At 68.9% G+C, this 44,541-nt stretch carries 40 protein-coding genes and 1 pseudogene; 30 read left to right on the forward strand and 11 right to left on the reverse strand.

Annotated features, from left to right (window positions below):
• Positions 1-170 precede the first annotated feature (170 nt).
• Positions 171-1,151, reverse strand: coding sequence for a Bug family tripartite tricarboxylate transporter substrate binding protein (locus BM041_RS28205; protein WP_092963265.1), 981 nt, complete (start codon positions 1,149-1,151; stop codon positions 171-173).
• Between the two features lie 86 nt (positions 1,152-1,237).
• Between BM041_RS28205 and BM041_RS28210 the strand changes: the two genes are divergently transcribed.
• A complete protein-coding gene (locus tag BM041_RS28210; protein ID WP_217648879.1) occupies positions 1,238-1,963 on the forward strand; it encodes an SDR family NAD(P)-dependent oxidoreductase in 726 nt (241 codons plus the stop codon).
• A gap of 11 nt (positions 1,964-1,974) precedes the next feature.
• On the opposite strand, the gene BM041_RS28215 is transcribed toward BM041_RS28210, so the two are convergent.
• Positions 1,975-2,649: a GntR family transcriptional regulator gene (locus tag BM041_RS28215; RefSeq protein ID WP_092963266.1), complete on the reverse strand. Its 675-nt coding sequence runs from the start codon at positions 2,647-2,649 to the stop codon at positions 1,975-1,977.
• An 84-nt stretch (positions 2,650-2,733) separates the two neighbouring features.
• Between BM041_RS28215 and BM041_RS28220 the strand changes: the two genes are divergently transcribed.
• Both BM041_RS28220 and BM041_RS28225 read left to right on the forward strand, forming a co-directional pair.
• Positions 2,734-3,198, forward strand: coding sequence for a nuclear transport factor 2 family protein (locus BM041_RS28220; RefSeq protein WP_092963267.1), 465 nt, complete (start codon positions 2,734-2,736; stop codon positions 3,196-3,198).
• Positions 3,199-3,203: 5 nt separating this feature from the next.
• A complete protein-coding gene (locus BM041_RS28225) occupies positions 3,204-4,886 on the forward strand; it encodes an FAD-dependent oxidoreductase (protein WP_092963268.1) in 1,683 nt (560 codons plus the stop codon).
• A 383-nt stretch (positions 4,887-5,269) separates the two neighbouring features.
• Here the strand turns inward: BM041_RS28225 and BM041_RS28230 are convergent, their stop codons facing one another.
• Genes BM041_RS28230 through BM041_RS28250 form a run of 6 tightly spaced genes read right to left on the reverse strand, consistent with a single transcriptional unit; the run spans position 5,270 to position 14,360 of the window.
• A complete protein-coding gene (locus tag BM041_RS28230) occupies positions 5,270-8,389 on the reverse strand; it encodes a type I restriction endonuclease subunit R (RefSeq protein WP_245762302.1) in 3,120 nt (1,039 codons plus the stop codon).
• Positions 8,386-9,066, reverse strand: coding sequence for a hypothetical protein (locus BM041_RS31645; RefSeq protein ID WP_245762303.1), 681 nt, complete (start codon positions 9,064-9,066; stop codon positions 8,386-8,388). The genes BM041_RS28230 and BM041_RS31645 overlap by 4 nt, the downstream gene beginning before the upstream one ends.
• 8 nt (positions 9,067-9,074) lie before the next feature.
• Entirely contained in the window at positions 9,075-10,415 is a 1,341-nt protein-coding gene (locus BM041_RS28235) for a restriction endonuclease subunit S domain-containing protein (RefSeq protein ID WP_092963270.1), read from the reverse strand.
• A complete protein-coding gene (locus BM041_RS28240; RefSeq protein WP_092963271.1) occupies positions 10,412-11,470 on the reverse strand; it encodes a virulence RhuM family protein in 1,059 nt (352 codons plus the stop codon). The genes BM041_RS28235 and BM041_RS28240 overlap by 4 nt, the downstream gene beginning before the upstream one ends.
• Complete coding sequence (locus BM041_RS28245; RefSeq protein ID WP_092963272.1) at positions 11,467-13,305, reverse strand: type I restriction-modification system subunit M; 1,839 nt, start codon at positions 13,303-13,305, stop codon at positions 11,467-11,469. Before BM041_RS28245 ends, BM041_RS28240 begins: the two co-directional genes overlap by 4 nt.
• Positions 13,302-14,360 (reverse strand): type I restriction endonuclease, encoded by a 1,059-nt coding sequence (locus BM041_RS28250; RefSeq protein WP_217648880.1) that lies wholly within the window; start codon positions 14,358-14,360, stop codon positions 13,302-13,304. Before BM041_RS28250 ends, BM041_RS28245 begins: the two co-directional genes overlap by 4 nt.
• A gap of 171 nt (positions 14,361-14,531) precedes the next feature.
• On the opposite strand from BM041_RS28250, the gene BM041_RS28255 reads away from it, so the two are divergent.
• Positions 14,532-16,538 carry an HIRAN domain-containing protein gene (locus tag BM041_RS28255; RefSeq protein ID WP_092963274.1) on the forward strand — a complete coding sequence of 669 codons (2,007 nt, stop codon included), beginning with the start codon at positions 14,532-14,534 and terminating at the stop codon, positions 16,536-16,538.
• A 324-nt stretch (positions 16,539-16,862) separates the two neighbouring features.
• Here the strand turns inward: BM041_RS28255 and BM041_RS28265 are convergent, their stop codons facing one another.
• A complete protein-coding gene (locus BM041_RS28265; RefSeq protein ID WP_175534227.1) occupies positions 16,863-18,215 on the reverse strand; it encodes a recombinase family protein in 1,353 nt (450 codons plus the stop codon).
• Positions 18,212-18,709, reverse strand: coding sequence for a DUF2924 domain-containing protein (locus BM041_RS28270; RefSeq protein WP_092963275.1), 498 nt, complete (start codon positions 18,707-18,709; stop codon positions 18,212-18,214). The genes BM041_RS28265 and BM041_RS28270 overlap by 4 nt, the downstream gene beginning before the upstream one ends.
• 342 nt (positions 18,710-19,051) lie before the next feature.
• On the opposite strand from BM041_RS28270, the gene BM041_RS28275 reads away from it, so the two are divergent.
• The 16 genes from BM041_RS28275 to BM041_RS28350 all read left to right on the forward strand — a co-directional run bounded on the left by BM041_RS28275 (position 19,052) and on the right by BM041_RS28350 (position 34,212).
• Positions 19,052-20,260: a hypothetical protein gene (locus BM041_RS28275; RefSeq protein ID WP_175534228.1), complete on the forward strand. Its 1,209-nt coding sequence runs from the start codon at positions 19,052-19,054 to the stop codon at positions 20,258-20,260.
• The gene (locus BM041_RS28280) at positions 20,223-21,197 is read left to right on the forward strand and encodes a winged helix-turn-helix domain-containing protein (protein WP_092963277.1); all 975 of its coding nucleotides are present in this window, start codon (positions 20,223-20,225) and stop codon (positions 21,195-21,197) included. The genes BM041_RS28275 and BM041_RS28280 overlap by 38 nt, the downstream gene beginning before the upstream one ends.
• Positions 21,198-21,288: 91 nt before the next feature.
• Entirely contained in the window at positions 21,289-21,861 is a 573-nt protein-coding gene (locus tag BM041_RS28285; protein WP_092963278.1) for a sigma factor, read from the forward strand.
• 33 nt (positions 21,862-21,894) lie between these two features.
• Positions 21,895-22,236, forward strand: a complete 342-nt coding sequence (locus tag BM041_RS28290) for a hypothetical protein (protein ID WP_139226221.1) — start codon at positions 21,895-21,897, stop codon at positions 22,234-22,236.
• Positions 22,236-22,778 carry a hypothetical protein gene (locus BM041_RS28295; RefSeq protein ID WP_092963280.1) on the forward strand — a complete coding sequence of 181 codons (543 nt, stop codon included), beginning with the start codon at positions 22,236-22,238 and terminating at the stop codon, positions 22,776-22,778. Before BM041_RS28290 ends, BM041_RS28295 begins: the two co-directional genes overlap by 1 nt.
• Positions 22,778-23,653 carry an ATP-binding protein gene (locus tag BM041_RS28300; protein WP_092963281.1) on the forward strand — a complete coding sequence of 292 codons (876 nt, stop codon included), beginning with the start codon at positions 22,778-22,780 and terminating at the stop codon, positions 23,651-23,653. The genes BM041_RS28295 and BM041_RS28300 overlap by 1 nt, the downstream gene beginning before the upstream one ends.
• 16 nt (positions 23,654-23,669) lie before the next feature.
• Positions 23,670-24,302, forward strand: a complete 633-nt coding sequence (locus BM041_RS28305; protein WP_092963282.1) for a hypothetical protein — start codon at positions 23,670-23,672, stop codon at positions 24,300-24,302.
• A gap of 17 nt (positions 24,303-24,319) precedes the next feature.
• Complete coding sequence (locus BM041_RS28310; protein WP_092963283.1) at positions 24,320-25,996, forward strand: DEAD/DEAH box helicase; 1,677 nt, start codon at positions 24,320-24,322, stop codon at positions 25,994-25,996.
• Positions 25,997-26,161: 165 nt separating this feature from the next.
• Positions 26,162-26,371 carry a DUF6511 domain-containing protein gene (locus BM041_RS31650; protein WP_092963284.1) on the forward strand — a complete coding sequence of 70 codons (210 nt, stop codon included), beginning with the start codon at positions 26,162-26,164 and terminating at the stop codon, positions 26,369-26,371.
• Positions 26,371-27,138: a hypothetical protein gene (locus BM041_RS28320; protein WP_092963285.1), complete on the forward strand. Its 768-nt coding sequence runs from the start codon at positions 26,371-26,373 to the stop codon at positions 27,136-27,138. The genes BM041_RS31650 and BM041_RS28320 overlap by 1 nt, the downstream gene beginning before the upstream one ends.
• Positions 27,135-29,540, forward strand: a complete 2,406-nt coding sequence (locus tag BM041_RS28325; protein ID WP_092963300.1) for an AAA family ATPase — start codon at positions 27,135-27,137, stop codon at positions 29,538-29,540. Before BM041_RS28320 ends, BM041_RS28325 begins: the two co-directional genes overlap by 4 nt.
• A 308-nt stretch (positions 29,541-29,848) precedes the next feature.
• Entirely contained in the window at positions 29,849-30,397 is a 549-nt protein-coding gene (locus tag BM041_RS28330; RefSeq protein WP_092963286.1) for a crossover junction endodeoxyribonuclease RuvC, read from the forward strand.
• Positions 30,394-30,624: a hypothetical protein gene (locus BM041_RS28335; protein WP_092963287.1), complete on the forward strand. Its 231-nt coding sequence runs from the start codon at positions 30,394-30,396 to the stop codon at positions 30,622-30,624. Before BM041_RS28330 ends, BM041_RS28335 begins: the two co-directional genes overlap by 4 nt.
• Positions 30,614-31,168, forward strand: a complete 555-nt coding sequence (locus BM041_RS28340; protein ID WP_092963288.1) for a hypothetical protein — start codon at positions 30,614-30,616, stop codon at positions 31,166-31,168. Before BM041_RS28335 ends, BM041_RS28340 begins: the two co-directional genes overlap by 11 nt.
• Before the next feature lie 340 nt (positions 31,169-31,508).
• Entirely contained in the window at positions 31,509-32,978 is a 1,470-nt protein-coding gene (locus tag BM041_RS28345) for a site-specific DNA-methyltransferase (protein WP_092963289.1), read from the forward strand.
• Positions 32,968-34,212: a site-specific DNA-methyltransferase gene (locus BM041_RS28350; RefSeq protein ID WP_092963290.1), complete on the forward strand. Its 1,245-nt coding sequence runs from the start codon at positions 32,968-32,970 to the stop codon at positions 34,210-34,212. Before BM041_RS28345 ends, BM041_RS28350 begins: the two co-directional genes overlap by 11 nt.
• 4 nt (positions 34,213-34,216) lie before the next feature.
• Here the strand turns inward: BM041_RS28350 and BM041_RS28355 are convergent, their stop codons facing one another.
• Positions 34,217-34,579 carry a thiol-disulfide oxidoreductase DCC family protein gene (locus tag BM041_RS28355; protein ID WP_092963291.1) on the reverse strand — a complete coding sequence of 121 codons (363 nt, stop codon included), beginning with the start codon at positions 34,577-34,579 and terminating at the stop codon, positions 34,217-34,219.
• A 190-nt stretch (positions 34,580-34,769) separates the two neighbouring features.
• On the opposite strand from BM041_RS28355, the gene BM041_RS28360 reads away from it, so the two are divergent.
• From BM041_RS28360 to BM041_RS28405, 10 genes and pseudogenes are all read left to right on the forward strand, one after another.
• Entirely contained in the window at positions 34,770-35,006 is a 237-nt protein-coding gene (locus BM041_RS28360) for a hypothetical protein (protein WP_092963301.1), read from the forward strand.
• A 95-nt stretch (positions 35,007-35,101) separates the two neighbouring features.
• Entirely contained in the window at positions 35,102-35,959 is an 858-nt protein-coding gene (locus BM041_RS31655) for a DUF3489 domain-containing protein (RefSeq protein ID WP_245762304.1), read from the forward strand.
• 90 nt (positions 35,960-36,049) lie between these two features.
• Complete coding sequence (locus BM041_RS28370) at positions 36,050-36,565, forward strand: MerR family transcriptional regulator (protein ID WP_092963303.1); 516 nt, start codon at positions 36,050-36,052, stop codon at positions 36,563-36,565.
• A 25-nt stretch (positions 36,566-36,590) separates the two neighbouring features.
• Positions 36,591-38,504, forward strand: coding sequence for a phage terminase large subunit family protein (locus tag BM041_RS28375; protein WP_092963292.1), 1,914 nt, complete (start codon positions 36,591-36,593; stop codon positions 38,502-38,504).
• Positions 38,505-38,517: 13 nt separating this feature from the next.
• Entirely contained in the window at positions 38,518-38,754 is a 237-nt protein-coding gene (locus BM041_RS28380) for a phage head-tail joining protein (protein ID WP_092963293.1), read from the forward strand.
• On the forward strand, positions 38,754-40,244 hold the full coding sequence (locus BM041_RS28385; protein WP_092963294.1) for a phage portal protein: 1,491 nt from the start codon (positions 38,754-38,756) through the stop codon (positions 40,242-40,244). Before BM041_RS28380 ends, BM041_RS28385 begins: the two co-directional genes overlap by 1 nt.
• Positions 40,241-41,728 carry a hypothetical protein gene (locus BM041_RS28390; RefSeq protein ID WP_092963295.1) on the forward strand — a complete coding sequence of 496 codons (1,488 nt, stop codon included), beginning with the start codon at positions 40,241-40,243 and terminating at the stop codon, positions 41,726-41,728. The genes BM041_RS28385 and BM041_RS28390 overlap by 4 nt, the downstream gene beginning before the upstream one ends.
• 17 nt (positions 41,729-41,745) lie before the next feature.
• A complete protein-coding gene (locus BM041_RS28395) occupies positions 41,746-43,851 on the forward strand; it encodes a prohead protease/major capsid protein fusion protein (protein ID WP_092963296.1) in 2,106 nt (701 codons plus the stop codon).
• Between the two features lie 81 nt (positions 43,852-43,932).
• Positions 43,933-44,280, forward strand: coding sequence for a DUF2190 family protein (locus BM041_RS28400; protein ID WP_092963297.1), 348 nt, complete (start codon positions 43,933-43,935; stop codon positions 44,278-44,280).
• A 17-nt stretch (positions 44,281-44,297) separates the two neighbouring features.
• Positions 44,298-44,541, forward strand: a pseudogene (locus BM041_RS28405) (structural protein); the annotation flags it as partial.

Consider the following 44,541-nt stretch of genomic DNA (forward strand, 5'->3'; position numbering starts at 1 on the left):
GACGACCGTTTCGGCTCATCCCCGCGCCGCCAGGTGCCACGACCAATCCCGTGAGAGGCGCGGGTTACCCCGTCCTCCCATCGATAGATCCAATCTTGCACCGCTCAAACACGCGGCTCCCATTTCGTCTGAGTGGCAGCGCGTGCTCCTGCGTGAGCCGCTTCGCCTCGTCAGCTGTCTAGGGTGATACCAAGCTCGCGGATCAGGGGCCCCCAGACCGCCGTCTCGCTTGCGATCAGGTCGCGCATCTGCTCGCTGGACCCTGGGAAGGGCTCGAGGCTGACCGACCGGAGGCGCTGTGCGATCTCCGGGTTGCGCAGTGCGCGCTCGAGTTCGGCCTGCAGCCGCACGACGACCGCATCCGGCGTGCCGGCCGGCACCGCCACGCCCTGCCAGGAATAGACGTCCGCGCCGTTGATGCCCTGCTCGGCGAGCGTCGGCACGTCAGGCAGCAGATCGAGGCGCTGCGGCGCCGGAATGCCCACCGCGCGCACGCGGCCGCCCTGGATCGCCGGCGCGGCGGAGGCGTAGTCACTGACGCTGGCCTGCACCACGCCGGCGACGAGATCAGTCACCGCCGGCGCGCCGCCACGGTAGGAAACCTGGGTGACCTGAATGCCGGTGGCACGGATCAGCCGCTCCGTGCCGAGGTGGTTCGGGGTGCCGGTGCCAGCATGCGCGAAGTTCAGCGTGTTCGGCCGGGCCCGCGCAAGCGCGATGAGTTCTGCCGCGCTACGCGCGGGCACATCGGGATGCACGAGGATCACATAGGGAAACCGCGCGATGGGCGCGACCGGGCGGAAATCGCGGATCGGGTCATAGGGCAGCCGCCGCGCCATTGCCGGCGTGATGACGAGCGCGGTCAGGTCAGCCGACAGCAGCGTGTAGCCGTCCGGCGCGGACTGCGCGGCCATCTGGGTGGCCGGGATCGTCGCGCCGCCGCCGCGGTTCTCGACCGCGATGGCCTGACCGATCGCATTGCCCACGGCGGCGGCCAGCGTGCGGGCCAGGAAGTCCGACCCGCCACCGGCGGCATACGGCACGATCCAGCGCAACGGTCGCTGAGGCCACGGAGCCTGCGCCGATGCCACGGTGGGCAACAGGACGCCAGCGGCCAGACCGCCGAGCGTACGACGGGTAGTTGCGATCATGTTATCCTCCCTCGGTGAGGTATCGCCGCGTGGTCATCACGCGGCGCTGCGTGGCAGAGTGGTCCGGACAGGCGAAGGTGGATCCGGTGCAGCGATTTGACGGGCACGTGGTGCTGGTGACGGGCGCGGCCGGCGCGATTGGCAGCGCCATCCGCAACCGGCTTGCCGCCGAGGGCGCGACCATCGTGGGCTGCGACCGCGCGATGCGTGATGACAGGGTGGATGCGCTGCTCGACGTCACACAGGACGCGTCCTGGGCGGCGCTCGCGATGCGCATCGAGGCTGCGCATGGCCGCCTCGACGCGCTGGTTAACTGCGCGGGCGTACTGGCCATGGGAGATGTCGAGCACACCACGGTCGCAGACTGGCAGCACCTTCTGGATGTCAACCTGACCGGCGCCTTTCTCGGCTGCCGGGCGATGCTGCCGCTGCTTCGGCGGGGTGCCGGTCGCTGCGTTGTCAACATCGCCTCCGTCGTCGGGCTGCGCGGCAACCAGGGGATGGCGGCCTACGCCGCAACCAAGGGCGGCGTCGTGGCGCTGACCTATGCGATGGCGCTCGACCACGCCGCCGAGAGCATCCGCGTCAACGCCGTCTGTCCCGGCACGATCGAGGGGCCGATGGCCGATGGCTTCCTCGCGGGAAGCACGGACGGAGCACGCCTGCGCGCCGCCTCCGTCGCGCGCCACCCGATGGGCCGCTACGGCCGGCCGGAGGAGGTCGCCGCCGCGGTTGCCTTCCTGGCCAGCGAAGACGCGTCCTTCGTCACCGGCGTTGCCTTGCCGGTGGATGGCGGGCGCAGCACGCGCTAGGCCGGGGCGCATCAGCCCTTCCGCAGCACGCGCAACAGGCGACGCTCGACATCGTCCATGTGGCGCACGACCAACCTCTCCGCCGCCGCTGCCTCGCCGGCGCGATATGCGGCGAGGATCCCGGCGTGCTCGCCGCTGCGGACGTAGGGTGTCTCCTTCACGGCCAGCATTGCGCAATAGCGGATCACGTTCGCCCAGAGCGACTGGATGAAGTCCAGCAGCCGCGGCTGTTCAGCAGCCTCGTAGAGCGCGGCATGGAAGGCCCAGTTCAGGCGCATCCAAGCCAGGTGGTTGTCCGTGCGCGCCAGGTCGCGCAACAGCGCCTCGGCACGCGCGAAATGTGCGCCGCCAGCACGCGGGACGGACGCCGCGATCGCCATCGGTTCCAGAGTACGGCGCAGGTGCCAGATCTCCCGCGCATCCTCGACCGAGACGGGCGCGACGAAGTAGCCGCGCCGTGCAGCCAGCACCACGAAGCCCTCGCTCTCCAGCGTCTTCAGCGCCTCGCGCACCGGGATGTGGCTGACGCCGAGTTCCTCGGCGATGGGCTGCTGCTTGATCTGTGCTCCGGCCGGCCAGCGCCCTGCCAGGATGGCATCGCGCAGCAATCGCCCGACCTCGGCGCCAGCGCTGCCGAAGGCGGCAGGCGCTGCGGCACGCGCGGCGCGGAGCGGTTCCATGTCCATGCGGCGGGGCGGTCCAAGGTCGTGTTGACCTCAAAATCCTATAAGATATAGCTTCTTGTCAAATCCCAGGAGGAGACGGCCCGGATGAACCTCGCCCAACGCCGCGCGATCGAGGCGGAATGCGCCCGCCTGCCCACGGCCTATGCCGTCTTCATCGACTTCCGCCGCTTCGACGAACTCTGCGACCTCTTCACCGAGGGGGCCGTGCTGAACCTCGACGGCTGGCCCCTCGAGGGGCGCGAGGCGATCCGCACCTACATGCACAGCCGCCCAAAGACTCGCACCACACGCCATGCCGTCTCGAACATCCTCATCGAGGTGCAGGACGAGACGCGCGCAATCGGCACCACCTACGTCACCAGCTACCGCTTCGACGCCGCGGACGAGAAGCCGCGCAACCGCATCCCCTTCGACGGCCCGTTCTTCATGGGCAACTACCAGGACGAATACATCTGCCAGGACGGCGTCTGGCGCTTTGCCGGCCGCAAGATCGACGCGGTCTTCATGCGTCCGGCAGCCTACGATGTCTGGAACGAGATCCTTCGCTGAACGCCATGGCGCCCCCGCGGCCGGACGCCTGCCCCGACGTCTGTGATGTGCTGGTCGTCGGGACCGGCGCTGGCGGCATGGCGGCGGCCTTCGCCGCCACGGTCGCCGGTCTTGATGCCGTGCTGATCGAGAAGGAGCCGCTCATCGGCGGCTCCACCGCGCTGTCAGGCGGCGTGATCTGGGCGCCGGGCAATCGGATCTTCGCCGGGGACGCCGACCCCGACCCGGTCGGGACAGCCCTCACCTACCTGCGCGCGGAGGCCGGCAACCGGCTTGATGAGAACCAGGCTCGGCGCTTCCTGACCGAAGCGCCGCGCGTCATCGATTTCCTCGTCGCGCAGGCGGGGCTGCGCCTCGTCGCCCCGGTCTATCCCGACTACCATCCCGCTCTCCCAGGGTGGTCTGCGGGAGGCCGTGCCGTCCGGCCCGCGCCCTTCGACGGCCGGCTTCTCGGGGCGGATCTCGCGCTGCTGCGCAGGCCCTTGCCAGGCATGACGCTGCTGGGCGGGATGATGGTCAGCGCAGAGGACATCGCCCCGCTCTCGCAGGCCACGCGCTCGCCCCGCGCCGCGGTCAAAGCCGCCCGCCTCATCGGACGCTACGCCGCCGACCGCCTGCTGCACGGGCAGGCAACACGGTTGACGAACGGCAACGCGCTGGCAGGCGCCCTTCTGCACGCCCTGCTCGCGCGGGGCGTCCGACCGCATCTGAGCACGGCGCTGCAGGAGATCCTGCTCGAGGAGGGGCGCGTTGTCGGCGCCGTCGTGGCGCGGGACGGCTCGCCGCACCGCATCCGCGCACGGCGCGGCGTGGTACTCGCCGCGGGTGGCGTCCCGCATGATGCGGCGCTGCGTGCGGAACTCGGCCTCACGGGGATCGGTCCTTCGCTCGCGCCGGCCAGTGCCACGGGCGACGGTGTGCGCGCGGCGCGCGCCGCTGGCGGGGCGCTGCGCGACGACGTCGCCTCGGCGCTGGCCTGGGTGCCGGTGTCCGACGTGCCGGGACCGGATGGCGCGACCACGCCGTTTCCGCACTTCTTCGACCGCAGCAAGCCCGGCTTCCTGATCGTGGACCGCACCGGGCGGCGCTTCGCGAGCGAGGCGCTGTCCTATCACGACCTCGGACCGCTGATCGCGGCGAGGCCCGGGGGGGAGGCCTTCCTGATCGGTGATGCGTCAGCCGTCCGCCAGCATGGCATTGGTGCTGCACGCCCATGGCCCGCAGCGAACCGTGCACTGCAGCGTGCCGGCTATCTCATCCGCGTGCCGACACCCGATCGCCTAGCCGTGCGGCTCGGCGTGGATCCGGCCACACTCAAGGAGACCTTGGCGATCTGGAACACGCATGCGGCGAGAGGCGAGGATCCGCAGTTCGGGAAGGGCGGCGATGCCTATCAGCGGCATATCGGGCAGGCCGGCCATCTGCCGAACCCCTGCATCGCACCCTTGGCCAGCCCGCCATTCTTCGCGGTGCGACTGCGTGCTGGAGACATCGGCACCTTCGCCGGCTTGCGCGTGGACGCAGATGCCCGCGTCCTCCGTACCGACGGTACGCCCATCGTCGGACTGCACGCGGTCGGCAACGACATGGCCAGCGTGATGGGGGGAACCTATCCGGGCCCTGGCATCACGCTCGGCCCCGCTCTCACCTTTGGTGTGATCGCGGCCGAGTACCTCGCCGCCGGGTGACGAGAGGCGTGTCTGCACCCTGCACGCCTTGGAGTGTTCGAATGCCGGCGCCCCCGCACAGGTGACGCATGTGCCAGAGAAGGTTGGACCCTGGTTCCCACCGCTGCTCCAGTCGGTTTCCCAACCTCATGTTTTCCATGCGTCGATGGCGCCCTGAACCGCAGGTTTCCTGGGGTTCTGCCGCGATGGCTTGACGGTTGGAGAACGAAACGACCCCGGAAATCGCTCTCCGGAGGCTCGGAAGTCTCCGAAGCTCGGGGGTCGGGTGATTTTACCCTCAAGTTCCAAGTAGCTGAACTCAAACGCATTCGGCCAGACCGGAGGCAGCACTCTTCTGTATTCCGACCGCCTGCCGGACGAGCCTGGATGCGCAACTCCCGAGCTTATCTGGCCCCTTCGCCACCTTCCTCGCCACGCCGCAGCCGCTCCCACAGCGCCCCCGGCCCCAGCAGCACAGACAATAGGCCGGCCTGAATCGCCTCTGAGTTCAGCGCCTGCCGGCTCATGCTGCCATGCGCCTCCATCGTCGAAATGATGGCGTTCAGCAGCTCCTCCCGCAGATTCGGCGAGTTCACGAACTGCTCCCGAGTGTTGGCAGCGGCTTGGGCCCGCAGCGTCTCGCTCTCCATCAGCTTGGTCCGGACGCTTTCCGCGAAGGCGACCCGGTCCCCGTCCGTGAGCTCCCCTTCGAACAGGTCATTCAGCGCCTGGATGATCTGGGCCAGAGGCTGCTTCTGCCGGTCCTGGATCTCCCCGGAGCCCACTTCCGTCACCGGCTTCAGCCCCTCTGCCGGCTCCCCGCCCGCCAGGTTCAGCTTCTGCTGCCCCAGGTCGCGCAGCTTGTGATGCGTCAGGCGCAGCGCTGAAAGATCGATCCCCTCACGCTCGCGCCCATAGTCAAGCAGGGGCAGCAGAAGCCGGGCGAACAGATAGAGCTTCTCAAACTCGGTGTTCCCGTAGTCGAACATCTGCCCGAGGAACTCATAGGCCCGCACGTAGCTGCCGAGGTCGCGCTTGAAGAGCAGCTGCGCCTCCATCTCATCCTTCGCCGCGTCGCTCGCCTTTGAGCCATCGGTGCCCCCGCGGACGGCCTGCTGCGCGTGCTTGAAGCGGGTCAGCAACCGGCTGCTCACCTGGCCCAGAGCCGCATCGAGATCACCCGGCGTCGCGCCCGGGGTCATCGCGACCTTGGCCACCCGCTCAACCTCGAAGCGGTCATAGAACCCAAGCGCATCCAGCTTGCTGCGCAGGTCCAGCACCACATTCGGGTCACTCACATCGGCGAGCTGCGCGGTGGTGTGGTATTGCCGGAACGCCCCCAGCACCTCCTCCGGCTCATTCACGAAGTCCACGACATAGGTCGTGTCCTTCCCCGGATAGGCACGGTTCAGGCGCGAGAGGGTCTGCACCGCCTGGATGCCGCCGAGCCGGCGGTCCACATACATCGCGCAGAGCAGCGGCTGGTCGAAGCCGGTCTGGAACTTGTTCGCCACGATCAACAGGCTGAATTCCGCGGTGGCAAACGCCTCGCGCATGTCGCGCCCGCGCAGCCCCGGGTTCATGCTGGCCTCGGTGAAGGGGTCGGGGCCGCTCTCCGGATCGTTCACCTCGCCCGAGAAGGCCACCAGCACGCCGAGATTGTAGCGGCGCTGGCGGATATAGGCCTCCATCGCCCGCATCCAGCGCACCGCCTCGCGCCGGCTGGCGGTTACCACCATGGCCTTGGCGCGGCCCGCCAGCAGATGCGCCACGTTCTGCCGGAAATGCTCCACCACGATCTGCACGCGGGCGGCGATGTTGTGCGGATGCAGCCGCACCCATCCCATGATGCCCTTCTTCGCCTCGCTGGCATCAACCTCCGTCTCGTCCATCTCGCGCCCGGCATGGGTCAGGCGGAAGGCCATGCGATAGGCGGTGTAGTTGCGCAGCACGTCGAGGATGAATTCCTCCTCGATCGCCTGGCGCATCGAATAGGTGTGGAAGGCCGCGGGCCGATTATCCTGCGCCGCCGGACGCGACGGGTCCGGCCGCCGGCCGAACAGCTCAAGCGTCTTGGCCTTCGGTGTCGCGGTGAAGGCGACGTAGCTGATCGCGGCATCCTGCGCCGCGCGGCCCTTCATCTCGGCGGCCAGGAGGTCCTCAAGGTCGAACTCGCCGCCATCCTCCAGCGCCGCCGCCTCCTCCGCCGTCAATGTCTGCTTGAGCTTCTGGGCGGCCTGGCCGGTCTGGGAGGAATGCGCCTCATCCGCGATCACGCAGAAGCGCTTGCCCTGCATGCGGGCCAGGGCGCGTACCTGCTCGATGGCGAAGGGGAAGGTCTGGATGGTGCAGACCACGATCTTCTTGCCCGCCGCCAGCGCCTCTGCCAGCTCCTGGCTTTTGCTGCCGCCATCGCCGGTGATGGTGGCGACCACGCCTTGCGTCCGCTCGAACCCCTCCAGGGCCTCGCGCAACTGCCGGTCCAGCACCGTGCGATCCGACACCACCAGCACCGTGTCGAAGACCTTTCGGTTCTCGGCATCGTGCAAATCGGCCAGGAAATGCGCCGTCCAGGCGATGGAGTTCGTCTTGCCGGACCCTGCCGAGTGCTCGATCAGGTAGCGCCCGCCAGGGCCATCCGTCAGCACCTGCGCCACGAGCCGCCGCGTGCCGTCGAGCTGGTGGAATCTCGGGAAGATCCAGCCGGTCAGGCGCTGCTTGCCATCCTTCACCGGCACCAGGTACCGGCCGAGGATCTCCAACCAGGAATCCCGCTGCCATACCTGGTCCCACAGATAGGCGGTGTCCGTGCCATTCGGGTTGTTCGGATTGCCGGCGCCGAAATCATGGCCCTGGTTGAAGGGCAGGAAGCGGCTGTCGGCACCATCGAGGCGCGTGCACATCCGCACCTCGCTGTTGCTGACGGCGAAATGGACCAGCGCACCACCGGGGAAGGCCAGGATGGGCTCCGGCACGTTGCGGCCAGGCAGGCGCGGCGCGCGGTCGTAGCGGTACTGGTCCACCGCATCGCGCACGGATTGGGTGTAGTCCGATTTCAGCTCGGCCGTGGCGACGGGAATGCCGTTCAGGAACAGCACCAGGTCGAGGCTGTTCTCATGCGCGCCCGAATACCGAACCTGCCGGACCACGCGCAGCCGATTGGCGGCGTAGCGTTCGGCCAGGGCCGGGTTCATGCCCAGCGCGGGGCGGAATTGCACGAGGGCGATCGGCCGGCGCAGCCCCACCATGTCGAGCCCCTGGCGCAGCACCTCCAGCGTTCCTTGCCGGTCGAGCGCGGCGCGCAGGCGGTCGGCCAGCGCCAGGCCGGCAGAGGCACCATGCGTCTTGGTCAGGGCCTCCCAGGCATCGGGCTGGGTGGTTTGGACCCAGGCGGTGAGGTCCTCCAGGAACAGGCCGCGGGGGCGGTTGTGGCGTGCGGCGGCATCGGCCTCATAGAGCCAGCCATGGGCCGCGAGGTGGGCGCAGATGGCGTCTTCCAGCCGGGATTCGCGGTGCAGGCTCAAGGCTGTGGTTCCGCGGATTCGAAAAGATCGAATCTCGCCCGATCCACGTTCAGCTTTCCCTCCCAAACGCCAATGTCGAGGCTTGCTCGCATCAGGCGCTTTGGAAAGTCCTTGAAGATGGCGAGCCGCACGGCGTAGTCGCGGGCCCAGGCGGTGCCCGTGGCTGGCATGGGAAGCCGCGCGTCGCCCGCGAGAATGGTCAGGATGTTGCCGTCGAACGTGAAGACCGCAGCCGCCTGTTCTGGCGCCGAGAGCGATAGCGCCACGAGGGTCTTGGCGGGCATCCGGAACCAATCCCGCGAGACGCTGCAGTGAGGCCGGGCGCGAAAGGCTGCCTGCTTCTGCTCCCACGGCAGATGATGCTTCCAGAGCCGGCCTTGTTCGAGCCATGCGATTGGCTTGGTCGGTTGGAATCGTGCGCTGACGGCGTATGCAATCCAGGCGACACCCTGTTCGAATGATTCCACGGCGATCGGTATCGACAGCTGGATCGAACCCAAGGCTCGGGGCCGTTGATCCTCCATGCCGGTGATCAGGAATACCGGGCAGAGATACTCGTTCGTGACCTGCGCTGCCTGGATGCAGAGATTGCCGGCGTTGAACCGAAAGCCCGGCGCCTGTTCGGTGATCGTGGTCCAGTCTTCGGCAAAGCCGATCTGCTGCAGGATGCTGCGCATTAAGACGCTCATACGGCTTCATCCACCGAGAGGCACAGTCCGCCTACATCGATCTTTCCAGTGACGGCGGCGGAGATGAGGGCAGCGCGGCGTTCGCGGAGGAGCGCGATGGCCCGGTGGGCTTCGGTGGTGAGGGTGTCGAAGCGAGCCGCTTGACTGTCGATAGCCGCCAGAATGCTCGCCTGTTCGTTGGGCGGCGGTACCGCAAGGACGATCTGCTTGAATTCATCCCAATAGAGGCGAAGCCGGAAGTCGGTGACGCCCTTTGAATAGCGGCGCATTTCCTCGATCGCCTGCGGCGTCCGCAGAACGAACTCTACGAAGGCCGTGCGCAGGTCGCCGCGCGGCCGTGCCACGACATAGGCTGGGCTCACCATGCCGGCGACTGCGACAGTCCCGAAGCCGCCCTGCCAAGCACGCATCATGTTGTAAACGAGATCACCGACAGCGACCTTCTTGTACTTCGTTCGATCTTCGCTGCGCGTGACCTTGCGATCCATCTCGCTATCGGCAAGCTCGCGGTCAGACACCCCGTCATGGATCGAGACGCTGAGCACGGGGAGATCGTGCTCGCCTTCCTCAATGGCTTCTCGGAACAGCGCACCAAGGCGCAGCACCTCCCAATGCGCCGGCACCTGCCCCAGCCACGCCACCCCGGAGTCTTTCATGGGCGCGCTGGCGTTGAGGCCCTTGGTGACGGCCTGGGAGATGACGGCCTGCCGCTTCTCCTTCAGCAGCGCGATCAGCCGCTCCTGCTCCGCCACCAGCGCGTCAATCTTGCCGGTCTCGCGGTCGAGGAAGGCGATCAGCGCAAGCTGCTCCGCGACAGAAGGCACAGTCACCGGAAGGTTGGCGACATCGTCGAGGCTGAGTTGAATCTTCGTGCCGCCGTAGCATTGAGCGTCCAGATACGCCTTCCCCGCCGCAGACAGCGTCGCGTAACCAACCCATCGCGGAAGCAGCAGGTCGCCGCGCAGCCGTGCGAGCGCGACATGCTGGCTGACATAGGCGCATTCGAGCTTGTCGGGCACGACCGCAACGGAGCCCATGAACGCGGTGATCGAGAACAGAACATCGCCTGGCTCGACACGCGTCCGCTCCCCTTCCGCGCCAGCGGGCACCGCAACGCGCTGGATATCTGCAAGGTCCAGTTCCAGCCCGTCGCGCGGAAGATTCCCGATGCGGAGAAAGAGAGCGCCCTCGTCCGCGTAGTGATCCGCCCACCCGCGCGAGCCGCTGGTGAGGAAGTGCAGGTCCCGTTTGAGCGCAATCACCTCCCAGCCGACTGGGAGCGAGCCAATCCAGGGATTGCCACTCTCCCGATACGCCGGATACGCCGGAAACGTCATGCCCCGCTCCCTCCGCGCGCCTTCGGCTTGCGCCGCTTCGGCAGGGCCTTCGCCGCGTCCTCCAATTGGCGCAGCGCCTCCGCCTCGCCTTCCGCTTCCAGCGCTGAGCGGCGGCGGGCCGCGTATGCCTCGTATTCCGCCGCGGCCTTGCGGTCCGCTTCCTCCCGCGTCACCCGCCCGGCATTGGGCAGCACGGCGCGGTCGTTGAAGCGCAGGAAATCATCCAGCCGGGTCTTCCAGTCACTTAGGAAAACCTGCTTGCGGCGCCGCGCCTGATCCTCGGCGAAGTCGAGAAACATCACCACGATGCGGTTCAACTCGGTGATTTCCGGCGCGGTCAGATAGTTCTTCGCCACAGTGATATCGGCCTTGCGCACCCGCGCGCCCGCCTGCGCCGTCAGGCCCATATTGGGCTTTGCGGCATCGGCGCGGCTCGCGATCAGTTCCGGCGCCGTCTGGCCGGTGGCGGCGAAATGCAGCTTGTTCTGCACCACCTGGAACACGGCCTGGGTCTCCGCCGCCCCCGGCACATAGTCAGCGGCCAGCGCGATGATCTCCCGCACCCGCAGATAGACCCGACGCTCACTGGCGCGGATGTCGCGGATGCGTTCCAGCAGTTCATCGAAGTAATCCGGCACATCCGGCCCGGGCGGGTTCCGCAGCCGCACATCATCCAGCACAAAGCCCTTGCGAAGGTACTCCTCCAGCCGCGCCGTCGCCCATTGCCGGAATTCGGTACCGCGCGCGCTGCGCACCCGGAAACCGACGCCAAGGACGGCCGGCAGGCTGTAGTGCTGGATGGGGCGGGAGACCTGCCGCTTCCCCTCGGTTCGAACTATCAAGTAGGACTTGATAGTTGCCTCCGGGGTCAGCTCGCCCTCCGCGTAGATGTTCCGCAAATGCAGGTCGATGTTCTGCACGCTGGTCTGGAACAGCTCGGCCATCTGCACCTGCGTCAGCCACAGCGTGTCCTCGGCAAAGCGGCATTCCAGCCGGGTGCGGCCATCCTCGGTCTGGTAGAGCAGCAGGGAGGAAGGCGGCGGCCCGTCGCTCATCCCGCCAGCCCCGCGATCATGGTCAGGATGCGGTCCGTGACGTGCTTGAGGTCGGCATCGATCGCCGCCAGCGGGCGCGGCGGTTCGAAGACGTAGAAATGCCGGTTGAAGGGAATTTCGTAGCCCGTGCGCGTCTTATCGTGGTCGATCCAGGCATCCGGCGCATGCGGCAGGACTTCGCGGGCGAAGTAGGTTTCCACATCCTCGGTGAGCGGCACGTTCTCGGTGTCGCGCAGCGCCGGGTCCGGCTGCGGCTTGCCCTTGGCCTTCCCCTTCTGGCCAAGAACCACCTGCCCCGCCGCATCGCGCAAGGGCCGCTCCACGGTGATGCTGCGGTAGCCGAACGCCTCCGTGCGGAACAGGCGTGACATCGGCGTCAGCTTCACGCTGCCGCCTTCCGGCGTCGGTGGCAGCGCTTCGCCGTCCCGCACCACCATGCGGGTCACGCGGCCGTTCGCGGTGGTGACGGTGGCGAGCTGCGCCTCGACGCAATCGCCGAACAGCCGGGTCACGGCATCAACATCCGCCTCGGCCATTTCCCGGCGCTTGGAGCCGAGGCTCTTGCGCATCTTCTGCCACAGCGCGGAGGCGTCGATCAGCTGCACCAGGCCGCGGCGGTGGTCCGGCTTGCGGTTGGACAGCACCCAGACATAGGTGGCGATGCCGGTGTTGAAGAACATGTCGGTGGGCAGGGCGATGATCGCCTCCACCAGATCATTCTCCAGCACATGGCGGCGGATTTCGCTCTCGCCCGAACCCGCGCCGCCGGTGAATAGCGGCGAGCCGTTCAGCACGATGCCGATGCGGCTGCCGCCATCCTTCGCCGGGCGCATCTTCGAGAGCAGGTGCAGCAGGAACAGCAGCGAGCCATCCGAGATGCGCGGCAGCCCCGCGCCGAAGCGCCCGGCATGGCCCAACTGCTCATGCTCGCGCCGGACTTCCTTCTCGACCTTCTTCCACTCCACGCCGAAGGGCGGGTTGGAGAGCATGTAGTCGAACTTCTGGGTCGGGTGCCCATCGGCGGAAAGCGTATTGCCGGGCAGGATGTTGCGGACGTCCTGGCCCTTGATGAGCATGTCCGCCTTGCAGATGGCATAGGCTTCGTCGTTCAGCTCCTGGCCAAACAGCGTGAGCGACGCGGCGGGGTTGTGCGCGCGCAGATGCCGCTCCGCTTCCGACAGCATGCCGCCCGTGCCGGCCGTGGGGTCATAGACGGTGCGGACCGCGGCGGTGCCGGGGCTGAGGATGTCGCTGTCCTCGATGAACAGTAGATTGACGATGAGGGTGATGACGTCGCGCGGGGTGAATTGCTCGGCCGCCTGCTCGTTCGAGAAGTCGGAGAATTTGCGGATCAGCTCCTCGAACATCAGCCCCATGTCGCGATTGCTGACACGGTCGGGGCCGAGGTCGAAGCCGAGGAATTTCTCGGTGATCTGGTAGAGCAGCCCGGCCTTCTTCAGGCGCTCGATCTGGTCGGCGAACAGGAAGCGCTCGAAGATGTCGCGCACCGCCGGCGAGAAGCCCTGCAGATAGGCGGTGAGGTTGATGGCGATGTTGTCCTGGTCGCCCAGCAGCAGCTTCAGATCGAGCGGCGAGGTGTTGGCGAAGGGCACGCCGGTGAGGCGCAGGAGGAAGGGTTCGGGATTGATCCCCTTCGCTTGCCGCGCGGCCTGCTCGGCGAGAACGGCGGCTTTCGAGGGAGCCAGTACGCAGTCGAGCCGGCGCAGCACGGTGAAGGGCAGGATGACCTTGCCGTATTCATAGGGCTTGTAGTCGCCGCGCAGCAGGTCGGCGACGGACCAGATGAGGGCGGAGAGGGATTGGGATTGGCTCATGGCGTGGTGCTCGCGGCTTCAGCTTTGTCGCGGAGCTGGTCGAGGGTGCGGCCATCCGGGAGGCAGGCCATGGTGTAGATGCGGATCGAGGTCCAGCCGGTGACACGCTGGCCCCAATCATTGAAGGAGAGGCGTTCGCCTTTGAACTCGACGGTCTGCCCGTCCAGCACCCGGGCGGCGGAGTCTTCGCGGCCACGAATGGTGAGGGTGGTGCCAGCCGCCAGACGGCCAAGGGCGAAGAGGTCGTCCGTGGATTGCATGCGCCGCCGGGACGCCGCGGGCGCGGCGCCGTTGGTCGAGGTTCCTGCTGGCGGGCTGGCCGGCGGAGGGACCTGCCGGGCGCTCTGAATATCCGCAATCAGACCGGGGTAGCTGATGGTGATGTTGGCGCGGCGCAGCGACTTGCGGACATCGCCCAGGGTGAGTTGCGGGAAGCGCTTGCGGATCAGGCTCGCGAAGGCGTCATCCTGGAGGGTTTGCTCCAGCGCCTGTTGGACTTGGCGATCGACGTGCCAGGCCTGCCAGAGTTCGTCGATGGCCCGCGACCGCATGTTGTCCCGGCTGAGGAGGTCAAGCACGCGCACGGCGTCGTCCAGGGTTTCGGGCTGGTCGATCGTCGCTGTGGCGAAGCGCTTCTCCTCCGCGTCGACCTGGGCGTGGACCTTGTAGATGCGCCACTCGGCGCCGTTGGTGAGGACGCACCAATCCACGCCGGCCGCATTGGCGTAATTCAGCGTCTGGACGATCCACTTCCGGTCATCGAGCGAACCGCCAAGCGGCTTGGCCTCGACGTAAAGCACGGGCGAACGGTTGAGGAAGAGCGCATAATCTACGGGATTGTCGCGCCGGTTGTGCCGATACTGGTTGCGGATTTCTGCGATATGGTCCCAGCCCAGCGCTTCGATTGTCGGCGTGATCAGAATTCGCTTGGTATCTTCCTCCAATACCTGGCCGCCATCGGCCCGCAGGCGGGCGATGCTGGCCGCGACCTGCCGCAGCGCCGCATGCAGTGGCCCAGGGCCGTTGGCGCCTGGAGGGGTTGAGGTACGCGACATCGGGGCAATCGACTCCGGCGGCGCCACGGCGCCTGCCGGTGACGTCCAAGTATTGATCATTGTGCCCAAGGATAAACGCGCTGTCATCCATCGCGCGGTCGGTCCGGGCGAAGTTCAGGCTGGTCGGCGTGGCTCTTCCCGCTGATTCGAGCCCATTGCATCATCGCAAGCATGCCCCGCCGCCGTGACATTCTGAGCGCCGTTTCGGCCCTGGCGGCTCGGGTGGGCGCTGTTGCGCCGGCGCCACCGCCCCCGGCAATGGTGGCGGCCCCTCTGGCCGCCACCGCGAAGCGGGCACCGTTGCCCCTCGGGGACGCCTCGGTCGTCGGCACACGGTACCACGCCGCCCCGCGCGTTGCCGCGCGGTTGCGGGCCGGGCAGGCCCTGCTGCTGCGGCGCGAACCGGCGAATACGCGGGATCCCTGGGCCGTCGCCATCCACACGCCGGAGGGTGATCGGCTTGGCTACCTGCCCCGGGGCGAGAATCGCCGCATTGCCGAGATCTTGGACGCGGGTGGTCGGATCGAGGCCGAGATGCTGGACGGCCATCCGTTCGAGGCCACGCCAGGGAACTGGCGGATCGCCGCCCGCCTGTCGCTGGTGGATGCCGGACCCTTGGAAGCCAGCCCAGCCGACGCGCTAGATCAGGTGGCGAATCTGCTCCAGGCCCAGCCGCTCATGGCGGAGCGGTTCAGCGGACCCGACACGGGCGGGCGCGCCGTGATGCTGACCGGTCCCTGCGCTGGTTGGCAGCGGACCAAGGAAGTCGAGTGGGTGCCACCGGGTGCCCTGCCGTTGCCCTCCTGGCAGGTTGTCGCGCAGGACTACCGTCTGGTCGGCGGCGAAGCGGCCCGGATCCAGACAGCCCGCGCCCTGGCAGAGGCCAAGCGGCTCGGGATTGCCATGCCCGGGGTGGAGCCCGCCTTGGCACCCCCCACCCCCGCTGTGCTGGCCAAGCCGGCGGAGCGGCCGAGGCCCCTGTTACGCGGCTGGCTGCCGGCGCCTGGCCGCAGCCTCGATGCGGCGAAGGACGCGCTGCGATACCTCAAGCTGCGCCAGGCGCACGACGACCGGCGCGGCCCGAACACCGTGCTGGTCCTGGACCGGCAAGACCGTGCGGTGGGAACGCTGCCGCGGCAGGCGGGTGAGATCATCTCCCGCCTGATCGGGGAAGGCTATGAGGTCGCGATCTTCGCCCGCGACCCCGGCCCGCAGGCAACCGCCGAGGGCCATGTCAGCGTGCCCTACGAGATTTGCCTGCGCGGCGACGACCCTCCGCATATCGCGCGGAACAGGGCAGAGCTTCTGCTGCATCTCGCCCGCGTGGTGCCGGAGGCCTGGGATGTGGAGCGGCAGTTCGGAATGTCGCCGCCCGGTCTGCTCTGGCGCTTCCTGGAGCGCGCATCGCCAATCGCCCATCGAAATGGGGGACGGCTGACAGTCGCACAGGCGGAGGAGATCCTCGCCTGGGCGACGCCAGCACCAGAGGCGGACCACGACCCGGCCAGCACGCAGGTGCCCGAGCCGCGGCGTCCTGCGCGCACCCGGGAGGGCATCGGCGATGCCCTGTCACCCAAGCGCCGGGGACGTGGGATGCCGTTACCCCAGCGCCTGCGGATGGTGGCGATGAGGCTCGAGGCCGGATTGCGCGAAACCCCGCAGCGCTTTGTCCCGGTGGCGGCCTATGTCGCGGGTCTCAGCATGCGCGCCAAGCGGCGCTTCATGCAGTCGCTGATCATCGAGACCTTGGTTGAGGCGGTGCTGGACCCGAACTGCCCGGAGGCGGTCTGCCGCCTTCTCATCGAGGCGCGTGATCTTACGCGGGCTGATTGCGCTGATCGCACGGGGCGGCGTCGCGCCCTGCTGGAGGCCGCCAGGCTGGCCGCCCCGCCGCTGCGTCGGCGTCGGAGCATTCACTGCCATGGCGCCGTCACGACGGATCGGCGGCTATTGTTTCTCCGCGCCATCCTCACCGAACGCGAGGACAAGACTTTCGGCGTAGCGACGCTGCGGTGGGCAATCGCCTACGCCATGGCCGACTACGATCGCGATCACTTCGTCATGCAGGGCGCCCATCTCGGGCGCCGCGTGCGGCGATTGGCAGATTGGGTGGAGGCGGAGATGGCGACCACTGCCGGTCTCGCTGTCGAGCCCATTCGATGGGGAACGGCTCCATGAGCGCGGTAAGTGATGCGCCGTCGGTCGTGTGGCCATCGAGCACGCTCTCGATGATATCGGGGGCGAGAAGCGTTAGCCTCAGCAGACTGCCAAGATATCCGCGGTCCAGCTTTTCGACGGCTGCCAATTCGGTGATCGAGGCGTAGCGCCCCTCGTCCAGCATCCGCTGATAGCGAAACGCCCGCGCCAGCGCCTTCACCAGCGCCGGGTCAGCCCGCGTCGTGGCCGGCGCTATGCCATCGGTCATCGGCGTCACGACCGTCTTCCGCCCCGGCCGGTGCCGAATGGCCAGCGGCACGCGGACCGTGATGCTGGTGGCTGCCGTCATGCCGCCGCCCTCAGCGCGCTGGGCGCAATAGCGGTGAGGTCACGGACGAGGCCGCCGAGCCCATCCAGCCGCAGCCGAATGTCGGCACCGGCCGGGCCGACCACCACCCGCTCGACCAGCGACTGCACAATCCGCGCCTGCTCCGCGGGGAAGAGATGCTCCCACAGCGGATCGAGGCGGTGCAGCGCATCCTGCGTCTCGCCCTCGGTCAGGTCCGGCGCCTCCCTGCGCGCCGCCCGCCAGGTGCCGACCGCGATCTCCGGCTGCCGCAGCAACGCGCGCACCTGATCCACCACCGCCCCCTCGATCTCCGCCGCCGACACCCGGCGCACGATGCTCGCGTCGCCGGCGGCGTCGCCCTTCAGCACGCGCTGCGCCACGTAGTATCGGTAGAGCCGGCCATTCTTCCGGGCGTGCGTCGGCGAAAGCGCCCGCCCGTCCACCCCAAAAATCAACCCCTTCAGCAGCGCCGGCGTCTGCGCCCGATTCTGGTTGGCTCGGACCCGTGGGCTGACCTGCAGCACGGCATGCGCCCGATCCCACAGCTCCCGCGGCACGATCCCCTGGTGCTCGCCGGGATAGACCTGCCCCTTGTGCGCGGCCTCGCCGACATAGGTCCGGTTGTTCAGCAGCTTGTAGACGTCGCCCTTGTCCAGCGGGCGGCCCGCTTTGCTGGTGGCGCCCTCCGCCCGAAGGCGGGCCACCGTCTCGATGCCCGATCCCGTCTCGGCGAAGATCTCGAACACGCGGCGCACCCGCGGCGCCTCATCCTCATTCACGATCAGCTTGCGCGCCACCACGTCGTAGCCGAGCGGCACCTTGCCCCCCATCCACATGCCGCGGGCGCGGGAGGCCGCAAATTTGTCGCGGATTCTCTCGCCAATGACCTCTCTTTCGAATTGGGCAAAGCTGAGCAGGATGTTCAGCGTCAGCCGGCCCATGCTGGTGGTCGTATTGAAGCTCTGCGTGACGGACACGAAAGTGACGCCGTGCGCATCCATCACCTCCACCAACTTAGCGAAATCCATCAGCGAGCGAGACAGGCGGTCGATCTTATAGACCACGATCACGTCGACCAGGTCGGCCTGAATGTCGCGCAGAAGGCGCTGTAGCGACGGCCGCTCCAGCGTGCCGCCGGAGAACCCGCCATCGTCGTAGCGGTCGCGGACCAGCACCCAGCCTTCGGCTCGCTGGCTGGCGATGTAGGCCTCACAAGCGTCGCGCTGCGCGTCGAGTGTGTTGAACTCCTTTTCCAACCCTTCGTCGGTAGACTTACGCGTATAGACGGCGCAGCGGAGCTTCTTGGTCGTCGCCGGCATGGCCGGCTCGATGCGGGCGCGACGGGTCATGCATCACCCCGCGCGCGCAGCCCGAAGAACGTCCAGCCATTCCACCGCGTCCCGGTGATGTGCCGCGCGATGGCCGACAGCGACTGATACGGCCGCCCCTCGAATTCGAAGTCGTTGATACGCACGGTGACCATGTGCTGCACGCCCTGCCATTCCCGGATGAGGCGTGTGCCGGCCAGCGGGCGGCTGTCGGCGCGGATTCGGCGCAGGACGACGTTGCCGCCATCCAGTTGCTCGCCCAGCGCCACCAGCCGGTCGACGGTCTCGGGCTTCAGCCCGCCATAGGCCAATTCCTGGATGCGATAGGCCAGTCGGCTCTGGATGTAGGCGCGGTTCCAGGGCGGCGGCTCCTTGCCGAACAGCTCCCGCCATTGCTGCTTGAGCGTGGCGGTCGGCGCCGCCTGCAGCGCGGCGAGCCGGCTCAGCACCTGCGTCGGTGGGATCTTCGGGATGGTGGGCGCCGGCGCGGGCGCGGTGGTGGATCGTCTGGTCATGCGAGTCCCTTTCTGTTGGGGTTCGCATGCAGGCGCTGGTGGGCGGTGGAGTGTAGGCGAACCTCTCCCGCCCCCCGAGCTATCTCGGCACTCCGCGCATCGTCCTCGGCATCGCGGCTGCGCAGCCGCACCAGACCGACGGCCAGGATCGAGCAGACCTCCCGAAGGTGCGGCGGAAGCTGCGGGTTCATCGGGCCGGATGCGGGAAGGCTCATCCCAGGCCATTACTCGGCAAGGCCAGAATCCGTATCACGTGACCGTTGCGCCGCGCTCACAACCTCCGATAGAAAGATTACGAATCATCAATCGGAGCCTCGCTTGGCCAAAAACGTCCGAAACTTCGTGAACCGCCTGTTCATGCAGACGGTCGACCTTGGCCTCCTTCAAGAACTCCTGGCGCCACATGAGCCAGACATGGCCTTTAAATGGCTTGAGCTTCCTGAAGACGAATCTGCCCAGCGGGATGCCCTCTTTCACCTATTCCGGGAGCGCGGTGACGAGTTCCCCGATGTATTGTTGGATGCGCTTCACTCAATACTGACTCTTTCGACACCGAATGGAGCGCGGGCGCTTCAGGAGATCGCCGACGAACGCGGCGTGCGGCTGGCCGAGGAGGCCGAACCGGCACCCGCCGACGATCGGAAACGCCTGACCGCGCGCCATCTCGCGCTGATCGCCTACCTGCACCACCGCGACATCTTTCAGCGAGCGGTCCATCGGCACGCGTTTTTCGCATCATCCCCCCTCAGGCTGATCGGAGCCAGGAAAGGAGTGGTGCCGCGGCACGAGGACGAGTCGGCACGGGAAGCCTTCAAAGCCGCCTGCCGGGAATACTTCGCGCGGCGCTACCAGGGGCGAATCTGCGACGTCTACTGGTACCCAGAGTCCACGCACATCAATCTGCTGGTTGAGCACGGCATGAACGCCGTGATCCTTCCCGTGGAGGAGGGCGGCCGGCAGACGACGCGTCCTGTGCGCGAGATCACAGCAGACGCCATTTGCTTCGAGCCAGAGACAGGGCTGATTAAGGTGGCGGCGCGCGCCAAGGTCGAGCGCCTGAAGCTGGTGCACCTATTCGCCGAACATCTCCTCGACGATCCCGACTTTTTCTCTGGCCCGAAGAGCGATCAACTTTACCATCTGGCGCCCATCGAAAAGAAGGGCACCACCTGGAAGTTCGAGAACGACTGGGACGACGATCTGAAAAGCGTCAAGGTCGTCGAGATCGAGATCGATGAGGGGCAAGCAGGCAAAGGCGGCCGCGGAGGTTCCCCGTGGAGCCTCCGCATGACCGACACCCTGAATTCCGTGTCCCGGGTTGAGCGCGTGTGTCCAGACATCGATCTCTCGACCTTGAGGGTATCGGGGCTGAAGATGCGGCTGCGCTTCGAAATCGACGGGGAGCGACGCGACGTCACGGTCGCGATCAAGGTGCCCAACACAGTCTCCTTTCGCGACCATCTGCTCGAGGCCCGGATTTTCGAGCACCTTCGGCTCAACGGATTTCTGATGGATGACGACCCTGCTCGCCTCGCTGCTGCAGCAGATTGATCTGCATCCCATCCGCGCGCTGCCCGCCGCAGCCTGCGTAGGGTGGGAGCCGCTTCGAGATCACCTCCGCCAAGTGGGCATCCTGGCCTGGCGTCCACCGCTGGACGAGGCGGACGCAGCGGATGTCGAGTTTGTCGATGGCGAGCCCTACCTCACCGTCGTCCAAGATGATCTGCATGCGCGTTCGCTCGACATCGACTTTCGCGCGACGGCGGTCGCAATCCGCCGGGACAGCGGGATCACGGGTCCGCCTTTGGAACTGCTGGACGCACGGGTTGTGCGCATCGGTGCCGTCCCGGCCAAACCGTACCCGTGCGGCGTCTACCTGGTACGACTCCTGTCCGACCGGAATGCGCTGGACACCTTGTCGGCCATCAAGGCACGCCATGGTGCGGGTCGCGTGATCATCATGACACCGACATTGCGCTTCCTCAGTCCCGAGACGCTTCGTTTGATTCAGCCACTCGGCGTCACCATCAGCCCCGTCGCCGAGCGCATAGCTGGCGCCCTGCCCGCACCTTTCCGAATGCTGCTCGACGATCTTGTCAGCGGACAGGATGCGGCTCCGCGCGAGGATGCTCTGCAGATCGACGAGATTCGCTCGGTTGCGGCCTTTCGGGGCAGCGAGCTTTCGCTGACCCCCCGTGAATTCCACGCCCTGCGAGAACTCGCCGGTGCGGCTGCCGACCGCGATCCCATCGTTTCGAGGGGTGCGATCCTGGATGTTCTCGCCAGATACTCGACCCATGGCGAGGAGCCGAGAGACGAGCAGGTGACACTGGTCATCTCGGCCATCAAGAAGGTCATTGCGGCAGCAGCGTCACCGGAAGAGAAAGCCTCGGACGCGCTCATCCGGACCGTTCGCGGTGTAGGGTACGAGCTTCGGCTGCCAGCTGACCGCATCTGGTTTCGACGCTCGGACGCACGAGCAGAGTAGCTTCCACATAGGTTCGGATAGCTTCCACACAGGTTGAATCCCCCCCGCGAACGGCACGGTCCGCCCATCAACTCGATGGAAAGGACCACCGATGGCTTCCCGCCCCAATCTCCCCGACCTCGCTCCGGCCCACCATCTCGCCGGCGTTGCAGCCTCGGCCCTGTGCCGCAGCCTCGGCCTGCCGCCTGAGGATCGCGAAGACTTCCGCCAGGATCTTCTTGTCGATCTTCTGACCCGTCTTCCTGCCTACGACCCCGCGAAGGGCGAGTTCGGCGCCTTCGCTCGGGTCTGCATCCGGAATGCTGCCGCACTGATCGCCGGCAAAGCCCGTCGCCAGCGCGCTGCCCGCCATCCGCGCTCCCTCGACGATGCCGTTCCCAACACCGAAGGCCTGACGCTGGGCGACACCATCGCGGAGGCGGATGGATACGGCGCGTGGTGCGGCCAGTCCACCGACGCCATCGGCGCGCTGGAACGCCGCCTCGACCTGGAGCGCGCGGCCGGCGCAATCGCCCCCGAGGACTACCCGCTCTGCGCAGCGCTCAGCGAGCACACGCCGCACGAGTTCGGCGAGCAGAAGACGATGCCGCGCATGCGCATCTATCGCCGCATCCGGGAAATCCGCCTGCGGCTGCTCGCCGCCGGCATCCCCTCCGCCGCCTGATACGGATTTGGAGGTGGATGAGTAATGGCTATCATGGACACCAGCATCACCGACATCCGCGCAGTGGTGGCGCCTCTCACCGAGGCTTCCCTCTGCACCTGGCTCGGCGCCGCGGCTCCCGGCGACAGCATCACCTACCACCGCGGCGCGCTCGCCCGGCAGGTCTGCCCGCAGTTGCAGTGCCTGCCCGAGCCGGAGCGCACCGCGCTGCAGCGCCTGGCGGCCCGCGCCTGGAAGCTGGCCGAGCTCGGCCTTGCCGACATCGTGCAGCGCCGCCACGGCTACGAGGACTACGACTACATCCTCGTCGCCCGCCGTCGCCCGCGCCGCGCCTCCTCCGCCATCCTGCCGATGCAGCTCGCGGAGGCCGCGTGATGGACGCGCTCCGCACCAACCGCCCGACCCTCGAAGCGCTGCGCCACATGCCGGTGAGCGACGTCATCGCGCTCCCCGCCGAGCATCTGGCGCTGCTGCAGACCGATGCGCGCGAGGCGCTGGAAGCCGCCAAGCGCATGCAGGACTGGATCGAGGCGGCGATCGCGCTCCGCTACGAGCAGCGCGCCATCGGCGCCCGTGCCGCTGCCGGCAAGGACACCGGCACGGTCCGCTTCCAGGACGGCGCCGTGGAGATCGCGGTCGATCTGCCGAAGAAGGTGGAATGGGATCAGACGCGGCTCGCCGCGCTGTCCGAGCAGATCCGCGCTGGCGGCGAGGATCCCGGCCAGTACGTCGAGGTCAGCTTCAAGGTATCCGAGCGGGCCTACACCGCCTGGCCCGATCGCATCCGCCAGGCATTCGAGCCGGCCCGCACAGTCCGCACCGGCCGCGCCACCTACCGCCTCGCCATCATGTCCGAGACGGCGCTGCGCGACAGCCCGCATGGCGCCGGCGTCATTCCGCTGCGGGGAGGCCGCTGATGGCACTGCGCATCATCACCGCCGACGAGCGGCAGGCTGAGGCGCGCGGCATCAAGGCCGTGATCTTCGGCAAGAGCGGCATCGGCAAAACCTACCTCCTCCTGACGCTCGATGAGGGCAGCACGCTCTTCATCGATCTGGAGGCGGGCGATCTCGCCGTGCAGCACTGGCGTGGCGCATCCATCCGTCCGCGCACCTGGGAGGAATGCCGCGACCTCGCGCTGTTCCTGGCCGGCCCCAACCCCGCGCTGCGCGACGACCAGCCCTATTCCGCCGCGCAGTATGCGCGCGTCCTGCAGGTCTATGGCGATCCGGCGCGCATGGACGGATTCGCCACGATCTTCGTGGACAGCATCACAGTCGCCGGTCGGCTCTGCTTCCAGTGGTGCCGCGGCCAGCCGGAGGCGCATTCGGAGAAGACCGGCAAGCCCGACATCCGCGGCGCCTATGGGCTGCATGGCCGCGAGATGATCGCCTGGCTCACGCACCTGCAGCATGCGCGCGGCCGCAACGTGATCTTCGTCGGAATCCTCGACGAGAAGCTGGACGACTTCAATCGCCGCGTCTTCGTGCCACAGATCGACGGCAGCAAGACCGGCCTCGAGCTGCCCGGCATCGTCGATCAGGTCATGACGCTGGCCGAGATCAAGCCGGACGTCGCACCCGGCCAGCCTGCGGTCGCATCCTTCCGCGGCCTGGTCTGCCAGACGCTGAACCCCTGGGGCTATCCCGCGAAGGATCGCAGCGGCCGGCTCGACATGCTGGAGCCGCCGCATCTCGGGCAGCTCTTCCAGAAAATCCGCAGCCCATCGCCGCCGATCGACGCGCACGGCGCGCCGTCGATCGCGCTGCCCGCCCCCACCCCCAACACCTGATCGGAGCAGAATCACCATGGCTGCCTGGAACGACTACAACGACGCCCAGTCCAACCCGAACCTGATCCCCAAGGGGACGCTCGCGAAGGTCCGCCTCACCATCCGCCCCGGCGGCTTCGACGATCCGAGCCAGGGCTGGACCGGTGGCTACGCCACGCGCGGCAGCACCGGCGCCGTCTATCTCAATGGCGAGTTCACCGTGCTGGAGGGGCCGTACGCGAAACGGAAGATCTTCACGCTGATCGGCCTCCACAGTCCGAAGGGGCCGGAATGGGCGGGGATGGGCCGCAGTTTCCTGCGTGGAATGCTGAACTCCGCGCGCGGCATCTCCGACAAAGATGTCTCGCCCCAAGCGCAGGCAGCGCGCCGCATTGGCGGTTTCGCGGATCTCGATGGCCTTGAGTTCGTGGCGAAGATCGAGCACGGCACCGATGCCGGCGGCGAGACGAAGAACGAAATCCGCATGGCGGTGACGCCGGACCATCGGGACTACGCCCAGGTGATGGGGCGGCAGGTGGCGCCGGCGGCTTATGCGCCACCGGCCCAGGCCTATGCGCCGCCCGCCGCACCGGCCATTTACCAGGGCGCCTTCCCCGCCGCCCAACCCGCCGCTGCCGGCGCCGACCCGCGTCCCGCCTGGGCACGCTGAGGGAGGGCCGCACCAGCATGATGCTCCGCCCCCGCCAGAAACTCTTCGTCGAGCGCAGCCTTCGTGCGCTCGGTCAGCACGGCAACACGCTCGGCGTCGCCCCGACCGGCGCCGGCAAGACCATCATGCTGTCGGCGGCGGTGGGCGAGCATATCGGCAGCAGCGCCGCCAAGGCCGCGGTCCTCGCGCATCGGGATGAGCTGACGGCGCAGAACCTGGCGAAGTTCCGCCGCGTGAATCCCGGTATCTCCACCTCGGTTGTGGATGCCGGCCAGAAATCCTGGGGCGGCCAGGTCACCTTCGCCATGGTGCCGACGCTGACGCGCCCGGCGAACCTGGAGGCGATGCCGGCCCTGGACCTGCTGGTGATCGACGAGGCGCACCATGCCGTCGCGGACAGCTATCGCCGCATCATCGATCGCGCCCTCGACCGCAACCCCGACTGCCGGATCTATGGTGTCACCGCCACGCCGAACCGCGGCGACAAGGTCGGGCTGCGGCAGGTCTTCTCGAACGTCGCCGACCAGATCCGGCTTGGCGAGCTGATCGCCTCCGGCCACCTGGTGCCGCCGCGCACCTTCATCATTGATGTCGGCGTGCAGGATGAGCTCCGGGCCGTGAGGCGCAGCGGCGACGACTTCGATATGGGCGAAGTTGCCCGCGTGATGGACACGGTGCCGGTCACCGACGCCGTGGTGAAGCATTGGCAGGAGAAGGCCGGCGGCCGCCAAACCGTGGCGTTCTGCTCGACGGTCGCACACGCCGAGCACGTCGCCGCCGCCTTCAACTCTGCCGGCGTCCCCACCGTCATGGTCACCGGCGACATGCCGGATGGGGAGCGGCGGTCGGTCCTGGCCGCCTACGCCCGGGCCGAGGCGCGCATCGTCGTGAATGTCGCGGTGCTGACCGAGGGGTGGGACCATCCCCCCACCTCCTGCGTCGTGCTGCTGCGACCCAGTTCCTTCAAGTGCACGATGATCCAGATGGTCGGCCGCGGGCTGCGCACCGTGAATCCCACCGAGCATCCCGGCATCGTCAAGCGCGACTGCATCGTGCTGGACTTCGGTACCTCCTCGCAGATCCATGGCTGCCTGGAGCAGGATGTCGATCTCGACAGCGAACCCGGCGAGGGTGAACCGCCCACCAAGACCTGCCCCTCCTGCGAGGCCGAAGTGCCGATCGCAGTGATGGAGTGCCCCATCTGCGGCCACGCCTTCGAACCCCGCGAGCGCGAGACGGCGCCGCTCACTGACTTCATCATGACGGAGATCGATCTCCTCCGGCGCTCTGCCTTCCAGTGGTGCGACCTGTTCGGCGATGACGCCGCCCTGCTGGCCAATGGGTTCAACGGCTGGGCGGGCATCTTCTTCCTGAACGGCGCCTGGCACGCGGTCGGCGGCGCCAAGGAGGAGCGGCCCCGCCTGCTGTCCATCGGGGAGCGGCTGGTGGCGCTCGCCGCGGCGGACGATTGGCTGAACGCCTACGAGACGGACGAGAGCGCCCACAAGAGCCGGCGCTGGCTGCGCGAGCCGCCGACCGAGCGCCAACTGGTCCACCTGCCGCCGGCAGTCCGGGCCGATCTCGGCATGACCCGGTACCAGGCGTCGGCGCTGCTGACCTTCAAGTTCAACCGCCAGGCCATCCAGCATCTCGTGCGCAGCGCCCAGCCCGCGGCGCTGGGGCAGGCCGCATGATCTATGGCCCGCTCCCCAGAACCGCCCTGCGCCGTCTGTTCCCGCCCGGCGCGTGGCTTTGGCTGGTTCGACCCGGCGCCGCGGAAGAAGCCGCGGCCCTCGGTCTGCTTCTGCTGCATCGCCTGCCAGGGCTTCTGGTCGCACTTGGCGGGGAGGTCGTCCGCCATGGTTGACCTCACAGAGCAGGAGAAGACCGCGATGCGCGCCGCCATGCGCCGTGTCGCGGAGACGATGGCCGAGATCGGCTGGGGCACCCGCTTCCAGGAGCTCAGCGAGGCGCAGGTGCTGACGCTGATCGAGGTCGCCGTCGGCGGCTTCCAGGAGGCGATGCAGGCGATCGCCCGGCAGGACGCGGCTGCGGAGGTGCCCTTCTGATGCTCGACTTCAACAGCCGCAGCCAGACCTCCGCGCACGTGAACACCGCGATCGACGCCGCGCTGGTCGCCTCCAATCAGGCGACGCTGCCGCGCAGCTACCTGGGTGGGTCGCGCCTCGGCCATGCCTGCGAGCGGGCGCTGCAATTCGAGTTCGTGAAGGCCCCAAAGGATGAGGGCGCCGACTTCGACGGACGGCTGCTGCGCATCTTCGGGATCGGCCACGCGCTGGAGAACGTGGCCGTCGCTTGGCTGCGCGCCGCCGGCTTCGATCTCTACACCCGCCGCGGTGGTGGCGAGCACGGCGAGCAGTTCGGCTTCTCGGTCGCCGGTGGTCGCATCCGCGGCCATGTCGATGGCGTCTTCGCTGGCGGCCCGATCATCCCCGGCATGGCGTTCCCGGCGCTGTGGGAATGCAAGACCATGAACGCCAAGGCCTGGCGCGAGACGTCCAGCAAGGGCGTCGGCGTGGCCAAGCCGATCTATGCGGCGCAGATTGCGGTCTACCAGGCATACATGGACGCCAGCGTCCCGGGCGTGGCCGACAATCCGGCGCTGTTCACCGCGATCAACAAGGACACGGCGGAGCTGCATCATGAGCTGGTGCCGTTCAACGCGGAACTGGCGCAGCGCATGTCCGATCGGGCGGTGCGCATCCTGGCCGCGACGGATGCCGGCGAATTGCTGCCTCGGATTGCAGCCCAGGCCGACCATTTCGAGTGTCGCTTCTGCCCCTGGGCCAAGCGCTGCTGGGCGCTGCCTGCATGACAGCATGGGGCGACTTCAACGATGCCGCGCCGCTGCCGGATGACTGCGTGAGCGAACTTCCCGCCAGTGGGCAGGTCGCCCTCGATCGACTTCCCGGTGCTGGGCAGCCGATGCCGGCGGCCGTTGGATCCATGGCGCCGGACATCGAGCAGATCGCCGCCTTCCTCGACGTGGTGTTCGGCTATTGCGACGGGCTGATCCCGGTCCGCGGCTTCGTCGACCAGGGCCAGGGCCTCGACACCAAGCCGCACAACATCTGGGTGCCGGCCGATCGGCACGCCGCCGCGTCCCTCAGCGCTTACGCCACCTGGGCAGCGCGCGAGGGCAGCGCCGTCTATGTCATCCCCGGCACTGTCGCCGAGCAGGGTCAGGCCCGCGCCGAACATGTGCTGCAGATGCAGACTGTGTTGGTCGATCTCGACGCCGGCGACATCGCCGCCAAGCTGGCGCATCTGGTCCACCACCTGGGCGCGCCCACCCTCCTGGTCGAAAGCGGCGGCCGCACCGCCGAGGGCGCCGCCAAGCTGCACGCCTGGTGGCGGCTCACCGAGCCGGCCGAGGGCGAGGATCTGGCGCGGGTCTGCGCGCTGCGCGGCGAGATCGCGGAGAAGGTCGGTGGCGACCTGCACTTCCGATCTGCCCATCAGCCGATCCGCGTGCCCGGCACCGTCCACCAGAAGCATGGCGTGCAGCGGCGCGTTACCATCCGGGAGCACCGCCCCAGGGTCGAGGTGGAGCTCCCCGACTTCGCCGCGGCGGTGGCGGCCATGCCGACCATGCCGGGTCTCACGGCGCCGTCCGCCTCCCCTGGCGCCACCCGCCCAGGGCTCGATGCCGTCCTCACCACGCCAGTGCGCGAGGGCAGCAAGGACGCCTGGACCCGCTTCCAGGGCGCCAGCGCGGCCATCGGTCACTTCGTCCGCATGGTCCACGAGGGCCGCGTCACCGGCGACGAGGGCTGGGAGGCGATCTGCCAATACAACGCCGCCTGCCTCCGTCCGGCATGGCCGCTGGACCGCCTCAAGGTCGAGGCCGATGCGATCTGGGCCCTACACGTCGACCGCAACGGGCCGCCCCTGCTCCGTGCCGCGGCGCCGCCGCCCGGCGCCATCCCCGCGCACACGCTCGGCGCGCTGCTGGACGACACCTCGCCCATGCCGGACGACCTGATCGGGCCGCGCCTGCTGACCCCGGGCGGGATGCTGGTCCTTGGCGGCGCGCCCAAGGTCGGCAAATCCGACTTCCTGATCAGCCTGCTGGTGCACGCCGCCGCCGGCGCACCCTTTCTGCGCTTCACGGCACCGCGCCCGCTGCGGGTGTTCTATCTGCAGGCGGAGATCCAGTACCACTACCTGCGCGAGCGGCTGCAGCAGCTCCGGCTCGACGCCGCGATCGTGGCCCGCGCCCGCGACACCCTCGTTGTCACCCCGAAGCTGCGCATGCTGCTCGACGACCAGGGCGTGCCCCTCGTGGCCGCGGCCATCCGTACCGCATTCCCCGACGCGCCGCCCGACATCATCTGCATCGACCCCATCCGCAACCTCTTCGATGGCGGACCCGCGGGCGAAGGGGAGAACGACAACGGCGCGATGATGTTCTTCCTGCAGAGCCGCGTGGAGGCGCTGCGCGACCAGGTCGCCCCCGAGGCGGGCATTATCCTCGCCCACCACACGAAGAAGCTCAGCAAGCAGCAGGTGAAGGACGATCCCTTCCTGTCGCTCTCCGGCGCCAGCGCGCTGCGCGGCTACTACACTTCGGGCGCCATCCTGTTCCGCCCCGATGAGGAGCAGACGGAGCGCGAGTTGCATGTCGAGCTCCGCAACGGCCCCGGCCTCGAGCCGATGCTGGTCGACAAAATCGCGGGCCGCTGGGTGGAATTCGATCGCCGCGGCGAGCGCCTGGTCAGGCAGGACATCGGACGCAAGCTCGATGCCGAACGGCTGCGCAAGCAGGATGTGATCCTCGGCATCCTGCTCGATGAGGCAGCTGAAGGCCGGCTCTATTCGACCATGCAACTGGCTGAGAAATTCGAGAACAAGATTGGGCTCGGCAGCAAGCACACGATCCGCGAGCGGTTGAGCGTGCTCGCCACGAAGGGCTTCGTGAAGTTCCGCCGTGACGGCACCGAATTCGGCCTTGGCGTCGTTCGGTCGCGGTTCGGGTACCTCTGCGTGGAGGGCATGACCTTCGGCCCCGAGGTCGAAACCGTGGATCCGCAGACTGGTGAGGTGACCACCAGCGCCCGCCGCGTCCTGCCCAGCCACTTCAAATGCCCCCAATCCGGCAACTGCCTGGACGTCGAAAATCCGGAGGTCTGGGTCTACCCGGAAGGCGTCTTGGACGACCTAACTCCTGAGGAGTTAGGCCTAACTCCTCACTCCTCTCCGAAAACAACGCCATGAAATCAACGGCTTGGGAGGACAGAGGAGTTAGGTCCCTAACTCCTCCCGCTTCGCACCTAACTCCTCTTTTTCCATTCCGGATCAATGGGTTGTACCCGGTGGAGGAGTTAGGTGTTGCTCCCACCCCCTACGGGGGTGTGCGTGCGCGCCTCATCGGCGCGCGCACACCACACCTCGGGCGACCGGGCTGGGCGCGTGGGCCGCCCCCGCTGGGGCCACCCCACCCGATGCCGGGCAGCGACGGCGAGCTCCGCCAAGAACCGCGCCGTCGCCGCCCTCACCAGGATCATCCCCTCTCGGAGACCACCATGGCAGTTGCGACTCTCACCATGCCCGCCGCGCATGCAAGCGGCCCGCCCATCGCCCTCTCGCCCGCGATCAGCCTGGCGCACCACGCCGTGCTCGCCCTGGATCTCGGCACCACCACCGGATGGGCCCTGCGGTCGTGTGATGGCGGCATCACCTCGGGGACCATGACCTTCAAGCCGACCAGGTTCGAAGGCGGCGGGATGCGCTTCCTGCGCTTCCGCGGCTGGCTGGCCGAGGTCGCCGCTCTGTCCGGCGGCGTGGCGCGGATCGTGTTCGAGGAAGTCCGCGCCCATGCCGGCACCGATGCGGCGCACATCTACGGCGGCTTCCTCGGCATGCTCTCCGCCTGGTGCGAGGAGCACGACGTCCCCTACGAGGGCGTTCCGGTCGGCACGATCAAGCGCTACGCCACCGGCAGGGGCAACGCCGACAAGGCGAAGATGGTCGCCGCCATCCAGGCTCGCGGCTTCGCGCCGGCCGACGACAACGAGGCGGATGCCATCGCCCTTCTGCTCTGGGCCACCGACCCCACGGGAGGCGGCGCATGAGCATGTACGGCGGACCGCTGCCGCCCCGCTCGTGCCTCGACCGCGGGACGCGTAGCCCGACCAACGACAGCGAGGTGAACGCCATGCGCGCCGCCGCCTGGCATCGGCATGGCGTGGCCGCGCTGCCTGTCGCCGAGATCACGGACGACTGGCTCCGTCAGGCCATCACCAACGAAGCCAATCGGCGCTGGGGGCGTCGCAACGGGGAGAACCACCATGGCCGGTAAGCGCAAGACCAAGGCATCGAAGGCGAAGCAGGACGACCTGGCGAAGCCCTCGAAGTGGCGGCTGCAGCATGGCGCGTTCTCGGGTCCGATCCGCGCTGCCGATCCCGAAACCGGCACGCCCGTGCAGCATCGCCGCGCCGTAGACACGCTCGGCATGATGCTGGCCAGTGGCAGCATCACGGCGCAGATGCACGAAGCGGGTGAGATTTTCCGCGGGCTGTTCCGCGCTGCCTGCTTCGACAGCATGTCGACGTCGCAGCTCCTGCGCATCCCTGGCTCGCGCGTCGACACGCTCTCCACCATGCAAATTGAGGCCCGGCGCCGTGTTGCGGCGGCGCTCGATCTGCTCGGTGGACATGAAAGCCCCTGCGGTTCCTGCGCATGGTTCGTCGTCGGCTTGGAGTTCTCGGTGCGCGAATGGTCGATGCGTCAGGGCTGGGCGGGACGGACAGTGCATGGCCCGGTCGGCCAGGGCATCCTGGTCGGCACGCTCGGCACGCTGGCCATGCACTTCGGCCTCACACCGCGGGCGAAGGCAGCGTGATGCAGCGTGGCCGGGGCGGTCTGCATCGTCCCGGTCACGCTGTTACAATTCACCCCATGGCGGCACCGAAATCGATAAGTCTAAAAGCAAGACACGTAGAGAAGGTGCGAGAGCGCCGCGGCTGAACAGCCACGCTGCGGCTCAATCGAGACAGTGGCTCTCGAGCCGCAGGGTCCTTCCTGGCCCCGCTGTATGCGGGGGGCGGAAGCGCGCAAGGTCGCTAGCGCCAGGCCATAAATCAGGGTTGCGGTTTGCAGCCTTCTCCCGCCGCTTCAACTCGTTAGCTGCAAACCGACGCCGGGCCGCTGCCCTGCAAACCACCTGCAAACCGGATGGCATCATGACGCTCCCCTGGATGGCGGCGAAGATCCTGCTGCGTCCCGTGGCGGAGCTGCGCCCGCATGCCGGCAATGCCCGCGTCCACGGCGCCGCGCAGCTAGAGCAGATCAAGGCCAGCATGCTGGCCTTCGGGTTCACCAACCCGCTGCTGGTGGACGAGGACGGCGTGCTGATCGCCGGCCATGGCCGGCTCGAGGTCGCGACGGCGATCGGCATGGCCAAGGTGCCGGTGATCGTGCTGCGGCATCTGTCCGCGGCGCAGAAGGACGCGCTACGGCTCGCGGATAATCGCATCGCGGAGAATGCGACCTGGGACCAGGCGCTGCTGCGTGACGCGCTCGCCGCGGTGCAGGCGGCGCAGGAGATCGACCTCGGCGCGCTCGGCTTCTCGGCGGATGAGCTCGCAGACATCCTCGCGGCGGCTGGAGATGCCGTGTCCGACGGCGACGCGCCCGAGGCTCTGTCCGCGGATCCCGCCGAGGGGGGCGGTGCGGCAGGCGCGGCGGATGCGGGGGAGCCGGCGGAGGATCCCGCCGACGCCGATCCGGAGCCGCCGCGCCAGGCCGTGACCCGCCCAGGCGATCTCTGGCTGCTCGGCGAGCATCGCCTGCTCTGCGGCGACAGCACCGACGCCGCCAGCGTGGCGCGCGTCATGGGCGAGGACCGCGCCGCGCTGCTGTTCACATCGCCGCCCTATGGAAACCAGCGGGACTACACCACCGGCGGCGTCACGGATTGGGATGCCCTGATGCAGGGCGTATTCCAGCACCTCGACGCGGCCATGCGGCCCGATGGCCAGGTGCTGGTGAACCTCGGGCTGATCCATCGCGACAATGAATGGCAGCCCTATTGGGCTGCCTGGCTGGACTGGATGCGCGCCCACGGCTGGCGCCGGTTCGGGCTCTACACCTGGGACCAGGGGCCTGGCCTGCCGGGCGACTGGAACGGCAGGCTGTCGCCCGCCTTCGAGCTCCTGTTCCACTTCAATCGAGAATCCCGCCGCCCCAACAAGATCATCCCCTGCCGCTGGGCGGGGCACGTCAATTCCGAGAAGGGTGGCCTCCGCGCCAAGGACGGCACCGTCGGCGAATGGCAGCATGCCGGCCAGGGCGTCCAGGAGACTCGGATCCCGGACAACGTGCTGCGCATCACACGGCACAAGGCCCGCGGCATCGAGACGGAGCACCCCGCGGTGTTCCCCGTCGCGCTGCCTGACTTCCTGATGCGCGCCTATGCCGACGACGACGACGTGGTGTTCGAGCCATTCGCTGGTGCCGGCACCACCATCATCGCCGGCCAGCGCACCGGCCGCCGCGTGCGGGCGATCGAGCTCGCGCCTGCCTATGTCGACCTAGCCGTGGTGCGGTGGCGGATGCTGCATCCCAACCTACCGGTGACGCTGGCGGACGATGGCCGCGATTACGACGCCGTTGCCGCAGCGCGGACGGAGGTCACTGCCGATGCAGCCTGACCTCGTCGTCTCCACACTGCCGGTCGCGGCGCTGGTCCCCTATGCCGAGAATGCCCGCACGCATTCGCCGTCGCAGGTGGCCCAGATCGCTGCCTCCATCGCCGAGTTCGGCTTCGTGAACCCTGTCCTGGTCGACGCCGAGGGCGTGCTCATCGCCGGCCACGGCCGGGTCATGGCGGCGAAGCAGCTGGGCCTCGCCTCCGTACCGCTGCTGCGGCTTGGCCATCTCTCCCCGGCGCAGGCGCGGGCGCTACGCTTGGCCGACAACCAGATCGCGCTGAATTCGGGCTGGGACGAGGCGCTGCTGGCCGCCGAGATCGCCCGCATTCGCGACGAGGCGGTGGTCGACCTGGACGTGCTCGGCTTCTCGGGCATGGAACTGGACCGGCTGCTGGCGGCGGCCGACGCTGGCCTCGGCGATGATGCCGACGAGGCGCCGCCGCCGCCCGTAGTGCCAGTGACGCGCGCCGGCGACCTCTGGCGCTGCGGCGAGCATCGGCTGCTCTGTGGCGACGCGACGAAGCTGGCCGACGTGCAGCGCGCGCTCGGCGCCGGGCACCTGGCCGACATGGGCTTCGTCGATCCGCCCTACAACGTGGCCTATGAGGGCGGCACCGCGGCCAAGATGACCATCGCCAATGACGCGCTCGGCGGCGGCTTTCCAGAGTTCCTCCGGCCCGCGCTGGCCAACCTGCTCTCGGCGACAAAGGGCGCCTGCTACGTCTGCATGTCCTCGTCCGAGTGGCCAACGCTGCATCGCGTCTGGCAGGAGGCAGGCGGGAAGTGGTCGAGCACGATCATCTGGGCGAAGAACACCTTCGCGCTTGGCCGTGCCGACTACCACCAGCAGTTCGAGGCGATGCTCTACGGCTGGAAGGCAGGCGCGCAGCACTACTGGTGCGGCGCACGTGACCAGGGGAATGTCTGGCACTTCGACAAGCCGGCGCGGAACGACCTGCACCCCACCATGAAGCCGGTGGCGCTGGTCGAGCGAGCGATCCGCAACAGCAGCAAGCCGCGGGACACGGTGCTGGACTGCTTCGGCGGGTCGGGCACCACGATGATCGCGGCGGAGCGCACGGGACGTCGCGCAGTGCTGCTGGAGATCGATCCCGCCTATGCCGACGTGATCGTGCGGCGGTGGCAGGAGACGACCGGCGAAGCCGCGGTTCTGGAGGGTGACGAGCGGGTCTTCGCGGACATCGCGTCGTGCCGGGCTGCCGCCTCGACGTAGGGTGTCACCGCCAGAGGCGGCGGACGCGCAGGAAGACGCGGTAGCCGATTTCCAGGACGGGAAGCACCATCGGCGATGCCGCGAGCCGCCCGGCCCATGCGAGCTTCGGGAGTTGCTGCCAGATTTCGGCGAAGGCGGCGGCACCGGACGCCAGGCTGCCGTCGGCGCGCCGGACATGCATGCGCGCCAGCGCCGCGTCGCGCGACAGACCAGGACCGAGACCAGTCGCATCGCACGCGGTGACGTCGACGAAGTCGAGCCGTTCCGCGCCTTGGACCTTGCGGTACTGACCGATCTCGCGCGAGCAGATCGGGCACGCGCCATCGTAGTAGACGGTCGTGGTGGGCGCGGCGCTGGACGTGTTCATGCCGCAGACATGGCCCCTGGGTTGCTCAGCACCAGGGCGCCTGGTCTTGGGAGCTGCGAGGATCATCCGTCGATCCAGAACTCCCAATCATAGCAACAAGATAACGCTGCATCTTGCTTGGCTCGTGCGCGCCACAGCGCGAATGGTCCGTCACACGCAGGGGATGCCCTGCACCACGACGGAGACGACCATGACCGACCGCACCGCCCGCGCCGCCCGCAACCAGGAACGCAGCCTCGAAGCCTTCCTCGCCGAGAAGGCGCGCTTCGACGCGATGGTCGCCGAGCTTCAGCAGATGAGCGCGGACCACTTCGGCGCGGATCCCGACACGGTGCTCTGGGGCGCGCATGCCAGCCTGCAGCACTGGAACAGCCTGCTGGCGCGGGTGACGGACTCCTACCTGAAGCGTGGCGAATGGGCCGAATGACGCGATCCACTCCCGCGCAGCCCCGACCGGCAGCGCCGGCGGGGCTCCCGGCAGTAGGGGCCGATGACCGGCGCCCGGAACCGGAGACCACCACGATGACCAAGCTTTCCGATACCCAGCGCGTGATCCTCAGCGCCGCCGCGCAGCACGAGATGGGACTGGCTCGCGCGCCGAAGACCCTGCCGGCCGCGGCGCGCAACGCGGTGTTCCGCAGCCTGATCAAGAACAACCTGCTGACCGAGATCAACGCGCCGCGGGAGCATGTCGGGCTGGGCTGGCGGCAGGATGACGACGGCACCTGGATTGTGGCGCGCATCACCGACGAGGGGCTGCGCGCCATCGGCATCGACCCCAACGAGGGCAACGCGGTGGCCGGCGAGCCCGACTGCTCCGGCATCGAGGGCAGCGTGCCCGACACGGCGCGCACGGCGCCGCCGGCCGCGGAGCCCGCGCCGAAGGATGCCGCCGCCGACGAAGCCGCCCAGGGCGCGCTCCTGCGGGAGGAAATTACCCTGCTCGACCAGGCCCTCGCGGCACGCGCTGCCGCGCCGCGGACCAGCCTGCGCGACGCCGCCGCGGCGGTGCTCGCCGCCTGGGACGACGAGGCCAACCGCGCCACGGACATGATCACCGCGCTCGATGCCCCGATGGAGGCGCTGCGCACCCTGCTCGCTGGCAAGCCTGCCCGCGCCCCGCGCGAGGCCGGAGCGCCGCGCAAGCGGCGGGAGGGTACGAAGCAGGAGCAGGTGCTCGCCATGCTGCGCCGGCCCGAGGGCGCCACGGTCGCGCAGATCGCCGAGGCGACGGGCTGGGCGCAGCACACAGTCCGCGGCTTCTTCGCCGGGTTGAAGAAGAAGGGCCACGCGGTCGAGGTGAAGTCGCGGGAGCGGATGGTCGGCCCCAACAAGACGGGCGCGAAGGGCTCCTTCACCATTTACCACCTGCCGGCCTGACCACGGAGCCGGACACGTCGAGGGCCCGCCGCCGGCAGGTAGCGGGCCCTTGTTCGTGATGACCATCACGTGCGGCGGGAGGTCGCCGCCATGCCGGAACTCACCGCCTCAACGCGCGAGGCCGCCCGTCGCCTCGGCGTCAGCGACACCGCCATCCACAAGGCCGAACGCGCGGGCCGCATCGCCCGCGAGCCGGACGGTCAGTGGGATATCGACAAGACCCGCCGCCGCCTGATCGAAACCGCTGATCCCGCCCGCTCGCCGCTGGCCAGTAGCGCCGGCGCGGATGGCACGCCCTTCGCCCGGCTGAAGGTCGCGCAGCTCGCCCTGAAGGTGGAGGCGCAGCGCCTCTCGCTCGACGAGACCAAGCGTCGCCTGGTTGATGTCACCGAGGCGAATGCCGCACTCGACGAGATCGGCAGCACGATGCGCGACGCGCTGCTGAACTGGCCGGCCCGCGTCGCCGGCCTGATCGCCGCCGAGATCAGCGTCGACCCACATTTGCTGCAGACCATTCTGCAGAGCCACATCAACGACCTGCTGACGGAGGCGGCCGATCGCTTCGATCCAGCAGGCCTCGGAGGGGACCGGTCTCCGCAGCCGTGAGCATGTGCGCCGGCGCGTCGGCGCCATGCTCCGCCCGCCGCCGCAGCTCACCGTCTCGGAATGGGCCGAGCGCCATCGCATGCTCGGCAGCCGCGCCTCGGCGGAGCCTGGCCCCTGGCGCACCAGTCGCACGCCATATCTGAAGGACGTGATGGACGCGCTGTCCGCGGTGCATCCCGCGCGCCGCGTGGTGTTCATGAAGGGCGCGCAGGTCGGCGCCACGGAAAGCGGCAACAACTGGCTCGGCTACATCATGCACCACGTGCCGGCACCCGCGCTGGCGGTGCAGCCGACTGTGGAACTGGCCAAGCGCTTCTCGCGCCAGCGCATCGACCCGCTGCTGGAGGAAACGCCGGCGCTGCGGGAACGGGTGGCGCCGGCCCGCGCGCGCGACAGCGGCAACACGATGCTGTCGAAGGAATTCCCCGGCGGCATCCTGGTGCTGACCGGTGCCAACAGCGCGGTCGGGCTGCGCTCGATGACGGCGCGGTTCCTGTTCCTCGACGAGGTGGACGCCTATCCCGGCGACGTCGCCGGCGTGGGTGATCCGATCGCGCTCGCCGAAGCCCGCGCCCGCACCTTCGGCTGGCGACGCAAGGCCTTCCTGGTCAGCACGCCGACCATCGCGGGCCGCAGCCGGATCGAGCGGGAGTATCTGGCCTCCGACCAGCGGCGGTTCTTCGTGCCGTGCACGGCGTGCGGCGAGATTCAGTGGCTGCGCTTCGAGCGGCTCATCTGGGAGAAAGGCGCCCCGGAGACGGCTCGGTATCACTGCAGCGCCTGCGACCATCCCATGCAGGAGCACGACAAGACCGCCATGCTTGGCGACGGCGAATGGCGCGCGACGGCGGAGGGCCAGGATCCGCGCACGATCGGCTTCCATATCTCGGCGCTCTACTCGCCGGTCGGCTGGCTCTCCTGGGAGCAGATCGCCCGGGATTGGGAGTCGGCCCAGGGCAAGCCCGAGGATATCAAGACCTTCAAGAACACGGTCCTGGGCGAGACCTGGCAGGAGCAGGGCGAGGCCCCGGATTGGGAGCGGCTCGTCGAGCGCCGCGAGGACTTCGCCATGGGCGTGGTTCCGACCGGCGCGCTGGTGCTCACGGCCGGCGTCGACGTCCAGGACGATCGCCTGGAATGCGACGTCTGGGGCTGGGCCGAGGGCTTCTCGTCCTGGCTGGTCGACCATGTCGTGATCCAGGGCAGCCCTCGGGACCGCGAGCCCTGGGACGAACTCGCCAAGCTCCTGGCGCGCGACTGGCCGCGGCACGGCGGTGGCGCGATGCGCATCGCCCGGCTCTGCGTCGACACCGGCGGTCGGGACACGGCGGCAGTCTATGGCCACCTGCGCCGGCTGCGGGATCCGCGCATCGCGCCGACCAAGGGGATCGACGGGTGGAACCGCGCCCAGCCCGTCCAGGGCCCGACGCCGGTGGATGCGCTGGTCAATGGCCAGAAGCTCCGGCGCGGCTTGAAGCTCTGGACCGTCTCGGTTTCCACATGGAAGGCCGACCTCTATCGCCGGCTCTGGCTGGGGCGCGGCGACACGGAGGAGCTGCCAGCGGGCTGGGTGCATCTGCCGCGCGCGATCGAGGTGGAATGGGTCAAGCAGCTGGTCGCCGAGCAGCTGCGCACCACGAAGGATCGCCGCGGCTTCGCCCGGCAGGAATGGGCCAAGCTGCGGGAACGGAACGAGGCGCTGGACTGCGCCGTGCTCGCCCGTGCGGCGCTCTGGCTGCTCGGCGCTGATCGCTACGGCGATCGGTTCTGGCAGCAGCTGCGGGACCAGATCGCCGATGCCCCGCTCCGGGCGAGCGAAATTCCCGCTGCCGGGAATGTCGCTGACCCATCACCGCCATCGCAGGCCGCGCCGGCACAGGCGCTCGACACCCAGCGCCTGCGGGGCTGGCTGGCGCCGCGCAGTGGCTGGCTTCGCTGAGAGGAGGACGATCATGGACCCGACCGTCCTCGCCTGGGCGTTGGCGCAGCCTGCCGGCACCCGCGCCGCCGTCCTGGCCGCGGCCTTCACGGGCGGCACCACGCGCGTGACCTTCGATGGCCGAACCGTGGAGTACCGCTCCCTGGACGAACTCGGCCGCGCCCTGTCGGTGCTGCACACCGCGGAGAACGCCGCCGCGCGCCGGCCCAGCGTGACCTTCGCCAGCTTCTCCCGCGAGGGCAGCAGGTGATGGGCCGTCTCCGCGATGCCTGGCACGCGCTCCGTGGCTATGCCGCCGCGCAGGACAGCCGCGCCTCGAGCTGGGCGGCCTCGGGCGGCAGTGCCACCGCGGAGGTTGGCGCCGCGGCCCCCACCGTGGCGCGCCGCGCCCGCGATGCCGTCCGCAACGACCCCTACGCAGCGCGCATCGTCGACCTCTGGACCGGCAACGCTGTGGGCGCCGGCATCACAACCCGCTGGCCGGACAAGCCGCACGCCGAGGCCTGGCGCCGCTGGTCCGACAGCACCGCCTGTGACGCGGAGGGGCGGCTCGATCTCTATGGCCTGCAGGCGCTGGTCATGCGAGCGGTCGTGGAGAGCGGCGAATGCTTCGTCCGGCTGCTACCCGCCGACATCACGGCGGCCAATCCGATCGGCCTGCGGCTCCAGGTGCTGGAGAGCGACCACCTCGACGCGGCACGTCAGGGCGTCATCGAGGGCGTCCCCACCCTGCAGGGCATCGGCCTCGGCGAGGCCGGCGAGCCAGTCGGGTACTGGCTGCACCGCGTCCATCCCGGCGCGTCCTGGCTGCTGCCGGGTGGTGCCACCTGGCTGAGCAGCCAGCGTGTCCCGGCCCGCGACGTGCTGCACATCTATCGCAAGCGGCGCCCCGGCCAGCTGCGTGACGTCTCCTGGCTTGCCCCGGTGCTGACGCGGCTGCGCGATCTCGGCGACTACGAGGCCGCGCTCCTCATGAAGGCCAAGATCGAGGCCTGCCTGGCCGCGGTGGTCTCCGAGGACGGCGACGAGTCCATGACCGGCCCGGCGTCGGGCCTGCTGCGCGACGCCCAGGGCCGCACGGTGGAGAGCTTCGAGCCGGGCATGATCCTGTATCGCCGCGGCATGGGATCCGTGGAGGTAGTGAATCCCTCCGGCGGCGGGTCGCACGCGGCGTTCGCACGCCGTGCGCTGGAGGCGTCCGCGGTCGGCACCGGCCTCACTTACGACCAGGTCGCCGGCGATCTCACCCAGGCGAACTACTCCTCGCTGCGGGCCGGCAAGATCGAATTCCGCCGGCTCTGCGAGCAGGTCCAGTACGGCATGCTGATCCCGATGCTGGTGCGGCCGATCGCGGATCGCTTCCACGCGCAGGGCGCGCTGCTCGGGCTCTGGCGCGCCGAGGTGCCTGAGGGCCTATCGCACGTCCCGCCGGCCCACGAGATGATCGACCCGCTCAAGGACACCACCGCGCTGATCGCGCAGGTCCGCGCCGGCTTCGTGCCGCAGCCCGAGGCGGTCGGCGCCTTCGGCTACGACTTCCGCCAGGTGGTGGAGATGATCCGCGAGGCCAATGCGCTGCTCGACGAGGCCGGCCTCTCGCTCGACAGCGATCCGCGCCGCGTCGCCAAGTCCGGCGCCGCGCAGGACGCAGCCCAGCTGGCCGCCATTGAGATCGCCGCCACCGGTGCCGCATTGCCACGCGCGGAGGCGCCCACCACTTCCCCAGGAGCCACACCATGATCCCAGGCGGCTACGACTGGGCCGACGACATGCTCAAGGTCAAAAGCATGCGCCGGCGCTTCCGCGACAATTTCGCGGGCGCCGTCATCAACCCGACCCGCTGGGAGGTGCTCGCCACCGGCAGCGGCATGCTGCTCACCATCGCCAATGGCAGCGCGCAGATCTCCACCGGCACCACGCTGGATGACGAGATGGTCCTGCTCAGCCGGCAGAGCTTCATGCTGCCGCTGCGCGCGATGGTCGCGCTGAACCTCAGCCAGCGCATCGCCGGCCAGACCGCCTGGCTGGAGCTGGTCAGCGTCACGCCGGAGACGGGCCTGCCCGACGAGCGCAACGTCGTCGCCTGGCGCCTGGATGGCATCAGCGCCACGCTCGCCAATTACGAGGTCGGCAGCGACGGCGCGCCGCGGCTCGGCACCGCGTCGGGCGTCACCATCCCCACCACGGCTCCGGCCGGCTGGTCGGTGCTGGAGCTGGAGCCCAACAGCGACGAATGCTACTTCCACGGCCGCGCGCTGGACGGCACCGGGCTGCGCGCCAATTCCTACGCGCGCCAGCAGCAGCTGCCCGACCCCGCCGCGCTCTACCGGTTCCGGGTGCGCGTGCGGAACCGGCAGGTCTTCCACGGTATCTCGGCCGTGGCCAACAACGGCAGCAGCGCGGTGCGCATCACCCGCGCCGCCCATGGCTACGCGACCTCGGATTCTGTGACGGTGGCCAATGTCGCCGGCGTGCCGGGGGCGAATGGCACCTTCACCATCACCGTGATCGACGCGAACAACTTCGACCTGATCGGGTCGAGCTTCACCGGCGCCTATGTGAACACCGGCTGGGCGACGATCAGCCGCAACCTGGCGCCGGCGTCGAACACCGATCTGCGGCTGCAATTCATCTCGATCTCCGACTATGCCGAGCTCACCACCGCCATCACGGCCGGCCGCGCCAATGCCGTGGCCGGCCAGGGGATCGGGGTGAACGTGCTCACCGCCGCGGCCCCCGCGCTCAGCGTGGTGGGCGGCCAGGCGCGCAACACGGCGGGTGCCGTGCCGGTGCTGGCGGCGACCGGCTACTCGGCCAACCCGGTGGCGGTGACGACCGCGCGCGGTGTCGACCTGTTGGCGACGCTGATCGGCGCGATCGTCACCAAGCCCTATGCCATCCCCGAGGCGGACTGGACCTATGCGGGGCCGCTGGCCGGCATCGCCACCGGTAGCGACACCGCGGTGCAGGCTGCGGGCGGCGCCGGCATCCGCCGCTACGTCACGGGGATGCAGGTGCAGAATGCGAGCGCCACGGCGACGGAGTTCCAGGTCCGCGACGGCACCACGCCGGTCTGGCGCGCGCTGCTGCCGGCGAACCTCGGCCCCACCAACATCGACTTCCCGACGCCGCTGCGCACCACCGCTAACGCCGCGCTGAACATCCAGGCGGTGACGGCGGGCGCGGTGGTGATCGCCAACCTCCAGGGCTTCACGGCGCCCTAAGCCCAGGATTTTCGCACATGACCGAACCGATCGAACCGGGCGGGGGCACCCCTGCGCCGGATCCCGACGCGGCGCCCGATCGACTTCCCACCGATGGGCAGTCGATCACCGCCTGCCGCGCCTTGGCGGCCCCCGTGACCGTCAATCGCGCCGCGCGCACCGTTGAGGTGGTGTGGAGCACCGGCGCGCGCGCCCGCAACTTCGTCCCACCGCTCGGTCCCATCATCGAGGAACTCGACATGCGGCCCGAGGCGGTGCGCATGGATGCGCTGCGCTCCGGCCGCGCCCCGGTGCTGGACACGCATCGCCGCGCCGGGACGCGGGATGTGCTGGGTCGTGTCACGACGGCCCGCCTCGAGGCCGGCCGCGGCTATGCCACGCTCCAGTTCAGCGGCGCCGATGACGTGGAGCCGGTCTGGCAGCGCGTCGCCGACGGCACGCTGCAGTCTGTCAGCGTCGGCTACCGGGTGCATCGCTACGAGCCCCGGCCCGATGCCGCCACCGGCCAGACCATCCACCGCGCGGTGGATTGGGAGCCCTACGAGATCTCGATCGTGCCGGTCCCGGTGGACGGCCTGGCCGTGATCCGTGGCGAGGAGCCGCAGGGCGCTCCGGCCACCGCCATCGAACCCGCCCTGACCGAGGACCCCACCATGACCGAGACGACGCCGGCTTCGCCGGATCCCGCGCCGGCGCCGCCTGCGCCGCCCACCATTCCGCCCCAGGAGAGCCCCGTGACCACCGCACCCGCCACCCCGCCCGAGCCGACCCGCGCCGCGCCGCCCACGCCGGACCTCGACGCCATTCGCGCCGAGGCGGACCGCGCCGCGGTCGAGCGCATCGCCGCCTATGAGCCGGTCCTCGCCGGTGCCCGCGGCCTGGTGACCCCCGACATGCTCGACGCCATGCGCGAGGCCGCCATCCGCGACCGCATCTCGCCCGAGGTGCTGCGCGGTCGCCTCTGGGACGCCTTCGCCCAGAGCGCGCCGCGTCCCTCCCTGCCGGCGCGCCCCGAGACCGGCCCGGGCCAGGACGACCCGGCCAGCCTGCTCGACGCGATGGCCGAGGCGCTCGCCGCGCGCTCCATGCCCGGCTACCAGGCGCCCAGCACGGGCCCCGGCGCCGGCCGCCACGTCGAGTTCATGGGCTGGCGCCCCTCCGACATGATGGGCGAGCTGCTCCGCGCCCGGGGCGAGCGCAACGTGCCGCGCAACCCGACCATCCTGGCCGAGCGCGCCTTCCACACCACCAGCGACTTCCCGGCGCTGCTCTCGGCCGCGGCCAACAAGATGCTGCTGGCCGCCTATGCACCGGCGCAGCCGACCTATCGCACTCTGTTCCTCCGCCGCGACTTCCGGGATTTCAAGCCGCACCGCCACCTGCGCGTCGGCGACTTCCCGAACCTCGTGGCGCTCTCCGAGAACGGCGAGATCCAGGCCGGCACCATGTCGGAAAGCCAGGAGCTGGTGTTCCTGCAGACCTTCGCGCGCCGCATCCGTGTAACGCGGCAGATGCTGGTCAATGACGACCTCGGCGCCTTCACCGACTTCGCCTCGATGATCGGCCGGCGCGTCGCCGATTTCGAGAACGCCACGGCCTATGCCTTGGTGAACAGCGCCACCGGCGACGGCCCGACGCTGGTCACCGGCGCCGCCCCGGTCTTTGCCACCGGCGCCGCGCGGCTGAACAAGGCCACCGCCGGCACGCTGCTCGACCTGGGCAATCTTGCGTTGGGGCGTGCGGCGGTGATGCGCCAGCGGACGCTGGACGGCCTGCCCATCGCGGTGGGGTCGCAGATGCGCCTCCTGGTCGGGCCGAACCAGGAGCTCGCCGCGCGCCAGCTCACGGTGTCGGTCCAGGCGACGCAGACCAGCAACGCCAATGTCTATGCGGGCTTCGTGCAGCCGCTGGTCGAGCCGCTGATCCCGGCCAACCGCTGGTACCTCTTCTCCGATCCCTTCGCGGCCCCCGTCTACGTCTACGGCTATCTGAACGGCGCCGAGGGACCGCAGGTCACCACCGGCAATGTCCAGGGCGTGGATGGCGTCGAGGTCTCGGTGATCTTCGACTTCGGCGTCGGCGCCATCGACTGGCGCGGCGCCTGGTTCAACCCGGGCACCTGATCCCGGCTCCCCCTTCCATCGTGAACCTATGCAGAGGGCGTCCTTCGGGACGCCTTCTGCGTTTCTGGAGACCCCAATTCCATGCGCAACTACGTCCAGCCGGGCAACAGCCTGGCCATCGCCGTGCCCTATGCGGGCGGCATCCTCTCCGGCCAGGGCGTCCTGGTCGGGGCGCTGTTCGGCGTCGCCACGGTCGACGGCGGGCAGAACGCCATCATCGAGGCCGCCACCCAGGGCGTCTTCGACATCACGAAGGAACCCGCGCTCGCCATCACCGCCGGCGCCCGCGTCTTCTGGGACAATACCAATCGGCGCATCACCACCACCGCGACCGGCAATTTCCAGGTCGGCATCGCCACCCTGGCCGCGCTCGCCGCGGACACCACCGTCCGGGTGTGGCTGAACCGCGTGCCGGCGATCGGCACGTGAGCCCGGACCCCAAGGCAATGGATCCCAAGACCACGCGAGGCTACCGAAACCGGAACCCGGGGAACATCGAGCACGTCCCCGCCAACAAGTGGCAGGGGCTTGCCGATCCGCCCTCGGATGGGCGCTTCTGCCGCTTCACCAGCCACGAGTTCGGCATCCGCGCGCTGGCGGCGCTGCTGGTCACCCACCAGGACCGGCACAAGCTCCGCACCCCGCGCGCGATCATCGAGCGCTGGGCGCCCAAGGTGGAGAACGACACCG

This window comes from Falsiroseomonas stagni DSM 19981 (assembly GCF_900114315.1).
In the GTDB taxonomy this organism is placed as follows: Bacteria; Pseudomonadota; Alphaproteobacteria; order Acetobacterales; family Acetobacteraceae; genus Falsiroseomonas; species Falsiroseomonas stagni.

What these genes read in the sequence shown, in the direction of transcription:
- BM041_RS28205 (WP_092963265.1), bottom strand. Translation starts at nt 1,151, where the DNA reads ATGATCGCAACTACCCGTCGTACGCTCGGCGGTCTGGCCGCTGGCGTC.
- BM041_RS28215 (WP_092963266.1), bottom strand. Translation starts at nt 2,649, where the DNA reads ATGGACATGGAACCGCTCCGCGCCGCGCGTGCCGCAGCGCCTGCCGCC.
- BM041_RS28220 (WP_092963267.1), top strand. Translation starts at nt 2,734, where the DNA reads ATGAACCTCGCCCAACGCCGCGCGATCGAGGCGGAATGCGCCCGCCTG.
- BM041_RS28225 (WP_092963268.1), top strand. Translation starts at nt 3,204, where the DNA reads ATGGCGCCCCCGCGGCCGGACGCCTGCCCCGACGTCTGTGATGTGCTG.
- BM041_RS31645 (WP_245762303.1), bottom strand. Translation starts at nt 9,066, where the DNA reads ATGCGCAGCATCCTGCAGCAGATCGGCTTTGCCGAAGACTGGACCACG.
- BM041_RS28235 (WP_092963270.1), bottom strand. Translation starts at nt 10,415, where the DNA reads ATGACGTTTCCGGCGTATCCGGCGTATCGGGAGAGTGGCAATCCCTGG.
- BM041_RS28240 (WP_092963271.1), bottom strand. Translation starts at nt 11,470, where the DNA reads ATGAGCGACGGGCCGCCGCCTTCCTCCCTGCTGCTCTACCAGACCGAG.
- BM041_RS28245 (WP_092963272.1), bottom strand. Translation starts at nt 13,305, where the DNA reads ATGAGCCAATCCCAATCCCTCTCCGCCCTCATCTGGTCCGTCGCCGAC.
- BM041_RS28250 (WP_217648880.1), bottom strand. Translation starts at nt 14,360, where the DNA reads ATGTCGCGTACCTCAACCCCTCCAGGCGCCAACGGCCCTGGGCCACTG.
- BM041_RS28255 (WP_092963274.1), top strand. Translation starts at nt 14,532, where the DNA reads ATGCCCCGCCGCCGTGACATTCTGAGCGCCGTTTCGGCCCTGGCGGCT.
- BM041_RS28265 (WP_175534227.1), bottom strand. Translation starts at nt 18,215, where the DNA reads ATGACCCGTCGCGCCCGCATCGAGCCGGCCATGCCGGCGACGACCAAG.
- BM041_RS28270 (WP_092963275.1), bottom strand. Translation starts at nt 18,709, where the DNA reads ATGACCAGACGATCCACCACCGCGCCCGCGCCGGCGCCCACCATCCCG.
- BM041_RS28280 (WP_092963277.1), top strand. Translation starts at nt 20,223, where the DNA reads ATGACGACCCTGCTCGCCTCGCTGCTGCAGCAGATTGATCTGCATCCC.
- BM041_RS28285 (WP_092963278.1), top strand. Translation starts at nt 21,289, where the DNA reads ATGGCTTCCCGCCCCAATCTCCCCGACCTCGCTCCGGCCCACCATCTC.
- BM041_RS28290 (WP_139226221.1), top strand. Translation starts at nt 21,895, where the DNA reads ATGGACACCAGCATCACCGACATCCGCGCAGTGGTGGCGCCTCTCACC.
- BM041_RS28295 (WP_092963280.1), top strand. Translation starts at nt 22,236, where the DNA reads ATGGACGCGCTCCGCACCAACCGCCCGACCCTCGAAGCGCTGCGCCAC.
- BM041_RS28300 (WP_092963281.1), top strand. Translation starts at nt 22,778, where the DNA reads ATGGCACTGCGCATCATCACCGCCGACGAGCGGCAGGCTGAGGCGCGC.
- BM041_RS28305 (WP_092963282.1), top strand. Translation starts at nt 23,670, where the DNA reads ATGGCTGCCTGGAACGACTACAACGACGCCCAGTCCAACCCGAACCTG.
- BM041_RS28310 (WP_092963283.1), top strand. Translation starts at nt 24,320, where the DNA reads ATGATGCTCCGCCCCCGCCAGAAACTCTTCGTCGAGCGCAGCCTTCGT.
- BM041_RS31650 (WP_092963284.1), top strand. Translation starts at nt 26,162, where the DNA reads ATGGTTGACCTCACAGAGCAGGAGAAGACCGCGATGCGCGCCGCCATG.
- BM041_RS28320 (WP_092963285.1), top strand. Translation starts at nt 26,371, where the DNA reads ATGCTCGACTTCAACAGCCGCAGCCAGACCTCCGCGCACGTGAACACC.
- BM041_RS28325 (WP_092963300.1), top strand. Translation starts at nt 27,135, where the DNA reads ATGACAGCATGGGGCGACTTCAACGATGCCGCGCCGCTGCCGGATGAC.
- BM041_RS28330 (WP_092963286.1), top strand. Translation starts at nt 29,849, where the DNA reads ATGGCAGTTGCGACTCTCACCATGCCCGCCGCGCATGCAAGCGGCCCG.
- BM041_RS28335 (WP_092963287.1), top strand. Translation starts at nt 30,394, where the DNA reads ATGAGCATGTACGGCGGACCGCTGCCGCCCCGCTCGTGCCTCGACCGC.
- BM041_RS28340 (WP_092963288.1), top strand. Translation starts at nt 30,614, where the DNA reads ATGGCCGGTAAGCGCAAGACCAAGGCATCGAAGGCGAAGCAGGACGAC.
- BM041_RS28345 (WP_092963289.1), top strand. Translation starts at nt 31,509, where the DNA reads ATGACGCTCCCCTGGATGGCGGCGAAGATCCTGCTGCGTCCCGTGGCG.
- BM041_RS28350 (WP_092963290.1), top strand. Translation starts at nt 32,968, where the DNA reads ATGCAGCCTGACCTCGTCGTCTCCACACTGCCGGTCGCGGCGCTGGTC.
- BM041_RS28355 (WP_092963291.1), bottom strand. Translation starts at nt 34,579, where the DNA reads ATGAACACGTCCAGCGCCGCGCCCACCACGACCGTCTACTACGATGGC.
- BM041_RS28360 (WP_092963301.1), top strand. Translation starts at nt 34,770, where the DNA reads ATGACCGACCGCACCGCCCGCGCCGCCCGCAACCAGGAACGCAGCCTC.
- BM041_RS31655 (WP_245762304.1), top strand. Translation starts at nt 35,102, where the DNA reads ATGACCAAGCTTTCCGATACCCAGCGCGTGATCCTCAGCGCCGCCGCG.
- BM041_RS28370 (WP_092963303.1), top strand. Translation starts at nt 36,050, where the DNA reads ATGCCGGAACTCACCGCCTCAACGCGCGAGGCCGCCCGTCGCCTCGGC.
- BM041_RS28375 (WP_092963292.1), top strand. Translation starts at nt 36,591, where the DNA reads ATGCTCCGCCCGCCGCCGCAGCTCACCGTCTCGGAATGGGCCGAGCGC.
- BM041_RS28380 (WP_092963293.1), top strand. Translation starts at nt 38,518, where the DNA reads ATGGACCCGACCGTCCTCGCCTGGGCGTTGGCGCAGCCTGCCGGCACC.
- BM041_RS28385 (WP_092963294.1), top strand. Translation starts at nt 38,754, where the DNA reads ATGGGCCGTCTCCGCGATGCCTGGCACGCGCTCCGTGGCTATGCCGCC.
- BM041_RS28390 (WP_092963295.1), top strand. Translation starts at nt 40,241, where the DNA reads ATGATCCCAGGCGGCTACGACTGGGCCGACGACATGCTCAAGGTCAAA.
- BM041_RS28395 (WP_092963296.1), top strand. Translation starts at nt 41,746, where the DNA reads ATGACCGAACCGATCGAACCGGGCGGGGGCACCCCTGCGCCGGATCCC.
- BM041_RS28400 (WP_092963297.1), top strand. Translation starts at nt 43,933, where the DNA reads ATGCGCAACTACGTCCAGCCGGGCAACAGCCTGGCCATCGCCGTGCCC.